Here is a 55,509-nt window from a genome sequence, read left to right as displayed (position 1 = left end):
CGACGCCGTCGGTGAGCCAGTGGAAGTTCAGGTATGTCGTGGTGACCAGCAGGATCGCCGGCGGTGCGAATCGGATCAGGCGGTACACGTTCGGATGCAGTCGCCCGGCCGTGAGCGCGGTCAGCAGCACGGCGATCACCCCGTACCAGACGATCGCGTTGGCGACGTGCCCCGACGGATAGGAGAGGTCGTACTCGGTGGGCGGCAGGTCGTTGAAGATCCGTACGGACTCACTCGGCGGCAGGTCCGAGCTGGGCGCGGCCCGATCGGTCACGACCTTCAGCGGGCCGACCGTCAGGTACAACAGCACGAACGCCGCCGCCAGCAGCAGCAGTGGTCGCACCGTGCGGGACCGCCACGCGACGGCCAGGCCGAGCGCCCCGGCGATCGGCATCAGCAGCCAGCCGCCCTGCCCGAGGAAGTTCAACACCCGCGCCGTCCAGTAGACCGGTGCCGGGTGATGGGCGTAGGCCCACTCCCGGACGGCGAGGTCCAGCCCGAGCAACGCCCCGTTGGCGAGCGCCAGGGTCACCGCCCCGAAACCGGCCAGCAGCAGGGCGTCGAACCACCAGCCGGCCGGGCGGACGGGCCGTAGCCGCAGGTCACGTCGTACACCCGTGGGTTTGAGCACGCGACCACGCTACCGGCCCGGCGCGCGGCCGGGGTCTTCGGCGCTGTGGGCCCAGCCACGATGTGCGGCGGATGCCGGGGGTGACCCGGCATGCTTGTCCCCGTGCGGATCACGTCTGCCCTCGTGGACCCGGCGCTGCTCGACCTGCCCTGGTCGACACCGCTGGAGGAGTGGCCTGCCCAGCACCTGGTGGCGCTGCCGCAGGGTATCTCCCGGCACATCGTCCGGTTCGTCCGTCTCGGTGACTACGTGTACGCCTTCAAGGAGACCCGCGAGCGGATCGCCGAGCGGGAGTACGACCTGCTGCGGGCGTTGGAGCGGATCGACTTCCCCTCGGTCGAGGCGGTGGCGGTCGTCGCCGACCGGCAGACCGAGGACGGCGAGCCTCTGGAATCGGTGCTGATCACCCGGCACCTCCAGTTCTCACTGCCGTACCGGGCGCTCTTCTCGCACACCCTGCGGCCGGAGACGATGAGCCGGCTGCTCGACGCGCTCGCGGCGCTGATCGTGCGGATGCACCTGACCGGCTTCTTCTGGGGCGACTGCTCGCTGTCGAACACGCTGTTCCGCCGGGACGCCGGGGCCTTCGCCGCCTACCTGGTCGACGCGGAGACGGGCGCGCTGCACCAGTCGCTCTCCAACGGCCAGCGCGGTGAGGACCTGGAGATCGCCCGGGTGAACATCTTCGGGGAGGCGCTGGACCTGCAGGCGGCCGGGCTGCTGCACGAGTCCATCGACCCGGAGGTGGTCTGCGAGGAGGTCGTGCAGCGGTACGAACGGCTGTGGCACGAGATCACCTACGAGCAGGCGGTCGAGCGGCAGGCCCGACATGACATCGAGGGTCGGATCCGGCGCCTCAACGACCTGGGCTTCGACGTGGCCGAGGTGGCGATGTCCAGCGCCGAGGACGGGCGTTACCTGGTCCGGCCGAAGGTCGTCGACGCCGGCTACCACACCCGGCGGCTGCTGCGGCTGACCGGCCTGGACGCCGAGGAGAACCAGGCCCGCAAGCTGCTCAACGACCTGGACGCCTACCGCGCGGAGAGCGACCTGATCGACGAGCAGCAGGCGGCGCACCGCTGGCTCACCGAGGTCTTCGAGCCGGTGGTCCGGGCCGTGCCCGCCCACCTGCGGCGCAAGTTGGAGCCGCAGGAACTGTACGCGCAGATCATCGAGCACAAGTGGCTGCTCTCCGAGCAGGCCGGCCGGGACGTGGGGATGCGCCACGCGGTCCAGTCGTACCTGTCCGACGTGCTGGTGCACCGCCCCGACGAACAGGCCGTCCTCGGCGTCGACGTCCCAAGCCTGAGCTGACCGCCGGCGCGCGTCCGTCTGAGCTGACGTCACGGCCGATGGGCTGACGTCACGGTCGGGCTGCGCCGCGAGGTACCGAGCCCTCTCCTCATGTCCTGTCGAGCTGCCCCGAATGTGGGGCGCGAGTTGTCGGGTCGAGTTGGCTGCCGGTGCTGTCGAGCTGCCCCAGATGTGGGGTGGGAGTTGTCGGGTCGAGTTGGTTGCCGGTGCTGTCGAGCTGCCCCAGATGTGGGGTGGGACGTGCTGGGTTGAGTCTGGCTGCCGCTGCCGCTGCCGCTGCCGCTGCCGCTGCCGCTGCCGCTGCCGGTTTCGATTTCGGTGTCCTCCCGCCCCACATCTGGGGCAGCTCGACAGGCTCTCCGACAGGCAGGCGCAAGCCTCGCCGGAAGGCAGGATCCGCGGGCGGGCGTCCGGGGGCCAGGCGGTAGCGGCCCGCGTCACTCCACCCAGGAACCGCCGCGCAGCACCCGTACCACGTTGAGGTCGTCGTCGAGCACGACCAGGTCGGCGCGCAGACCCACCTGGAGGGCGCCGACCCGGTCGCCCAGGCCGATCGCGCGGGCCGGGGTGGTCGCCGCCATCCGGGCCGCGTCGGCCATCGGGATGCCGGCGTGCACGGCGTGCCGCAGCGCCGCGTCCATGGTCAGCGTGCTGCCGGCGATCGCGCCGTCGCGGGCGAGCCGGGCCACCCCGTCGGTCACCGTGACGTCCTGGCCGCCCAGCTCGTACGCGCCGTCGGCCATTCCGGCGGCGGCCATCGCGTCGGTGATCAGCGCGGCCCGGTCCGGGCCGGCGGTCGTGGCGGTGAAGGCCAGCATGCCGTCGTGCAGGTGTACCCCGTCGGCGACCAGTTCGCAGACCACCGTGGACGCGTCGAGCAGGGCCACCACCGGGCCCGGCTCGCGGTGGTGCACCGGGCGCATGCCGTTGAACAGGTGCGTACCCACGCTCGCTCCGGCGGCGACGGCGGCCTGGGTCTGCTCGTAGGTGGCGTCGGTGTGACCCACGGCGGCCACCACGCGCTGCGCGGTGAGCAGCTTGATCGCCTCCAGCGCGCCGTCGCGTTCCGGGGCGAGGGTGACCATGCGGACCGCCCCGTGGCCCAGCTCGATCAGCTCGGCCAGTTCCTCGGTGGACGGGTCCCGCAGGTACTCGGGGTTCTGCGCGCCGCAGCGGGCGGCGGAGAGGTAGGGGCCCTCGAAGTGGACCCCCGCCAGCACACCCTCGTCGACCAGCGGCGTGAACGCCTCGGTGGCCGAGCGCATCACCTCGAAGGGTGCGCTGACCAGGCTGGCCAGCAGCGTGGTGGTGCCGTGTCCCAGGTGGAAGGCGGCCGCCGCCCGCGCCTGGTCGGCGTCCCCGGTGGTGAAGGTGTGCCCGCCGCCGCCGTGCGTGTGCATGTCGACGAAGCCCGGCAGGATCCAGTGCCCGTCTCGGACCGACGGGTACTCGGCCACCGCGGTGATCCGTTCACCGTCCCACTCGACGCAGCCCTGCCGGATGACACCGGTCGGGGTCACCACTCGGCCGTTCACCCGTTCGGTCATCGTTCCTCCTGTTGGTCAAGCACGGTCGGCGGTCAGGGTGTCCAGCGCGAGCAGGGCGGCGCCCAGACAGCCCGCCTCGTCGCCGAGGGCTGCCGCGACGAGCTGCGGCTCACGGTGGAAGGTCATCCGCTCGTGCACGGCCGCCCGGAGGGGGACGAGCAGCAGGTCGCCCGCCTGGGCGAGACCGCCGCCGAGCACGATCGTCGTCACGTCGAAGAGCGCCTGCCCGGTGGCCAGGCCGTCGGCGAGCGCCTCGACGGCCGACCGCCAGACCTGGGCGGCGAGTGGTTCGCCGGCCGCCGCCCGTTCGGCCACGGCGGCAGCAGTCACCGGCGCCTCCGGCCGGCCGCCGGCCAGCTCGGCGTAGCGCCGGCCGATCGCGGACGCCGACGCGACCGCCTCCAGGCAGCCGGGCCGCCCGCACCCGCAGCGTGGGCCGTCGGGTCGGACCATGATGTGGCCGATCTCGCCGGCCGCACCGTGCGCGCCGACGGCGGCCACGCCGTCGACGACGTGCGCGGCGGCGATGCCGGTGCCGATCGCCACGAAGAGCACGTGGTCGGCGCCGCGTCCGGCCCCGAGCCGGGCCTCGGCGAGGCCACCGACGCGTACGTCGTGACCGAGCGCGGTGGGCAGCCCGAGCCGTCGCACCGCCAGGTCCCGCAGCGGTACGTCCCGAAAGCCCACGTTCGCCGACCAGACGGCGACCCCGCGCGCCTCGTCGACCACTCCGGGGACCGCGATGCCGGTGGCGACCGGGGTGAGGCCGTCGGCGCGGGCCTTGGCGGCCAGCCCTTCGGCGATGTCGAGGATGGTGTCGACCACGGCGGCCGGCCCGCGCGCGGCGTCGGTGGGGTGTCGTTCGGTGCGTACGGCGACGCCGTCAGGCCGGACCAGGGCGCACTTCATGCCGGTGCCGCCGACGTCCAGCGCCACGACCACCCGGTCGTCGCGCGAGGAACCGCTCACGCCAGTACCACCGACCGGGACAGGTGTCGGGGCGCGTCCGGGTCGAGGCCACGGCTGGTCGCCAGGGCGACCGCGAACCGCTGGGCCAGGATCAGGTCGGCCATCGGGTCGACCGGGGTACGACCGGCCGACCAGCTCCCGAGCACCGTGCGCCAGCCGTGCGTACGGCTGTGCACGAAGGCGGCGCCGGTGGCGGCGACGTCCTCCGGCAGCCCGTCGGGCAGCTCACCGAACGCCCAGACCAGCCGGCCCGGCGCGGCGACCGAGATGGGACCGTGCCGGTAGTCCATCGCCGGGTATGCCTCGGCCCAGAAGGTGGCCGCCTCCCGGCACTTGAGCGCGGCCTCCTGAGCGAGACCGACCGTCCAGCCGCGACCGAGGAAGGTGGCCTGCTCGATGGTGGCCGGGTCGATCGGCAGCGGGGACCGCACCGCCACCTCGGCGTCGGCGGCGAGCGCGGTCACCGGGTCGCCGAGGTGCGCCCGGAGCAGGGCCAGCGCGGTCGTCGCGAAACGGGTCTGCACCACCGACCGCTCGTCGGCGAAGGCCATGGTCACCGCGGCGGTGGCCAGGTCGACGGCGGGTGCCGCCGGGTCACCGACGATGACGGTGGTGGGCGTACGCCCGCGCAGCGCGGCGAGCAGTTCCAGCACCTCGGTGGTGGTGCCGGAGCGGGTGATCGCGATGAGCCGGTCGTAGTGGCGGCCGGCCGGGAACTCGGACGCCTGGAACGCGTCGGTCTCGCCCTGGCCGGCCTGCTCGCGGCGGGCCGCGTACGCCATGGCCATGAACCACGACGTGCCGCAACCGACGACGGCGACCCGCTCGCCGGGACGCGGAAGGTCGCCGCGCACCGCGGCGGACAGCGACGCCGCCTCCCGCCAACAGTCGGGTTGGCTCGCGATCTCCGCGTCCACGTACGCCATGGGAAACTCCTCGCAGGGCCGACCTGTCTGCGCAATACGGCTCGTTAGGGCCATATTTCGCGCGTTATTCTGCGCGAACCGGGGTGGTCGTGGCAACCGGCCGGCCGATCGCGCAGGCCAACCTTTTGCGCCAGGCTAGTTTCGCGCACTAGTGTGCACGCAATCAATCACCGAGCGTGCAAGTTACTGGGAGGGCCCCCGAGGTGGACCGGTACGCCAGATGGAACGCCCTGCTGGAGATGCTGACCGACAACGGTCGGGTCAGCGTCGAGGCGGCCGCCGAGCGGCTGGACGTCTCCCAGGCGACCATCCGGCGTGACTTCGACCAGCTCGCCCAGCAGCAGATGATCACCAGAACCCGGGGTGGCGCGGTCGCCAACGGCGTCTCGTACGACCTGCCGCTGCGCTACAAGACGGCCAAGCACTCGGCGGAGAAGCAGCGGATCGGCGCCGCTGCCGCCGCGCTCGTCACCCCCGGCACCGTGGTCGGCCTGAACGGCGGCACCACCAGCACGGAGGTCGCCCGGGCGCTGGCCGTCCGGCCGGATCTCAACACCAGCGCCGAGGGCGCCCAGCTCACCGTGGTCACCAACGCGCTGAACATCGCCAACGAGCTGCTGGTGCGATCCCGGATGAAGGTCGTGGTGGCCGGCGGGGTGGTGCGTCCGAAGTCGTTCGAGCTGGTCGGCCCGCTGGGCGGCGCGTTGCTGCGGGAGGTCACCCTGGACGTCGCCCTGCTCGGCGTGGACGCGATCGACCCGCAACTCGGTGCCGCCGCCCACCACGAGGGGGAGGCGGCCATGAACAACCTGATGGTCGCCCGGGCCAAGCGGGTCGTGATCATCGCGGACTCGTCCAAACTGGGCGGTCACGCCTTCGCCCGGATCTGCCCGGTCGAGCGGGTCGAGACGCTGGTGACCGACTCCGGGGCCGCACCCGAGGTGGTGGACGCCTTCCGGGCGGCCGGTGTGCAGGTCGTCTGCGCCTGAACGGTCACGCTCCGTCGATGAAACGCATCGACCGGCGTGTCGATGCATACCGGGTATTGCGCATCGCTGCATACCGCGTATGGTGTCGGCTGTCACGCCCACCATCGGGGGAGGTGCAGCTTGCCAGCTGTCCTGGAGATCGAAGGTCTACGTAAGACGTACAAGAGTCGTCGACGCGGCACCCGCAACGCGCTCGACGGCTTCGACATGCGGGTCGACGCGGGGCAGGTGCATGGCTTCCTGGGCCCCAACGGGTCCGGCAAGACCACCACGCTGCGTACGCTTCTCGGCCTGATCCGGCCCGACGGCGGACGGATGACGCTGCTCGGGCACGAGGTTCCCGCCGCGCTGCCCACCGTCGCCGGTCAGGTCGGCGCGATCGTCGAGAGCCCGCAGTTCTTTCCGCACTTCACCGCCCGGGACACGCTGTCCCTGCTGGCCGGGGCGGGCGGGGTGCCGGAGAACCGGATCGACGAGGTCCTGGAGCTGGTCGGGTTGCGCGACCGGGCCGGCGAGCGGGTCAAGACGTACTCGCTGGGCATGAAGCAGCGGCTCGCCGTCGCGTCCGCCCTGCTGAAGAACCCGAAGCTGCTCATCCTCGACGAGCCGGCCAACGGCCTCGACCCGGGCGGTATCCGGGAGATGCGCACGCTGATGCGAACCCTCGCCGAATCCGGGATGACCGTGCTGCTGTCCAGCCACATCCTCGGCGAGATCCAGCTCATCTGCGACTCCGTCACCATCATCTCGCTCGGTCGGCGGGTCGCCTTCGGCCCGGTCGACGAGGTGCTCGCCCAGCACTCGTCCGGCGCGGTCCGGGTACGCCTCGAGGCGGTCAGCGACCTGCCGGCGGCCACCGAGGCGCTCACCCGGGCCGGCATCCGGGTCACCGGGCACCCGGACCACCTCATGCTGGCCGGCGTCGACAAGCCGGCGTCGGTGACGCGGCTGCTCGCCGAGCAGAACCTGTACGTCAGCGAGTTGGCCCCGATCGCGGTCGACCTGGAGAGTGTCTTCCTCGAACTGACCGCCACCGCGCCGGTCCCCGGCCAGCACCGGCAGGTCGACGAGTCCATGAAGGTCGGTGGTACGGGTCAGCCCGGCACCGCCACGGGAGGGTGGGGCGCGTGAGCCTCTATCGGACGGAGTTGCGCCGGCTCGCCAAGCGGCGCTTCACCCGCTACATGACGCTGCTCGGCCTGCTGGTGCTGGCCGCGGTGGTGGTTGGTGTCTTCTTCACCAACCAGAAGATCGACGCGGCCCAGCTCGCCAAGGCCGAGCGGCAGGCCGACCAGCAGTACCAGGAGCAGGTCCGCTGGAGCGAGCAGGAGCGGGTCAACTGCGAGCAGGCCAAGCGGGCCGGCACCGCGAACGACGGCCGCTACCCGGACGACTGCTCGGTGATCGCCCCGCCGCCGCGCGAGGAGATCCAGGCCGAGTGGTTCCTGCCCTCGACGTTCAACTTCCGCAAGACGTTCGACGAGACACTGGTCCCGTTCGCGGCGATCCTCGCCCTGGTCGGGTTCGTGATCGGCGCATCGTTCGTCGGGGCCGAGTGGAGCACCGGCGGCATGATGAACCTGCTGCTCTGGCGGCCGAAGCGGCTCACCGTACTGTTCACCAAGCTGGCCGCGCTGCTCACCGGCATCCTGGCGGTGACACTGCCCGCCGCGGTGCTGTGGTTCGCCGGCTTCTGGGCCGTGGCCAGCTTCCGGGGCAGTACCGAGAAGATGACCTCGGGGGCCTGGCAGTCGTTCGCCCTGACTGGGCTGCGCGGCGTGGCGCTGGTGCTGGTGATTACCACCATCGGCTTCGCGCTGGCCTCGCTGGGCCGGCACACCGCGATGGCCCTCGGTGGTGTGGTGGCGCTGATGGTGGTCGGTCAGTTCGGCCTCGGCATCCTGCTGTCGATGGCGAGCGTGAAGTTCGCCGAGGCGTGGCTGCTGCCCACCTACGCGCTGGCCTGGATGACGAAGACGGTCACCCTGCAGAACTGGCAGTCCTGCAACGCCACCTACTACGGCGAGTGCAAGCCGGAGACGATGGACATCACCTGGCAGCAGTCCTCCGTCCTGTTCTCGATCGGACTCGTGGTGATCCTCGGCGCGGCGACCTGGGCGATGCGCCGCCGCGACATCTCCTGATCGACCCGGCGCGGCCGGCTCCCACCGTCGGGGTTCCGACGGGCGCGGCCGGCCGCGCCGCCTGCTGCGACCGAGGCGCAGCCTGACTAGGCTGGACGTCATGCCTGCCGACGCCACCCCGGCCGCCCCCGAGCCGTCCACCGACGCTCGTCCGGGCGCGACGGCCGCAGGTGGCACGCCCGGTGTGCCGACCCCGCGACCGGCGCCGTCCGTGGAGAACGCCGACGACGGCGAGCGGGACGACGCGGTGCCGGCCGCCGCCACCGCCCAGCCCGAGGCGGGCCTGACCGCTCTCGAAGAGGCCATCCTCAATTTCGAGCGGCAGTGGTGGCGGCATGCCGGTGCCAAGGAGCAGGCCGTGCGGGACACCTTCGGCGTCTCCTCGACCCGGTACTACCAGCTGCTCAACGGCCTGCTCGACAATCCGGCGGCGCTCGCCGCCGATCCGGTGCTGATCGGTCGACTCCGCCGGCTGCGCTCGTCGCGGGCCCGCAACCGCCGCCGCTGACCCGCCGGGGCTACTTCTTCTCGTACCCCTGTAGGCCGTTGCCGATGGCGAAGAACGTCGGCGCCCACTCGCCGATGAAGATCCCCCACCGGTCGGCGCGGGCCACTCCGGCCCGCTCCAGGTGCTTGGAGAGGAACCAACTGGTGAACGAGAGGCCGATGCTGACGAAGCCGGCCATGTACATGTGCTCCGACGTGAGTCCCGATTCGTGCAACCGCTTCAACATGCGATCCCCCTGTCGCCACGGAAGGCCCGAACCGCCCTCCACCTGCGAAGGGACACCGCGGAGGCCGGCCTCTGTCACGCTACCGCCGGTGGCCGCCCGACGAGCCCGGGTTGCCCCGATACCGGCCGGCGCAGGAATGTGGCCAGGACCGACGGGTAAGCGGGGTACGCCGTCGTACGACCGAGGGAGTGGGCGATGAGGGGTGCCGACCCGAGCGGGCCGTGCCGATGATGCGGGTGCGGTCCGCGTCCGCGCCGGCCCCCGGCCGGCCGGTCAACGAGGACGTGGTCTTCCAGTTCGGTCCGCTCGTCGGTGTGCTGGACGGCGCCACGGTGCCGGACGGCTTCGACACGGGCTGCGTCCACGGGCCGGAGTGGTACGTCCGACACCTGGCCGCCCGGCTCGCGGTGGCGGAGGCCGCCCGCCCGGCGGCCCGGCTGACCAGCAACCTGGCGGCGGCCATTCTCGCCGTCCGCGCCGACCACGGCGGGCAGTGCGACCTCGACCATCCGGGCACCCCGTCCAGCACCGTCTGCCTGCTGCGCGACTGCGGCGACCAGGTCGACTACCTGGTGCTCTGCGACAGTCCGCTGGTGCTGGACGTGGGCGGTCAGGTCAGCGTGGTGACCGACGACCGGCTGGACACGGCGATGGCCGAGCTACGGCATACCCTCGCCACCGTGCCGGCGGGCCCGTCGGACCCGGTCACGCGTTTCCGGCACGCCGTGGGCGTCCAACGGGAGCGGATGAACCGTACGCACGGCTACTGGGTCGCGGCGGCCGACCCGGACGCGGCCTTCCACGCGGTGACCGGTACGGCGTCCCGGCGGGGTCCGGCGGCCCTGCGTCGGGCGGCGCTGCTCAGTGACGGCGCGTCCAGCGCGGTCGAGCAGTTCGGGCTGACCGACTGGGCCGGGCTGCTCGACCTGCTGAGCGCCGAGGGCCCTGCCGCGCTGCTCTCCCGGGTGCGGGACGCCGAGTGCGACCATCCCGACCGGCTCCGCCGACACAAGTCCACCGACGACGCCTCGGTGGTGTTCTGCGAGTTCGCTCCATAGGACAGATGACGACGGAGCGTGAGGAGAAACACCTGAATCGCCCGACCGGCCGGTACCCGTGGCCGGACCGCCATCCGATCCCCAATGGGGTGGACTTCGGCCGATAGGGCCGGCAGACTGCGGCACGTGGCGAGTGCGGTCCGGCTGGAGCCGGTGGACGAGCGGAATCTGGAGCCGTTGCTCTCCGTAGCGGCTGCCGAGGCCGAGCCGGGCGAGGTGATGCCTCCGGTGGAGGCGCCCGCCGGCTGGTCGCTCGCCCGCCGCGAGGCCTTCCGCGAGTTCCACCGGGCGAGCTTCGCCGGCCTGGACGGACCGACCGGCTCCCAGATGTACGCGATCCTCGTCGGCGGCGAGGTGGTGGGCATGATCCGGATGACCCGCTGTGACGAGCCGGGCACGGTGGAGACCGGCATGTGGCTCGGTCTCTCGGCGCGGGGCCAGGGCATTGGCGTGGCCGCCCTGCGCGAGTTGCTCAACGTCGCCGCCCGTGCCGGCATGCGTGCCGTCGTCGCGGACACGACCCCGGACAATGTCGGCGCACTCGTCGTCCTCGAGAAATGCGGTGCCAAACTGCGCGAGGAAGGCGGAAAGGTGCACGCCGAAATCTGCCTGGATTCGACGCCGCCAGCCCTCTGATCGGCAATTCCACCTTCTGGTTCCCTGGCGTTCTGCCTGCTCAGAATCGCTCGACTGTCCCGTTTGTGCGATCCCGCTTCGCATTTCCGAATAGCTGTGGGCGTCGGCGGCGAAAAATGTTCAGACGGTTTCGCGGCAATTCCGCCGGGTACTGCCCGCCGGGTCCGCAAATACGGGACGACTGATCGAGGGCGTGGTGTGCGCTGTTCCCCGACGGCCCTGCCCCCCGAGTCCGCAGTCGTCCCGGACCCGGCGGGGAGCGAGGGAGACCTGATGAAGACCGGAACACGAATCGGGCTGGCGGTGGGCTTCGGCTACCTGCTGGGCCGTCGTCGCAAACTGCGTACCGCGTTGACCCTGGCGGCCGCGGTGGCCGCCGGGCGCGCCAGCCGCGACCCGGGCGGCCTGCTGAAGCGGGGTGGCGACCTGCTCCAGTCGTCCCCACAGTTGAGCAACCTCAGCCGGCTCGGCGGACCGCTGGTCAACGCCGGGCGGTCCGCCGCGACCGCCGCGGCCGGCAGCGGCGTCGACGCGCTGACCGGCCGGTTGCGCGGTTCCGCCGACGCGCTGCGCCGCCGCGCGGGCAAGCCGGGCGGCGGCGCTGGCCAGGGTGGCGACGGTGGTCAGGACCGCAACGGAGACCAGGACCGCAACGACGGCCAGGACGGCAACGGTGGCGGCGATGACCGGACGCGTGGTCGGGACGACGCTGCGGCCGGACAGCGGCGGGGGCGGTGACCATGGCGGGAAACAGCAGCCCGGGCGGCCTCGGCGACAAGATCCGGGGCCCGTTGACCGACGAGGTGCGCAACCTCGCCGGCGCCATCGGCGAACGCGCGGTGAGCGTGGTGACGGAGCGGATCACTGGCGCGACCGGCCGGCTGAGCGAGTACGCGCGCCAGGGCGGTGGACCCGGCCTGATCGCCGCCGCCACCGGCGCGCAGAAGCTGGCCGAGGGCGGCTCACCGGTGAAGGCGATGCTGCACGCCGGAGTGGCCGGCGGTAAGGAGAAGGTGATGTCGGCTCTCGGCCGGGTGAGCGGTAAGGGCGGTAAGGGCGGCGGCAAGAACAAGGTCACCAACATCGTCGAGACGATCGAGGTCGGTGTCCCGGTGCGGGCCGCGTACAACCAGTGGACGCAGTTCGGCGACTTCCCGAGCTTCATGAAGAAGGTCGAGCAGGCCGACAACGACGAGGACGCCAAGATGACCTGGAAGGCGCAGGTCTTCTGGTCGCACCGGACCTGGGAGTCGACGATCGTCCGCCAGGTGCCGGACAAGCTGATCCACTGGCGCTCCAAGGGCGAGAAGGGGTCGGTCGACGGAACGGTCAGCTTCCACGAGCTGACCCCCGACCTGACCCGCATCCTGGTGGTGCTCGAGTACCACCCGCAGGGCCTCTTCGAGCACACCGGCAACCTGTGGCGGGCCCAGGGCCGGCGGGTACGGCTGGAGTTGAAGCACTTCGTCCGGCACGTGATGACCGAGGTGGCGCTGGACCCGGACCAGGTCGAGGGCTGGCGCGGCGAGATCCGCGACTCGCAGGTGGTGCGGGACCACGAGACCGGCCTGCGCGAGGAGCGGGAGCAGCGCGAGCGCGGCGGCCGCGAGCCGGGCGAGCCCGAGACCGAGGACGAGGAGTACGACGAGGAGCCCGCCGAGGAGCAGCCGCGCCGTCGGCCCGCGGGGCGACTGCGGCAGCGCCCGCCACGGCGACCGGCCGAGCCGGAGTACGACGAGGAGTACGAGGCGTACGAGGACGGCTACGACGAGGGGTACGCGGACGAGGCCGAGGAGGAGCCGCCGCCCGCCCCGCGCCGTCGCGTCCCGGAGCGGGCCCGCCGCTCCCAGCCCCGCGAGGAGCCGCAGCGGCCCCGACCGCCCGTCCGGCGGGCTTCGGAGCCGGCGCGCCGGCCCGTGGTGCGCCGCCGTCGAGGCGAGGACGACGAGTGACGCTGGCGTCCGGTGGTGACGCCGTCGGTGGTGCCCTGGAACGGGTGGAGGGTGCCACCGGCGGCCTCGCCGACGTGGTGGAGACGGTGCTCGACAAGGGCGTCGTGATCGACGCGCAGGTGTCGATCGGGGTCGTCGGCATCCCCCTGGTGGAGATCAACGCCCGGGTGGTGGTGGCGAGCATCGAGACGTACCTGCGGTTCGCCGAGGCGGTGGACCGGCTCGACATCGGCCCCGCCGAGGGCGAAGGGCTGGCCGGCCTGGTCGGCGGCGTCACCGGCGCGGTCCGCGAGGTGACCGGCTCGGTCCGGGACGTCACGGACCCCGTGCGGGACGTCACCGGCGATGCCGCCGGCACGGTGCGGGACCTCGGGAGGGGCTGACATGGCGGACCAGACGGGACTGTTCATCTACGGGCTGGTGCCGGCGGACGTCGAGGCGACACCCGACGCGGCCGGAGTGGGCGACCCACCCGGCGAGGTGACAGTCGTCCGGCACGGCGACCTCGCGGCCCTGGTCAGCGAGGTGCCGTTGGACGCGCCGCTGGGTCGCGCGCCGGACCTGCGGGCGTATCAGGAACTGCTGGACGGTACGGCGGTCGTCGCCCCGGTGCTGCCGGTGCGCTTCGGCACCGTCGTCACCGGCGCGGACGCAGTGCTCGACCTGCTCCGGCCACACCACGACCGGTTCGCCGCCGCGCTCGCCGAGTTCGAAGGCCGGGTGCAGTACGTGGTGCAGGGCCGCTTCGACGAGCAGGCGTTGCTGCGTGCCGTCCTCGACGAGAACCCGGCCGCCGCCCAGCTCGCCGAGCAGGTTCGGGGCCGGGCCGAGGCGGCCAGTCGGAAACCCCGGATCCGGCTCGGGGAGCTGATCAGTCAGGCGGTGGAGCTGCGCCGCGAGGCGGAGAACCGACGGCTGCTCGACGTCACCGCCGAGTACGTGGTGACCACGCAACTGCGTCCGCCCACCCACGAGCTGGACGCGGGGCACGTGGCGCTGCTGGTGGACACCGACCGCGAGGGCGACCTGGTCGACGTGCTCGAGCAGTACGCCCAGGACCGGCGGGGCCTGCTGCGGCTGCGTCTGCTCGGGCCGCTCGCCCCGTACGACTTCGTCGACGCGCACCAGTTGGCGGGTTGACCGTGGACCTGCTCTGGGCGCTGCTGACCCTGCCGTACGCCCCCGTGCGGGGGTTGACCGCCGTGGTCGGGGTGGTGGCCCGGGAGGCCGAGGCGCGGCAGCGCAATCCGGTCAACGTCCGGCGCGAACTGGAGGAGTTGGACGCCGCCGTGGCCGCCGGTGAACTCAGCGTCGAGGAGCGGGACCGGGCCGAGCAGCGGGTGCTGGACCGGCTCACCGGGGGCACCGGGCGGCGGACCGGCGGTCCGCCGCCCGGCACCGCACGATCGCGTGGCCCGGGTCGGGAGAGGGGAGTGCGCCATGACCGACGACGCGACGGCCGGCGGGCGTGAGCAGGCCGACGAGGAGTACCTGGAACCGGTGTCGGCGGCCGAGGCGGCGCGGGCCGGCCTGCGGCAGCTCGTCGAGCTGACCGGCCGCGAGCCGTCGGTGACCACGTCGTTGGAGGCCACCCAGGACGGCTGGCTGGTCGGTGTGGAGGTGGTGGAGGCACGCCGGATCCCCAACTCGACGGATCTGCTCGGCCTCTACGAGGTGGAGCTGGACATCGAGGGCAGCCTCCTCGGCTACCGACGGGTGCGGCGCTACCAGCGCGGGAAGGGTGAGGTGGGCTGAGATGACCGCTGGTCAGCCACCCTCGGTGGTGCAGAACTCGGGCCAGGTTCTGCCCGCCGGCCACGAGCCGGCCAACCTGGGCGACATTCTGGAACGGGTACTCGACCGGGGCATCGTCATCGCCGGCGACATCCGGGTCAGCCTGCTCGACATCGAGCTGCTGACGTTGAAGCTGCGGCTGGTCATCGCATCGGTCGACACGGCACGCCAGATCGGCATCGACTGGTGGGAGCACGACCCGTGGCTCAGCTCGCGGGCCCGCCCTCCGGTGGAACCCGGGCCGCGTGACCCGGAGCAGGTCGAGGCGGAACGCCGACCCCGCGTGGCCGCCCGGGCGCGCCGCCGCGACGCCGAGATGGAGGAGTGGGATGAGTTCGACGGCTGAGGTGACGCCCGACCGGGCCGCCCCGGCGACCGGGGCGTGGCTGCACGGCGTGGTGCGCGACGTCGAGCCGGCGGCGCTGGCGACGCTCGCCGGCATGGGCGGCTTCCCGGTGCGCGCGGTCGCGGCCGCCGGGCTGGTCGCCGTGGTCAGTCCCGCGCCCCTCGACGAGTACGGCGAGGAGCCGCTGCGCCGCAACCTGGAGGACCTGACGTGGTTGGAGCAGGCCGCCAGGGCGCACCACGCCGTGGTGGCCGCGCTCGCCCGCCACGGGCCGGTGGTGCCGGCCCGTCTCGCCACGGTGCACACCGACGACGAGCGGGTGGCCGCGTCGCTCGCCGCCCGGCGGGCCGAGCTGTCCGCGACCCTGGCCCGGCTGACCGGGCGCGGCGAGTGGGGCGTCAAGGGCTACCTGGTGCCGGGGGCGCCCGTCGAGAGCGCGGTCGCCCAGGACGGCGGCGGGGTGGGTACGGCGTACCTGCGTCGCCGGCGTGCCGAGCTGACCGCCCGCGACGTCCGACAGCAGGTGGCGAGCGCCGCCGCCGACGCCGTACACGTGGCCCTCTGCGAGGTGGCCGTGGCGGGTCGTCGGCACGCTCCGCAGGACCAGCGGCTCTCCGGCGTGTCCGCCCCGATGGCGCTCAACGGCGCGTACCTGGTCGACGACGCGGCGCTGTGCCGCTTCACCGACCTGGTCGACTCGCTCGGAGACCGTCATCCGGGCCTCCGGTTGGAGGTGACCGGTCCGTGGCCGGCGTACTCCTTCGTGGCGGAACGATCGGCCGACGTTGCCGGGGAGCCACGGTGACCACGGCGCTCGCGCCGAGCAGCGCGGACGATCCGCTGGCGTACCGGCCGGTGGCCCTGGTCGACCTGCTCGACCGGGTGCTCGCCACCGGCGTGGTGATCAGCGGTGACATCACCCTGGCCATCGCCGACGTCGACCTGGTCCGGATCTCGCTGCGCGCGCTCGTCGCGTCGGTCGGCGCGCTGGCGGCGGAGGACGCCGGATGACCGGCCGGGACGATGCCGGCGAGCTGGTCGCGGCGCTCGACGCGCGGTCCTGGCAGCCACCCCGGGTCACCCCGCTGGACGGTCGGATCTCGGTGGATCGGGACTCGGTCGAACGAGGGTTGGCCAGTCTGGTGCTGACCGTCGTCGAGTTGCTGCGCCAGCTCATGGAACGGCAGGCGCTGCGTCGGGTCGACCTCGGCGACCTCACCGAGGAGCAGGTCGAACGCATCGGGGTCACGCTGATGGCGTTGGAGGAGCAGATGGCCGGGCTGCGGGAGCACTTCGGCCTGGCCCCCGAGGACCTGAACCTGGACCTCGGGCCGCTCGGTCCGCTCCTGCCCACCGACCAGACACGTGCCTGACGGTCGGCGGCGACCCCCCCGGTGCCGCCGCCGACCGTCCGATCAGGCGGGGAGCCGCACCACGTCGTAGTCGACGGTCGGGCCGGGCTCGACGTCGAACCGACCGTTCACCACGTAGAGCGCCGGGCCGAGCAGGTCCCCGGTGGCCGGCGACCGCAGCGCCGGGCTGGTGATCTCCCGCCGCACCACGCCGGCGGTCCGGTCGGCGTTCAGCTCGACGACCGCGACCACGTTCGTCAGGTTCCGGATCACGTAGAGGGTGCGACCGCGCAGCACCAGCCCGTCGGCCCGGTCCACCGAGTAGCCGCCGAGGTCGACGACCCGGCTCACGCCGGTGCGCGCATCGACGCGTACCAGCCGGCCGGTCAACATCTGGGCGACCAGCAGGTCCCCGTCGGGCAGCGCCACGATCCCGTTGTTGAACGCGTCGGGCGCGGCGGCCGGACCGCTGAGCGGCAGCACCCGGGCGGCGCCGGCGGCGGGCAGCCGACCACCCGGGAGCAGCGGTACCACGTACAGCGCCGGCCGGGCCGAGTCGGTGAAGTAAACGGCGCGCGGGGTGACCACGAGGTCGTTGACGATGCTGCCCGGCTCGTCGGTGAACTGGTAGTGGGCCAGTTGCGCGCCGGTCGTGCCGTCGTGGACGCTTGCCGCTCCGGCGGAGAAGTCGGCGGTCCACAGCCGGCCCTGCGGGTCGAGCTTGAGACCGGCCTTCTCCCGGCCCGGAGCGCCCGGGATGAACACCGAACCCCGCCCGGTCCGCAGGTCACCCCGCCAGACGGCGCCGTTGCCGACCGAGCCGACGTAGACGGTGGTGCCCCGCCCGATCGTCAGCCCTTCCGGGCTGAATCCGTCCGGCAGGGCGATCCGGGACGGAAAAGGCGTCGTGCGGGCGTTCGCCGCCGAACTGAGCGTGCCGAGGGTGGCCGCCGCCATCAGGGGGACGACGAGAAGAGAGAGCAGCCTGCGCAAGAGGGTCACCGCCTGTCGTCGAGTGGATGTCTCCACTGAGGAACGTTCCGCTTCGAGAACGTTCCTCGTACGGCAAAAGGTTGGACCCGGCGCTCAGTCCCGTTCGGCGGCGTACCTGGCCAGCCAGGCGACCTGGGCCGGGTCCAGCGACGGGCGGACCCGTTCCCGCGCGACGGCCACGTGCGCGGCGGTGACGGTGGCCGCGGCCAGGGACTCCCGCATCGCCGCGAGCGCCGCCTCCCGGATCACCGCCGCGCAGTCCGCCGCCGAGAAGCCGGTCAGCTCCGCGCCGAGCGTGGCCAGGTCGACGTCGGAGGCCAACGGCACGTTCCGGGCCGCGGCCCGCAGGATCTCCGCGCGCGCCGGACCGTCCGGTGGCGGCACGTAGACCAGCCGCCCCAGTCGGCCGGGCCGCAGCAGCGCCGGGTCGACCAGGTCCGGCCGGTTCGTGGCACCGACCACCACCACGTTGCGCAGCGTCTCGACCCCGTCCAGCTCGGTGAGCAGCGCGGCGACCACCCGATCCGTGGTGCCGCCGTCGGTGGCCTGCCCGCGTACCGGAGCCAACGCGTCGACCTCGTCCAGGAAGATCAGCGTCGGCGCGGCCTCCCGGGCCCGGCGGAACAGTTCGCGGACGGCACGTTCGCTCTCGCCCACCCACTTCGAGAGCAGTTCCGCGCCCTTCACCGAGAGCACGTTCGCCCGGCCCGAGCCGGCGAGCGCGGTGACCAGGTACGTCTTGCCGCAGCCGGGCGGCCCGTAGAGCAGCACGCCGCGCGGTGGCTGCACGCCGAGGCGGGCGAAGGTGTCCGGGTAGGTCAACGGCCAGAGCACCGACTCGGTCAACGTCTGCTTGACCTCGTCCAGGCCACCGACGTCATCGAGCGTCACGGACGCCAACTCCAGCGTCGACGCGGCCATCGTGGTCGGCCGGACCACCTCCAGGGCGGCGGTGAAGTCGGCCATCGACACCGTCGGCGTCGACGCGGACTTCTGTCGCAGCGCCGCGCGTACCCCGGCCTCCCGGACCAGCGCGGCCAGGTCGGCCGCGACGAACCCGGGGGTACGGCCGGCCACCTCGTCCAGCCGCACGTCGTCGGCGAGCGGAACCTGCCGGGTCAGCACGGTGAGCTGTTCGCGGCGCAGGGCCGCGTCGGGCAGCGGCACGCTGATCCGCAGCGACAGCAGGTCCGGCGCGCGCAGCGCCACGTCGACGGCCTCCGGCCGGCCGGTGGTGCAGACCACGGCCACGCCCGCCCGGACGACCTCCGCGAGCACCTGCCGGAACACCGTGGCCAGCGGGCCGGGCTCGTCCGCCGGGGCCAACGCCTCCACGTCGCTGACCAGCAGCACGGCCGGACCGCCGGCCCGGGCCGCCGTCGCGGCGGCGCGCAGCCGGTCGGCGGCGGCCTGGTCGGCCAGCGCCGCCACCTCGGGTGCCCACAGCGGGTGTACGCGGGCACCCACCCGGGCCGCGACCGCCCGGACCAGCGCCGATTTCCCGGAGCCGGCCGGCCCGGAGAGCAGCACGCCCAGCGAGATGGTGGTGCCGAGGCGGCCCAGCACCTCCCGGTGGTGGAAGCCGAGGTCGAGCAGTTCGGTCAACTCGTCCGCCTGGGCACGCAGCCCCGGCAGCTCGTCCACGTCGGGGGCGTCCGTCTCCGGTACGGCGTCGACCGGCCCGGACCGCTGGGCCGGCGACGGCGCGCCGTGCGTGGCCGGCCCGTGCTGCCAGGCGACCACCGTGTCCATGGTGACCAGCGACCCGGCGGACGGCTCCACGGTGACGACGCTGAGCAGGGTGCTCGTCCAGGCGAAGCCGACGCTGGTGGCGAGGCTGCGCCGGGCCGCCTCGACGAGACCGCGCGTCGACGCGTCCGGCAGGACGTCCTGCGGCAGCAGCGACACGTCATCGCCGACGGTGACCACCTTGCCGAGCAGGGCGAGCCGGAGCATCTCCGGGCTGACCGCCGCGAGCACCCCCACCGGTCCGGTCAGGGTGACCCGGCCCGCCGGGGTCAGCGGCAGCGGCGACACGCGCACGGACGCGCCGTCCCGCACACCCAGGTTGCCGAGCGTGAGGTCGTCGGCGTAGAGCAGGGCGCTGCTCGCGCCGGACCCGGCCGCCGCGACGATCCCGGCGGTCTCCCGGCGGCCCGTCAGCCGCACCGGAGCGCCGGGGCGCAGGCCCAGCGCGGTCAGCGCCTCGGGGTGCAGCCGCACGATGCCCCGTCGGGCGTCCAGCGCGGCCGGTCGCAGGCTCGCCGTCAGGGTCAGGTCGGGTTGGGCCACCGACCGACCGTAGTACCCGTCAGCCGGTCCCGTCGTTCAGCGCCGCGGATCCAACTCGTCCAGCAGCGACGGGTCGCGCCGGATCAACTCCGCGAGGCGGGCCGCCGGGTCCGGCGTCAATCCGTCCGGACCGGGCGCCCAGGCCGGCACCGTCCGACCGGAGAGCGGCCAGGACGGCGGGGGTTCCACCGGGGCCGGCGGCGGCTCCGGGGCGACCGTCACGTCCGGGCCGTCCCAGGAGACCCGCAGCGGGTACGTCCGACCGTCGTGCTCCACCCGGACGGTCACCGCGAGCCCGGGGTGCACGCCGACGACCTGGCGTACCGCCTCGGTCACCTCCTCGACCGGCCCCCACCCGGCGGCGTCGGGGTCGTCCCGTTCGGCGTGCCGGGCCGGTCCGGCGTTGCGGGCCGGCGCGGCGGTCGGGCCCGGCGGTGGCGTGGTGGCGGCACGGTCGTCGGCCCGCCGGCGCCGCGCCTCCTCGCGCCGGGCCAGCCGGGCCAGCGTCTCGTCCAGGTCGCCCCTCACCAGATCACCCCTTCCCGCCACGGCCGGAGCCGGTCGGCTCAGGCCTTCCTGTCCCGGGTGGCCCGCTCCAGCGCGCGATCCAGGACGACCAGCAGGGCGTCCCGCACCGAGAGCCGGTCCCGGGCGTCGAACTGCACCAGGGGTACGTGGTCGCCGATGGCCAGCGCCCACCGGATCTCACCGAGTTCCAGCGCCAGTCGCCCGTCGAACGCGTTGACCCCCACCACGAACGGCAACCCGGCCCGCTCGAAGAAGTCGATCGCCGGGAAGCAGTCGTCAAGTCGGGCGCTGTCGACGACCACGAGCGCGCCGAGCGCGCCCCGGGCGAGGTCGTCCCACATGAAGCCGAAGCGGGACTGCCCCGGCGTGCCGAACAGGTAGAGCTTCAGACTGCGGTCGATGGTCACACAACCGAAGTCCATCGCCACCGTGGTGGTGGTCTTGGTGGACCGGATGCCCGGGTCGTCCACGCCGATGCCCGCGCTGGTCATCTCGGCCTCGGTGGTCAGCGGCGCGATCTCGGAGATCGCGCCGACCGTGGTGGTCTTGCCCACCCCGAACCCACCGGCAACGAGGATCTTGACCGGTACGGGCGGCGCGGCCGACGGACGGCCGGTCGGCCCGGTGCCGGCCGGCGGCCGGTACGGCGGTGGCGGTGGCGGTGGCGGTGGTGGCGTTGGCGGCCCGGTCGGCGGTGGCGCGCTGGCCCGCCCGGACGCCGGACCGGTGCCCGGGACCGCGCCGTAGCGGGCGGTGGCGCTGTTGCCGGCGAGCCCTCCGCTCGGGGCGACCGGCCATTCAGGAGATCGCACGAAGTCCATCAATCACTCGCAGGATGAGGTCGGGGTCGTAGGCGTCGTTGGCGTCGGTGACGTGCACGTCCAGGTGCCCGGCGGCCCGCAGGTCGCCGACCAGCACCCGGGTCACGCCGAACTGCAGCCGGGCCCGGGCGGAGATCTCGGCCACCGAGATCGGCTCGGTGCAGAGCGCGATGATCGCCTGGAGCTCCGGAGCGAGCAGGCTGACCGGTGTGCCCGTCCACCGGCCGCCCTCGGAGCGGGTCACCTGCGTCTCGAGTCCGATCGCCGGGTCGGCGCCGGCCACCCGTCCGGCGGTGAGCACGAACGGCCGTAGACCGGCCGGGCCGCTGTCGTCCGAATCCTCCCCCGTCCCCGGCGCCGCCGGCGCGCCGCCCCCACCCGGGGGCGGCGTGCGCAGGTAGGGGCGGATCCGTACCCCGGGCTCCGGGTCCGGATCCTCGCCGGCGACGTCGGGAGTCACTGCTGGACGGCGTTCTTCAGCTCGGCGATCAGGCGCGGGGTGAGCGCGCCGCCGGCCCGGCCGGCGAAGAGCGTCATCTCGTACGCGACGGTGCCCAGGTTCGCCGACCGGTCGGCGACGACACCCAACACCGAGCCGCTGCTGATGGCGCTGATCAGCAGGTACCCGTCGGCCATGTCGACGATCACCCGGTTCAGGCCGCCGAGCGCGTACCAGCTGGCCGCGCCCCCGGCGAGGCTGGTCATGCCCGAGACCACGGCGGCCAGGCGCTCCGCGTTGGAGCGGTCCTTGATGGCCGACATGGCCATCAGCAGCCCGTCCGAGGAGACCGCGATCGCCTCCAACACCCCGGCGGTGCTGGAGGTGAACGAGTCCAGCAGCCAGTTGAACGTGCGGGCCTCGGGGCTGAGGTCCCCGGCGGTGGCCGGCTGGGTCTGGTGGTCGACGTTGTCGTGCAGGAAGGGGCTGGTCACCGTGATGATCCTTCTTCGTTCCGACGATCTGGGCTGACTTCGCGGAGAGCACGGGCGACGCCCGCCTCGAACTCGGTGATGAGGCTGCGCACCTCGGCCGGGTCGCCGAGCTGCGGGCTGGCTGGTTGGTTGGGCGGTGAGACCGTCAGGTTCGCGCCGGGCACGCGTCGGCTCAGCCGGGGACGGCTGCGGTTGGCGCCGCCGGTGTCCGCCACGGTCGGGCCGCGGCCGCCCGGGGTGGTGGGCAGATCGACGGTAGCGCCGGGATCGGCTTCCGTGGGGCCCGCGCCGGCGGGTGGGTCGGTGACCGTCCGCGTCGACCACTGCCCGACGGGGCGATCGGTGGCCGGCGCGCTGCTCGACTCGGCCCGCCGTACGCCGGACTGGAACGCCTCGACCAGCGCGCGGGCGGCGTCCGGGTCGGCACTGGTGGCGTCGACCGGCCGGGTGGGCGCGGCGGTGGCGGAGAGGCTCGCGCCGGGCACCCGCTGCCGGATCCGGGGGCCGGCTGAGGTCCCCGCCGTGGCAGTGCCCGGCGCGACGGCGGCGGGTGGCGGTGCCGTACCGGCGGTCGCGGCCGCCGACTCCCGCGCGCCGAAGGCGTCCCAGGACTCGCCGGACTCCAGGCTGCGGGTGGCCCGACTGAGCAGATCCGTGTCGAAGCTGGCCGGTGCCACCGCGGCGACGGCGGGTGCGGCGGTCGGTGCGGGGGTGGCCGGTGCGGTGGCGGCTCCCCGGGCGCGGGCGCCGCGGGCGGAGTCGAGAGCCAGCCGCCGCCCCCGGTCCGGTACGGCGGCCCGGGCAACGGTCGCCCCGGCCCGGTCGGCGCGGCGCAGCACCAGGGACGCCTGGGGGATCTCCACCTGGGCGGTCACGCCGCCGCCCGCGGTGGTCGCGAGGCTCACCTCCCAGCCGTGGCGGCGAGCCAGCCGGCCCACCACGAAGAGACCGAGCACCTCGGTCGGCGCGAGGTCGAGTCGTTCCCGCCGGGTGAGCCGGGCGTTCTCCTCGGCCAGCCGCTGCTCGCTCATGCCGATGCCCTGGTCCACCACGGTGATCCGGGCACCCTGCCCGGAGGTCTCGCCGGTCACCACGACCCGGGTGTGCGGCGGGGAGAAGACCGTCGCGTTCTCCATCAGCTCGGCCAGGGCCAGGACGAGGTCGCCGACGATGGCCGGCGCGGCGGCGACACCCGCCGGCACCTGCACGTCGACGCGGGTGTAGTCCTCGATCTCGCCGAGCGCCAACCGGACCACGTCGGCCAGCGGAACCGGCGCGGTGTGCGCGTCGGCGCCGGCCGAGCCGGAGAGCACCACGAGGCTGCCGGCGTTACGCCGCAGCCGGCTGGAGATGTGGTCGAGCCGGTACAGGTGCTCCAACCGGCCCGCGTCGGCCTCCTGCTGTTCCAACCGGTCGATCAGCGCGAGCTGCCGGCTCACCAGGTTCTGCGTACGCCGACCGACGTGCCCGAACATCTGCGCCACGTTGCGGCGGCCGGCGATCTGCCGCTCGACCAACTGGGCCGCGGTGTTCTGCACCCGGTCGAACGCCCGGGCCAGGTCACCGATCTCGTCGCTGGACCGGATGACCACCGGTTCCAACCGGACCGACTGGACGCTCTCCGCCTCGTCGTCGGTGACCCGGACCAGCTCCGCCTCGGCGACCCGGGCGACCCGGTCGGCGGAGCGGGTGAGCTGGGTCAGCGGTCGGGCCACCGTACGCGCCACCGCCGCGCTGAGCAGCACCACCAGCGCCAGGATCAGCGCCGCCGCACCCGCCACCAGGTAGGCGGCGGTCAGCGCCCGCCGCTGGTCGGCCTTCACCTCGGCGAGCACGTCGGCGACGATCTTCTTCTCGACGAACTGGCCGAGCCGGATCATCGTGCGGACGGCCGGGAACAGCGCCTCCATCGGCACGTCGCGGACCGCGCCGGCCGGGTCCCGGGCGCTGGTGATCAGGAAGTCGGGGCTGGTACGCGCGGCCACCGCGGCGTCGTTGAGCTGGGCCACCTTGAGCTGCTCGGGGGTGATCAGGCTGCGGAAGCGCGCGTTGTCGACCTGGAGGGCGGCGATGCACGCCACGTAGCCGGCGGTGGTGTCCGGAGTACCGATCGCCTTGACCAGGATGCTCAGGGTCGCGCAGGCGCCGATGCCCTCGTCGGCGCGGAGCAGCCCGTCCAGGGCGAGCACCTGGCGACCGGGCAGCGTCTCGGTGTCCACGCTGAAGACCAGCCGAAGCGATCCGATCAACTCCCGGTTGACCGGGCCGAAGGCGTCCATCACCTGGCCGGGGTTGGCGGTCCGGGCCAGCACCGCCCGGCGCAGGTCGCCGAGCCGGGACACCCCGTTGAGCGCGTGGGAGACCTGCTCGGTCAGCGCGTCGCCGCCGTCGGCCCGCAGGTCGGCCACCCGGTCGTCCACGTCGGCCGCCTTGCGGATCACCTCGGAGCGTTCGACCCGGCCGAGCAGGAAGCCGATCGACAGGATGCGCTCCTGCTGGAGGTCCTGGACCAGGCTGCCCACCCGGCTGGCGAGTCGTACCTGGTCGGTGATGTCGGCGGCGCGCTGGGCGGCGGCCACCCGGTCGATCACCACGGGCACCGCGAGGCCGACCATGCTCAGCAGGGGAATCACCACGAGCAGCGCGAGCTTGCCGCGGATCCGGAGCCTAGCGAGCAGCATCGAACGGCCCCCACTGCTCGGCGACCGGCTCGTGGGCCGCGCCCACCGGTTGCAGCGGTCGGATGTCGGTCGCGGCCGGCGGCTGCCAGGGATCCCCGGGCGGCGGGGCGGCGGGGGTCACGGCGTCCGGTGCGGCGGCCCGTCGGCGGCTCCGCCGGTCGGCGGCGACCAGCAGCCCGGCGAGCCAGATCAGCAGCAGCGCGGCCACCGCACCCGCCCCGATGGTCAGCCACCGGTCCCGGGCGAGTCCGTCGATCCGGTCGCTGAGCAGGGTGTCCAGTTCACCGAGGATGACGGGCTGGAGCTGGCGCGCGGCGTTGCGCGTGTTGAGCGCGGCGGCGGCCAGTTGACCCTGGTCGACGGTGCCGGCGGCGCTGGGCGTCGAGTACAAAGCCAACGCCTCCACCGACCGCTGGTAGGCGTCGAGCGGGGTCAGCACGTTGGCGCCCAGGTCGGTGCTCTCCGAGTTGTCCACGGCGGAGCGCAGGTTGTCGACCACGTCGGTCGCGGGCGACAGGGCAGACACCCGCAGGCCGGTCAGCTCCATCAGACTCCGGGGCCGTTGGGCGGCCGGTCGCCGGCTGGCGAGCGCGCCGAGGTCGGCGAGCCGGCCGGCGGCCACCACCGCCTCGGGGAGTTCCTGTCCGGCGCTGTCTTGGAGGAAGAACGAGTCGGAGCCCGGGTCACGGCCCAGCCCCGAGCTCTCCCGAACCTTGCGGTGCAGGGCGAGCAGCAGGTCGGTGACCTCGCCGTACGCGGTGTAGGCGGCCTCCGGGTCGGCGGGGCTGCGCTCGCGCAGCGCCTCCAGTTTGGCCCGCAGCCCGGCCCACCGTTCCTGGGTGCGCAGTTGTCCGCCGATGCGGGCGTCCACCGCGGCGGCCTGCTCGACCGCGCGGGTCAGCGGCTCGCCGGGGACGCCCCGGCCGGCGACGGCGTTGGACTGGGCCTCCACCAGCGCCTCGGTGATGGGGGCGAGGGCGCGCAGGTACTCCACGCCGAGTCGTTCGGAGTCGGCCAGTTTCCGATCGTCGGCGGTGTGTCGCCAGGTGGACGCGAAGAGCATCCCGACCGGCGCGAGCAGCGCGACGATGAGCAACAGCGGCAGTGACCTGCCGAGCATGGACGTCCGTCGACGGGCCCGCGGCGCGGGGACTGTCATGGTGTGTCTCCTCCGGCGTCGGGCGGGGGATCGGCGCGGTGTCGGGTTCGCCGACAAGTCCCGTCCACCGGACCGGAAAACTAACCGAACCCCCAGGCGAGCCGGCCGGTTGCGGCGAGTCAGGTTTGCGTCAGTTCGTGTGATGTCACCGTTCGTCAGGGTTCCGGGCACGCTGTGTCCCATTTGCTGGTGTGACATGAAGGCATCGAGGGTGATATCCGCGAAAGATCGGAATTCACGGGATCCGAACTCAACTCACTGGCCCGCCACACAGGATGCTCGGTCGCATCGGGCCGGATCACCGATCGGGGCAACCGGACGGACGTACGGCGGATCTCAGCCAACGCTCAGGCTGCGCGCCGTAGCGTGTGCCGCATGAGATCACCGTCGCCGGCCGCGTGGGTCCGGCGTGCCCTGCCCACCCGCCGCCGCGTGATCGCCGCCTCGGTGGTCGTCGTGCTGGTGGCGGTCGCCGTCGGTTGGGCGGTGTGGCCACAGGGATCGGACGTCCGCACCGAGAGCGCGATGCTCACCGTCCGCTCCGGACCGTCCGGCGACGCCCCCGTGGACCTGGACACCACCCTGTACCTCCCGCCCGGCGCGTCGTCTGGCCGCAAGGTCCCCGCGGTCCTGCTGGCGCACGGGTTCGGCGGCACCAAGGAGTCGGTGCGCTCGGACGCCGAGGAGTTCGCCGGACGCGGGTACGCGGTGCTCACCTGGACCGCGCGGGGCTTCGGCCGCAGCGGCGGCGAGATCCACCTGGACAACCCGGACTACGAGGTGCGCGACGCGCAGCGGCTGCTGGACTGGCTGGCCGCCCGCCCCGAGGTGCGGACCGACGCGCCTGGCGACCCGAAGGTCGGCGTGGTCGGCGGCTCGTACGGAGGTGGTCTGGCGCTGTTGCTGGCCGCCCAGGACCGCCGGGTGGACGCGATCGTCCCGATGATCACCTGGAACGACCTGTCCCGGGCATTCCTGCCGGAGAGCACCGGCGGCGCGCCGACCGAGGGCGTGTTCAAGAAGGGCTGGGCCGGTCTCTTCTTCGGCGGAGGCGGGAACGTGGGCAGCGGCCCGGCCGGGCTGTCCGGTACGACCGCCGCGCAGCCCGAAGGCGCCCCGGCGTCCGCCGGCCCGCCGAGCCCGGGGCCGGGAGCGGGCCCGGGTACCGCGCCCGGTGGCCTTCCGGCCGGCGCCGCCGACCCGTCCTGCGGGCGGTTCGCGGCCGACGTCTGCGCCGCGTACCTGCGGATCGCCACCACCGGCCGGGCCGACCAGGCCGCCGTCGACCTGCTGCGCCGGTCCAGCCCGGCCGGCGTGCTGGACAGGATCAAGGCACCGACCCTGCTGGTGCAGGGCGAGGCGGACACTCTCTTCCCGCTCGGTGAGGCGGACGCGAACGCCAAGGGCATCGCCGCCGCCGGCACCCCGGTGCGGGTCGCCTGGTTCACCGGCGGACACGACGGGGGAGCCGGTCCCCGCTCCGACTCGGACCGGGTGAAGTTCCTGACCGTCCAGTGGCTCGACCACTACGTCAAGGGCGAGGGCAACGCCCCCGGCGACGACTTCACCTGGTCCCGGATCGCCGGCTTCGACGCGCTGGACCGGGGTCTGGTCGCCACCGGTTTCCGCCGCGCCGACTATCCGGGCCTGGCCGGCAACTCCCGCCGCGAGGTGGCGGTCGCCGGTCCGGCGCAGCCGATCGCGAACCCGCCGAACGGCAATCCGGCCGCCATCTCCTCGGTCCCGTTCGCCGGTGGCCTCGCCTCGCTGCTCGACGGGGTGGCCGGCGACGTGCCCGGCCAGCACGCGCGCTTCGAGTCGACGCCGCTGACCGAGGCGGTGGACGTGGCCGGCGCGCCCACGGTGACCGTGCGGGCCGCCTCGCCCACCGGGGAGGCGGTGCTCTTCGTCAAGCTCTACGACGTCGACAAGGACGGGGCCGCCACCCTGCCGAACGGCCTGGTCGCCCCGATCCGCCTCACCGGCCTGCCGCAGCGGGTGCAGGACGCCCGCCCGGTCACTGTGACGCTGCCCGGGATCGTCCGCCGGATCGAGGCGGGGCACCGGCTGCGCCTGGTGGTGGCCAGCTCCGACCAGGCGTACACGACGCCCGCCGCGCCCACCGTCTACACGGTGGCCGCGGACGGCGCGGTCAGCCTGCCCACGGTCGACGGCGAGCCGATCCCCACCGCGGCCACCGTCTGGCGCTGGGTGCTCGCCGGCCTGCTCGCCGCCATCGTGATCGGGCTCGTCGTGGTCGTCGCCGTGGTCCGCCGGCGGCATCGCCGCCAGGACCGCTCGGTGCATCCGGAGTACGCGGACACGCCGCTGGCCGTGCGCGCGCTGCGCAAGGAGTACGCGGACGGCTTCGTGGCCGTGTCGAACGTGGACTTCGAGGTGCACCCGGGCCAGGTGGTGGGCCTGCTGGGGCCCAACGGCGCGGGTAAGACCACCACCCTGCGGGTGCTGATGGGACTGACCCAGCCGACCGCCGGCGAGATCTACGTGTTCGGTCGTCGGCTGGTGCCCGGCTCGCCGGTGCTGTCCCGGATCGGCGCGCTGGTGGAGGGGCCGGGGTTCCTGCCGCACCTCTCCGGCCTGGCGAACCTGCGGGCGTACTGGCGGGCCACCGGGCGACCGGCCGAGGACGCGCACTTCGACGAGGCGTTGGAGATCGCCGGGCTGGGCGACTCGGTGCACCGGAAGATCAAGAACTACAGCCACGGTATGCGCCAGCGGCTCGCCATCGCCCAGGCCATGCTGGGCCTGCCCGAGCTGCTGGTGCTGGACGAGCCGACCGACGGGCTCGACCCGCCGCAGATCGCCGAGATGCGCCGGGTGTTGCAGCGGTACGCCACCGACGGCCGGGCGGTGCTGGTCTCCAGCCATCTGCTGGCCGAGGTGGAGCAGACCTGCACGCACGCGGTGGTGGTCAACAAGGGCCGGATCGTCGCCTCCGGGCCGGTCCAGGAGATCGTGGGCGAGTCGCCGAGCGTGCTGTTCGACGTCACCGACCCGGCGGCGGCGCGGGCGGTGCTGGACCGGCTGGACGGCGTACGGGTGCTGCCGGAGAGCGACGGGCAGTTGGTGGTGGACACCAACGGGACGGCGCGCAGCGAGGTGGTGGCCGAGCTGGTGCGGGCCGGTATCGGGGTGGACCGAGTGGTGCCCCGGCGACGCCTGGAGGACGCGTTCCTCGCCCTGGTGGGCGAGAACTCTCGGGGAAGCGGTGACCGGTGATGGCAGTTGTCGACGCGGGCGAGGCCCGGGGCTACCGGCCGTCGGCCACCCTGCCCTTCGCGGCGGAGTTCCGCCGGCAGGCGTCCCGGCGGCGGACCCAGCTCGCGCTCGGGTTCATGGTGCTGCTGCCGCTGATCATCCTGATCGCCTTCCAGTTCAACTCCGGCGGTGACGACGACAACGGCAACAACGAGTTCGCCAGCCTGGTCGACCTGGCCACCTCCGGCGGGCTGAACTTCACCCTCTTCTCGATCTTCGTGTCGGCGTCGTTCCTGCTGGTGGTGGTCGTGGCACTGTTCTGCGGCGACACGGTGGCCAGCGAGGCGAGCTGGGGGAGCCTGCGGTACCTGCTGGCGATCCCGGTGCCCCGGGCACGGCTGTTGACGGTCAAGCTGGTGGTCGCGCTCGCGTACTCGGGTCTGGCCCTGGTGTTGTTGGCGGGTACCGCCCTGCTCGCGGGCACCCTGCGCTACGGCTGGTCGCCGCTGCGCAGCACGGTGGCCGCCGAGCTGGAGCCCGGCGAGGGACTGCTCCGGTTGCTGGCGGTGCTCGGCTATCTGGCGGTCGTACTCCTGGTGGTGGCCGGCCTGGCGTTCCTGCTGTCGGTGACGACGGACGCCGCGCTGGGCGCGGTCGGCGGCGCGGTCCTACTGTGGATCCTGTCCAGCATCCTGGACCAGATCACCGCCCTGGGCGTGCTGCGGAACTTCCTGCCCACCCACTTCAGCACCGCCTGGCTGGGGCTGCTGTCCACGCCGGTGCAGACCGACGACGTGGTGCGCGGCTGCATCTCGGCGATCAGCTACGCGACGCTGTTCTGGGGGTTGGCGTTCTGGCGGTTCACCCGCAAGGACATCACGTCGTAGGTATCCGCCAGGCGCTGACGCCGATCCGCCCGGTGTTGCCCACGTCGACCGGGCCGTGCGGGTCGACCTCCTCGGCCGGCTGACCGGCGGCGGGTGCCACCGACAGGTACGCGCCGTCGGTGGCCACCACCGTCGAGTCGGTGACCAGGTTGCGCCAGAGGACGGTGGCGACGGCCCGTTCGCCCTTGTGCAGCGTGATCGGCTGCGGCGGCTGGTCGAAGCCCGAGGTGATGCCCTTCGCCCCGTTCACCACGGCCAGGATGATCGGCTTGCGCCGCTCGTCGAGGACCCACACCGTCGGGTACCCGTTGAGCCGGTACGGGCGGTCGCCGCAGTTGACCAGCTCCAGGCCGAGGGCGCGCAGCCCCATCGCCGCGTCCCCGCCGGTCGAGCGGATCCGGACGCCGGACGCCGGGCACTCGGCCACCGGCGCGGCGCTCGCCGACGCGCTCACGCTGGGCGCGGTCGTGACCTTGGGCGGGGGACCGGTGGGGTCGCCGCCCTGCCCCGCGTGATCGCGTGGGACGCAGGCGCTGAGCGTGACCAGCAGAGCGGCCGCCGCGCCGGTCCGTCGCCCCACGGCTGTACGAAAGATCATCTCCTGATCCTCGCGCACCGACGCGACCGTCCGCTGCCCGTCAGCCGTCGCTCGCGCGTGGGCCCGCCGGGTCCCCTGCCGGTGCCAAGACCCGCGCGCCCCGCGCCAAGATCCGCGCGCCCCGCGCCAAGACCCGCGCGCCCCGCGCCAAGACCCGCGCGCCCCGCGCCAAGACCCGCGCGCCCCGCGCCAAGACCCGCGCGCCCCGCGCCAAGACCCGCGCGCCCCGCGCCAAGACCCGCGCGCCCCGCGCCAAGATCCGCGCAACTTCCCTGTTGTTGCTGTATCCGGCGCGCCGGAGGCAGCAATATCCCTGATTTTGTGCGGATCTTCGGACGCCAAGGGGTTGCCGTCGTGGCCGAGTCGCCGCACCGGTAGCAGTCGCTTGCCCCGCATCTGGGGCAGCTCGACAGGGTGTACGGGCACCATGCCAGCCGGTACGTTGAGGGTTCGGGAGCGCTCCCAATGCGCGAAAGCTGCTGCCGGGTGTCGATCAAATCAGGGCAAAGCCGCAGCTTCCGCACTGCGCTCTGAGTTCTACCGGCAGGGATTTTCCCACTAGCAAGGAATTTATTAACATCGATGCTTTGAGGCCCCACCATGGAAGAGATCTGTCCCCTTCGATGGAGGTCTCCATGAACGTCTCTCGGCTCGGCGGGCCGACCCTGTCCCTGTTTCGCATCGTGATCGGCCTGCTGTTCACGCTGCACGGCCTCTCCTCGGTCTTCGGGTTGTTCGGCGGCAACCCGATGACCGGCAAGGCGGTACCGCTCGGCACCTGGCCGGGCTGGTGGGCCGCCCTGATCCAGCTCATCTGCGGCGCGCTGGTGCTGGTAGGGCTCTTCGCCCGGCCCGCCGCGCTGCTCGCGTCCGGCTCGATGGCGTACGCCTACTTCGTCGTGCACCAACCGGACGACCTGCTGCCGCTGCGCAACGGCGGTGAGCTGGCAGCCCTCTTCTGCTGGTCGTTCCTGCTGGTCGCGACACTCGGCTCGGGCCCGTGGGCGCTCGACTCGTTGCTGTTCAAGCGTCGCGCCGACGCGTCGGCGCCGGCGATGGCCGAGCCCAGCCCGGTGAACGCCTGACCGCACCCGTGACGCGCGTCGCCGGAGCCTCGGCGTGTCGGCTCCGGCGACGCGTGCCGGTCGAGGAGAGTCGTGCTGCGGGCCGCCAGGTCAGGCGGGCGGGCGCGGGGTGAGGACCGCGTCCAGCAGGCCCGGGTAGCGCGCGTCCACCTCGTCGCGACGGAGTCGCACCAGGCGGCTCGTGCCGGCGGCCCGGGTGCGGGTCAGGCCGGCCTCGCGCAGCACCTTCAGGTGGTGGCTGCGGGTCGCCTTCGAGACGCCGAAGTCGAAGCTGCCGCAGGCCGCCTCGCCACCCTCAGCGAGTGCCCGGACGATCTGCAACCGCACGTCGTCGGCGAGTGCGGCCAGCACTGCGGTGACCGGTACATCGCTCAGGTCGGGTTCGTGCGGCTCCATGTGACCAGTGTAACCCTTGTTCGACAATTGTCGAACAAGCTCCTAGGGTCGGTGTCGTTGGTTCGACGATACTCGAACATTGGAGCTGCCGATGCGACCCCGCGCCGCCGCCTACCCGCTGCTCGCCGCGCTCGCCTGGGGTGCGATGTTTCCCATCCTGGCCACCGCGCTGGCGAGGGTCGACCCGCTCAACCTGACCACCGCCCGCTACCTGTTCGCCACGGTCATCCTGGTCGGCATCCTGCTGATCCGGGAGGGCTCGGCCGCGTTGCGGCTCGGCGGTCGGGGAGTCGAGGTGGTGGTGCTCGGCGTGGTCGGCTTCGCCGGCTTCAACCTGCTCACCAACCTGGCGCTCGAACACGCCGCCCCGCAGCAGATCTCCCTGTTCGTGGCGACCACCCCGATCATCACCCAGCTCGTCCGGTGGGCCCGGGACGGCGTACGGCCGAAGCCCCTGCTTCTGGTCCTCTCCCTGGTGGCGCTCCTCGGCGTCGGCCTGGTGATCACCCGCGGAAGCCTGGCCGGGCTCGGCCAGTTCGGTCTCGGCGGCCTCATGATGATCGGCGCGGTGCTCGGCTGGGCCGTCTACACCCACGGCGCGACCCGGTTCGGCGGCTGGTCGCCGCTGCGCTTCACCACCCTGACCGCGCTCGCCGGCACGGCCGCCATGCTGGCCGCGAGCATCGGCGCGGACGCCGTCGGGTGGCAGCACGCGCCGGCCGCCGCCGACCTCGTGGCGGTCACCCCGCAACTGGCGTACGCCGTGCTCGTCGCCGCCGTCGTCGCGGTGCTGGCCTGGAACACCGGTGTGCAGCGGCTGGGCGCGGCCAACGCCGCCCTGTTCATGAACCTCGTCCCGGTGACCACGTTCATCGTGCAGATCGCCCGTGGCTACCGGCCGGAGGGGATCGAACTGATCGGCGCCGCGATCACCATCGCCGCCCTGGTCGCCGCGAACCTCGCCGCGCGCACCCGCACCCGGCCCTCGTCGCCGCCCCGGCCGACCGCGGTCACCGATCCCGTCGCGGTGGTCGACCCGGTGGCGGTGGCCGCCCGCTGACCCACTGGCTGGGATGCCCGGTGGAGGCGCCGGGCAACGTTGCCTAGACTCGGCGGTACAACTGCATACCTCATCCAGAGGGGCTGAGGGATACGGCCCGACGACGCCCCGGCAACCACCCCGCGCGCTCACCGCTGAGCGACAGGCGGGGCAGGTGCCAATTCCGTCCCCGCCGCACCGTGCGATGCGGGGAAAGATGAGAGGACTCTCGACATGACGTCGACGCTCGCCGCCTCCGGCATCGACACCTCCGCCAGCCCCGCCCGCGCCCTGGTCTGCCGGGCCTGTTCGGCCCGCTACCCGCTCGCCGCCCAGCACGCCTGTTACGAGTGTTTCGGCCCGCTGGAGGTCGACTACGACACCGCGGCCCTCGCCACCGTCACCCGGGAGCAGATCGAGGCCGGCCCGGACAACATCTGGCGGTACGCCGCGCTGCTGCCCGCCGGGCAGGACCCGGCCAGTCGGGTCACCCTCGACCCGGGTCTGACCCCGTTGGTGGCAGCCCCGCACCTCGCCGCCGAACTGGGCATCACCGCGCCGCTCTGGGTCAAGGACGACAGCGCCAACCCGACCCACTCGTTCAAGGACCGGGTCGTCTCGGTGGCCCTGACCGCCGCGAAGGCGCTCGGGTTCAGCCGGTTCGCCTGCGCCTCCACCGGCAACCTGGCCAACTCGGTGGCCGCGCACGCCGCCCGCGCCGGCGTGCCCTCGATCGTCTTCATCCCCTGTGACCTGGAGCAGGGCAAGGTCATCACCACCGCCGTGTACGGCGGCGAACTGGTCGCCATCGACGGCTCGTACGACGACGTCAACCGGCTCTGCGGTGAGCTGGTGGAGACCGACGAGTTCGAGGACACGGCGTTCGTCAACGTGAACGTCCGGCCGTACTACGCCGAGGGTTCCAAGACCCTCGGGTACGAGGTGGCCGAGCAGTTGGGCTGGCGGATTCCCGCCCAGGTGGTCATCCCGATGGCCAGTGGCGAACTGCTCACCAAAATTGACAAGGCGTTCTCCGAGCTGGTCGAGATCGGCCTGGTCGAGGCCCCGGCCGGCGGCTGGAAGGTCTTCGGGGCGCAGTCGGCCGGCTGCAACCCGATCGCCGCCGCGCTGCACGCCGACACCGACACGATCACCCCGGTCAAGCCCACCGGCATCGCCAAGTCGCTCAACATCGGCGACCCGGCCGCCGGCCTCTACGCCCTCGAGGCGGTGCGCCGCACCGGCGGCTGGATGGAGTACGCCGACGACGACGAGATCCGGGCCGGCATCCGCGACCTGGCCCGTACCACCGGGGTGTTCGCCGAGACGGCGGGCGGCGTCACGGCGGCGGTGCTGCGCAAGCTGGTCGCGTCCGGTCGGCTCGACCCGACGGCGGAGACGGTCATCTTCAACACCGGCGAAGGTCTGAAGACGATCGACGCGGTGGCCGCCCAGGTCGGCCCGACCCACCAGATCAAGCCGTCCCTGCGGGCGGCCCGGGACGCCGGTCTGCTCGGCTGAATCCACCGGGTGACTGGATTTTCGCTGTGAGTGTGGAAAACCCGCCGCTCAGGACTTGACGGCAGGAACCGGACGGCGCAAGATGCTCCGTGCGGGAGGGCATTTCGCCGAAGACTTTTGAAGTTCTTGCGACCCAACGCCGGAGGCGTTGTGCGAGTGTCCCTCCCGACCACGTTCGACAGGGCCAGCGAATAATCGCTGGCCCTGTCGCTTTTGCGGGTGCCAGGCTCACCGGCATGAGCATCACGATCGCGCCGTTCGACGGCACCGACCGGGCCGCGGTCGACGAGGCGTACCGGATCGGCGCGGCGGCCATCGAGGCCGACCTGCCCGACTTCCCGCCGTCCTGCCGGCAACGCTTCGACGCCCTCTTCCACACCCCGATGCCCGGCACCCGATCCCTCTGGGCGTTGGCCCGGCTGGACGGGGTGCCCGCCGGCTACCTTCAGCTCGACCTGCCGCAGCTCGACAACACCGACAACGCCACCGCCGAGCTGACGGTCCGCCCGGACCTGCGCCGCCGGGGTGTCGGTCGGGCCCTGCACGAGTACGGGGTACGCCTGCTGCGTCAGCACGGACGCAAGCGGGTGGTCGCCATGGCCGTCGCCGCGCTACCCGGCGGCCCGACCCGACCGGCGGCGGGCGCCGCGTTCGCCACCGCGATGGGCGCGCACTCCGCGCTGGTCGAGGTGCGTCGCCGACTGGAGATCGAGCGCATCGACCGGCTCGCGCTGCGGGCGGCACTGGCCGAGGCTCAGCCCCGCGCCGAGGGCTACCGTTCCGTCTCCTGGCAGGGCGGCACCCCGGCGGAGTACGTGGCGGACATCGCCTACCTGGAGGGCCGCCTGCTGATGGACGCGCCGATGGGTGACGTGCAGTGGGAGCCGGAGCAGGTGGACGCCGAGCGCCTCCGGGGCATGGAGCGCGCGCTGGACGCCCGGGGGCGGCGGCGGTACCACCTCGGAATGCTGCACGAGGAGACCGGCCGGGTCGTCGCCTGGACTCTGCTGGATGTCGGTGCCGCCGTCGACTGGCACGCCTACCAGCAGATCACCATCGTCGACCCGGATCACCGTGGGCACCGGCTGGGTCTGATCGCCAAGGCGGAGAACCTGCACCACCTGCTGACCCACGAGCCCGCCGTACGCGTCATCGACACCTGGAACGCGGCGAGCAACAGCCACATGGTGGCGATCAACGAGCAGCTCGGGTTCCGCCCGGTGGACGCCTGGGACAACTGGCAGCTCACCCTCTGACGGGTATCCGCCGCTACTGTCCGCGGACCTCCGTCATGCATGATGGCGGCATGACGGAGACCCCGCATCCCCTGTACGACAGGCACGCCGACACCCTCAACCGTGCGCTGACCGCGATCACGGAGCGGGGCTACTGGTCCGCCTATCCCGAGTCCCCCAGCCCCCGCGTGTACGGCGAGACCGCCGCTGCCGACGGCAAGGCCGCGTTCGAGGCGTACCTCGGTGGTGATTTCCCGCTCGACCAGCCCGGCACCGGCGAGCGGACCGCCACCGAGACGAGCCCGTTCGGGGTCGACCTGGCGGTGCGGTACCCGCACGCCGGCCCCGACGAGCTGGTCGCCGCCGCCTCGGCCGCGCTGCCGGCCTGGCGTGACGCCGGTCCGCAGGCCCGGGTGGGCGTCTGCCTGGAGATCCTCGACCGGCTGCACAAGCACATCTTCGAGCTGGCCAACGCGGTGCAGTTCACCAGCGGGCAGGCGTTCGTGATGGCCTTTCAGGCCGGTGGCGCGCATGCGCTGGACCGGGCGTTGGAGGCGCTGGCGTACGCGTACGCCGAGATGACCCGGCACCCGGGCACGGCCGGCTGGGAGAAGGCCGCCGGCAAGGGCGACCCGCTGCGGATGACCAAGACGTTCCATGTGGTGCCGCGTGGCGTGGCGCTGGTGATCGGGTGCAACACCTTCCCGACCTGGAACTCCTACCCGGGGCTGTTCGCCTCGCTGGTCACCGGCAACCCGGTGATCGTGAAGCCGCACCCGCGCGCGGTGCTGCCGCTGGCGATCACCGTGAAGTACGCCCGGGAGGTGCTGGCCGAGGCCGGCTTCGACCCGAACCTGGTCCTGCTGGCCGCCGAGGCCCCCGGCGAGAAGCTCGCCAGCGACCTGGCCCTGCACCGGGCCGTCAAGATCGTCGACTTCACCGGCTCCACCGAGTACGGCGACTGGCTGGAGACGCACGCCCGGCAGGCGTCGGTCTACACCGAGAAGGCCGGCCTGAACACGGTCGTCATCGACTCCACCGACGACTTCGCCGGCATGTGCCGCAACCTCGGTTTCACGCTGACCCTCTACAGCGGGCAGATGTGCACCACCTCGCAGAACATCCTCATCCCGGCCGGCGGCATCGAGACCGACCAGGGGCACAAGAGCTTCGACGAGGTGGCCGGCGGGATCGCGGCGGCGGTCGGCAAGCTGACCGCCGACCCGGCCCGGGGCGTCGAGCTGACCGGTGCGATCGTCAACGACGGGGTGCTGGAGCGGCTGGCCGAGGTGACGAAGGTCGGCGAGCCGGTGCTGGAGTCGCGGACCGTGGCCCACCCGGCGTACGCCGACGCGGTGGTGCGTACTCCGACGATCGTGAAGCTGACCGCGGACGACGAGCAGGCGTACGGCCGGGAGTGGTTCGGGCCGATCTCGTTCGCCATCGCGACCGACTCCACCGCGCACAGCCTGGAGCTGATGCGCCGGACCGTCGGCGAGAAGGGCGCGCTGACCGCCGGGGTCTACTCGACCGACGAGGCGGTGCTGGACGCCGCCGAGGCGGTCGCGGTCGAGGTCGGGGTGCACCTGTCCTGCAACCTCACCGGCGGTGTCTTCGTGAACCAGTCGGCTGCCTTCTCCGACTTCCACGGCAGTGGCGCGAACGCGGCGGCCAACTCGGCGCTGACCGACGGGGCTTACGTGGCGAACCGGTTCCGGATCGTGCAGTCTCGGCGGCCTGCTTGATCGTTGGTTGCGGTGGGGGTTTCCGGGGCAGCCCGCCCCGCTCCGGGCGGTCAGGCTTGATCCCTGCGCGGGGCGGGCTGCCCCGGAAACCCTCTCGTGGGCACGGTTGTCGCCTTCGCCTTCGCGTCCGGCTCTGGGTGGGGCACCTTGTGGTCTTGCCTTGGGAAGGGTCCTTTTATGCGGGGCGGCGCATCTGGAGTTCGGTCAGGGCGGGGATCGTGGGGTGGGGGACCCGTACGCCGGTGTCCTTGAAGCCCAGCCGCTGGTAGGCCCGGTAGGCGCGGTCGTTGCCGACCACCACTTCCAGCAGCAGTTCCGGCCGGCCACAGGCCCGTGACCAGGCGGCCACCCCGTCGATCAGCTCGCCGAGGAGTCCGCTGCCCCGCCAGGCGGGCGTGACGTACACGGCGTAGACGACGGTCAGGTCGGGCTCGTCCGGGGCGGCCGTGCCACCGGCGTGCCCGACGAGCCGGCCGCCCGGGTCGGCGACGAACTGGGCGTTGTGCGGGCCGGTCGACGTGTACGCCACGCGGGCGGCGAACTCGTTGTGCGGTCGGGCCGCGGCGTCGGCCAGGGTCTCCAGGAAGGCCAACGGCGCGTCGGCGAGCATCTCCAGGCGCAGCGCCCGCATCCGGGCGGCGTCCTGCGGTCGTACGCGGTGGATCCGCGCCTGCCGCAGGGCCGCGGCGCCCGGGTCGGTGGTCATGTCCGCATGCCTACCACAGCCGGATGCACCCGCGCCCGGTGCGGCCGGAACTCCGCCACCCGCCCCAAACACAACCATCGTCATGAATCCGACGGACCCTCGGATCACCACGAATTATGCCCGATTTGTGGTCGTGCGCTCCCGTCACTCCTCGTGTAGCGTGCGATTTCGATCACCTCTTTCAGCGGTCGCCGTCGATCGCTGTGGCGGTGGTCCACGGGTGTCCGGCCGTGCCGGGCGTTCGGGCAGGCAACGCCGCGCAGAGTGAGGGAAGTGCACCGTGGCACAGGGTTCCGTGAAGTGGTTCAACGCCGAGAAGGGTTACGGCTTCATCGCCGTCGACGGCGGTCAGGACGTGTTCGTCCACTTCTCCGCGATCGAGATGGACGGTTACAAGGCGCTCGACGACGGTCAGCGGGTCGAGTTCGAAATCGCCCAGGGTCAGAAGGGCCCGCAGGCGGAGCACGTCCGCGTCATCGGCTGACCGATCCCCCCGATCTTCTCGCCGGCGGATCCGCCCGATCGGCTGGCGAGTCGGGGCTGCGGCGCGGACGCCGGCCCGGGAAGATCGTGAACCGTTCCAGCCGATGCTGAGGAGGGTTCATGACCGACCAGTCGCCGCCACCCGCCACACCCTCCGGGCCGGGTGAGCCGAGCCGGCCCGACCCCGCGTCGCCCGGCGACGGCTCCGGCGCGTCACCCGTGCCGGGCACCCCGCCCGTCCCGGGCGCTGGCCTGCCCGGTGCGTCACCCGCGCCGGGCACCCCGCCCGTCCCGGGCGCTGGCCTGCCGCACGCGGGCCCGCCGCCGCAGGGCTGGGACCCTGCGCAGGCATGGGGTCAGCCCAGCGGTCCGCCGCCGGGCTGGGATCCCGCCCAGGGAGCGTGGGCTCAGCCCGCCGGTCCGCCACCGCAGGGCTGGGCCTTCCCGCCCACCGGCGGCTACCCGCCGGGGGCCGGTCCCTACGGCGGGCAGCCGTGGTATCCGGGGGCGCCGACCGGCTGGTACCCGCCGGGTTACGGCCTCGACCCGAACGACGCCCTGGTCACGCCGCCCGGCGGCGGCATCGGGGCCTGGTTCGACCGGTTCTGGGGCGCGCTGCGCCGGGGCTGGCGGCAGTTGGTGCCGATCATGTTGCTCACCCAGGTCCTGCCGGCGGCGGTGCTCTCGGTCATCTCCTTCGGCGTGGACCCGTCAGCCGGGTGGGAGGCCCAGGCCGAGACAGACTCGACCGGGCTGCCGGACAACTTCGCCACCGGCCTGTTGACCGTCGTCGTCGTACTGGTCGTCGGCAGCCTGGTGATCGGCCTGGTGCAGGCGCTGGGCTGGGCTGCGGGCAGTTGGGTGATCACCCGGCAGGCGGCCGGTCAGCCCGCCGAACTCGACGCGGCGCTGCGGTACGGGCTGCGCCGGGCGGTCGGCCTGTGGGGCTGGACGCTGCTGGTCAGCCTGCTCGTCGGCATCGGGGTCTGTTTCTGCGTACTGCCCGGCATCTACCTGGCGTTCGCGTTGAGCATGGCCGGCCCGGTCTACCTGTTCGAGCGGGACAATCCGATCGGCCGGTCGTTCCGGATGTTCCACGACCGGCTTGGGCTGCTGCTCGGCCGGGTGGCCCTGGTAGGCGCAGCGGTGATCATCGGGACTGTGGTGTCCAGCATCCTGGAGTCGGTCGGCACCACGGCGTTCGGCGAGGATCCGTTCGCGTCCCCGGGGGCCGCGGTCGGGGTGGTGGTGGTCATCGGCATCGCGGCGGTGCTGGCCCTGCCGGCCCACCTCGCCCAGTTGGTCGGTCTCCTGATCACGTACGCCGAGCAACGCGCTCATGAGGGGCCCGTGAACGGGGCCACACTGGCGGCGGAACTCGGCTGACCGGGCTCATCGTGCTTGCACTCGGCAGGTGAGAGTGCTAAACAAGTCATTGGCACTCGCATACCGTGAGTGCCAATGGTCGGGACGGTGGGGCCTGGTTGTGCCGGTGTGGAGACACCGGGGCAGCACATGGCCGGTCGTCGCGGGCTATCCGGCCCGGCCGAAGGACGTCGTCGTCGCCAGGTGGCGACGTCCCAAGGTGCGTACACCAGGCGGCCCATCCGGGGACACATCTCGGGTGGCCCGTGAGTGTCCAGGAGGACAACGCCGTATGGCCAAGATGATCGCGTTCGACGAAGAGGCGCGCCGCGGCCTCGAGCGGGGCATGAACCAGCTCGCCGACGCCGTAAAGGTGACCCTCGGCCCCAAGGGCCGCAACGTCGTGCTCGAGAAGAAGTGGGGTGCCCCCACCATCACCAACGATGGTGTGAGCATCGCCAAGGAGATCGAGCTCGAGGACCCGTACGAGAAGATCGGCGCCGAGCTGGTCAAGGAGGTCGCCAAGAAGACCGACGACGTCGCCGGTGACGGCACGACGACGGCGACCGTCCTGGCCCAGGCCCTGGTTCGCGAGGGCCTGCGCAACGTGGCCGCCGGTGCCAACCCGATGGCCCTGAAGCGGGGCATCGAGGCCGCGGTCGCGAGCGTCTCGGAGGGGCTGTCCAAGCTCGCCAAGGACGTCGAGACCAAGGAGCAGATCGCCTCCACCGCCTCCATCTCCGCTGGTGACACCAGCGTCGGCGAGATCATCGCCGAGGCGATGGACAAGGTCGGCAAGGAAGGCGTCATCACCGTCGAGGAGAGCAACACCTTCGGGCTGGAGCTGGAGCTCACCGAGGGTATGCGCTTCGACAAGGGCTACATCTCGGCCTACTTCATGACCGACCCGGAGCGTATGGAGGCCGTCTTCGACGACCCGTACCTCCTGATCGTCAACAGCAAGATCTCGTCGGTCAAGGACCTGCTCCCGATCCTGGAGAAGGTCATGCAGTCGGGCAAGCCGCTGCTGATCATCGCCGAGGACATCGAGGGCGAGGCCCTGGCCACCCTGGTCGTCAACAAGGTCCGGGGCACCTTCAAGTCGGTCGCCGTCAAGGCGCCGGGCTTCGGTGACCGCCGCAAGGCCATGCTCGCCGACATCGCCATCCTCACCGGTGGTCAGGTCATCAGCGAGGAGGTCGGCCTCAAGCTCGACGCCGTCGGCGTCGACATGCTGGGCCGCGCCCGCAAGGTCGTGGTGACCAAGGACGAGACCACCATCGTCGACGGTGCCGGTGACGCCGAGCAGATCCAGGGCCGGGTCAACCAGATCCGGGCCGAGATCGACAAGAGCGACTCCGACTACGACCGCGAGAAGCTGCAGGAGCGGCTGGCCAAGCTGGCCGGTGGCGTTGCGGTCATCAAGGTCGGCGCGGCCACCGAGGTCGAGCTGAAGGAGCGCAAGCACCGCATCGAGGACGCCGTTCGCAACGCGAAGGCGGCCGTCGAGGAGGGCATCGTCCCGGGTGGTGGTGTGGCGCTGGTGCAGGCCGGCAAGACCGCCTTCGACAAGCTGGACCTGGTCGGCGACGAGGCGACCGGTGCCAACATCGTCAAGGTCGCGCTGGACGCCCCGCTGCGGCAGATCGCCGTCAACGCCGGCCTCGAGGGCGGCGTCGTGGTGGAGAAGGTCCGTAACCTCGAAGCGGGTCACGGCCTCAACGCCGCCAACGGCGAGTACGTCGACCTGCTGGCCGCGGGCATCATCGACCCGGCCAAGGTGACCCGTTCGGCGCTGCAGAACGCGTCGTCGATCGCCGCGCTGTTCCTCACCACCGAGGCCGTCGTCGCGGACAAGCCGGAGAAGACCCCGGCCGCCCCGGCTGGCCCGGGTGGCGGGGACATGGACTTCTGAGTCCAGTTCCGACACACCGAACGGGGCGGGCCGCTGACGCGGTCCGCCCCGTTCGTCGTCAGGTGGGCAGTGGGCGCTGGTTACGGCGCTTCTGCGCCCGGTCGTACGGCGGCAGCAACTGGATCGGCGCGTCCACCATCTCCTGCGGTTCCTCGGTGGCCGGTCGGCCGTCGGCGCTCATCTCGGCCAGTTGCTCGGCGTCGCCGTAGTCCAGTCGGTCGAACGGCAGTTGGCCGGGCAGCTCGCCGACCGGTTTCCAGGTGATCGGCGGGCCGTCCTCGGTCTGGTCGTCATCCGCGGTCATGGCTGCCTCCTCTACCGAAACGGTAGGGGGCGTCGATGCTCGACGCGGACGAATGGATCAATGTCCCATTTGCCCGCTATTGCGCCCCGAGGTGCCGCCGGTACAGGAAGAAGACCCGCTCGATCCGCGCGCCCGCGCTGCCCGAGTAGAACGGCACCGGCCCCACCCAGCCGATCTCCGCCCGGTCCAGACCCGCCGCCCGCTGGTCCCGCAGGCAGCGCCGAAGCAGTACCCCGCCGATGCCCGAACCCTCGGCGGCCGGGGCGGTGCCCATCGGCCCGAACCAGCTCGGCCGTGACGACCCGTAGGCGGCGAAACCCAGCACCTCGCCGGCCCGCTCCGCCAGGTGGCAGCCGGCCCCCGCGCGGCCCACCGATCCGACCAGCTCACCGTCCCAGGCGCCGCCGAAGGTGGACCGGGCGAACGCGGTCAGCGCCGGCAGGTCCGCGGGCTCGGCCCGCCGTACCGTGATGCCCTGCCCGGCCAGCCGCCGCTCGGCGGCCTCCGTCGACCGCAGCGCCGGCGACCCGTCGTACGACAGGTCCGCCGTCATGTTCCAGGCGGTCCGGTCCTGCCGGTAGCCGAGCGCCAGGGCCGCGCACACCGCCGGCGTGTACCGCACGTCGATGCCCGGCCAGGCGTAGTACGGCGGGTGTCCGGCCAGCAGCACCTCGGTGACGCCCTGCCCGGCGAGCGCCCGCTCGGCCCCGGCGAGCAGCGCACGGCCCACACCCCGGCGGCGCTGCTCCGGCAGTACGGCGACCAGGTCCACGTGCCCGACACCCGGCTCGGTCGGTGACACCGAGCAGAGCACCACCCCGACCAGATCGTCGGCCCGGTACGCCCCCAGCCCGATCACCGTCCGGTCGACCGCGGCCCGGGGCCAGAGGACGTCCACGATGGCGTCCGCCTCGGCGGCGTCCTCCGGCAGGTCGAGTGCCTGCGCGCAGAGCCGCGCCACGGTGGGCGCGAGATCGAGGGCCAGTTCGGTGACGGTGATCTCGGCGTCCATGGTCGCCGACCCTAGATCACCAGTCGTCGTCCGCCCTGCTCACCCCCGGGCGGCGCGGACGGCGGCGTACGCGTCGACCTGGCCGGCGCCGGTGACGTTCGCCGGAGTCCCGCAGGCGTCGCCGGGATTGCGGGAGCGGTACGTCGGTTCGGCCGGCGTGGCGGTGTCCCGCAGGATCTGCCGGGTCCGGGCCAGATCGCCGATCAACGTCGGGTTCGCCGACCACATGAGCGCGACCACTCCCGCCACCTGCGGGGTCGCCATCGACGTGCCGTCCAGCGCCGCGTACCCGCCGCCGGGCATGGCCGACACCACGCCCACCCCGGGGGCCAGCACGTCCGGCTTGCCCACCCCGCCCGGCACCGGCCCGCGCGAGGAGAACTCCGCCACCCGCCGCTGCGCGTCCACCGCGCCCACGGTCAGCACGCTCGCGTACGGCGCGGGTGGGTCGTCGATGGACGCGCACCACGGGCCGGTGTTGCCGGCGGCGGCGACCACGAAGATCCCGGCCGCGTCCAGCGCCGTGGCGGCCGGCAGCAACGCGTCCCGGTCGCAGCCCTCGATCGTCGGGCAGCCCCACGAGTTGGTCAGCACCTGCGGGGCGCGCTCCGGCCGCCCGTCCGTGAACGGGTCGCCGCCGGTGGGGAAGGGCGCAAGCATGAACTGGAGGCAGTCCAGGTAGTGCGCCGGGCTGCCCAGGTTGCGGTCCAGGTTGACGCAGCCCACCCACTGCGCGTCCGGGGCGACGCCGATGCCGTTGCGCCCGACCGCGCTGCCCACCGTGTGGGTGCCGTGCCCGCCCTGGTCGGTCGGCGCCCGGGTGCCGTCCCACGGGTCGTACCAGGAGTCGTCGCCGCCCCGGAACCCCTGCCGCAGCGCCGGATGGCCGCCGTCCACGCCGGAATCGGAACTGCCGACCACGATCCCCGTGCCGGTCACCCCGAGCTGGGACCAGACCCGGTCCGCGCCGAGCTGACGGATGTTCCACTCCGGGCCGGTCGGTGCCGGCGCGGTGCCCCGATTCTGCCCCGCCGGGGCGGGCAGTGGCCGTAGCCGCTGGCTGACCAGTACCCGGGCCACCTCGGGCCGGCGTGCGAGCCAGGCGCGTACGGCCGGACCGCCGTCCACCTCGACCGCGTTGACCAGGTAGTACGGCACCGGGTCGAGCCGTAGCCGTCCCGCCGTGCGCCGCAGGTCGGCCTGGGTGCGGTCGGCGGTCGCCACCAGTCGCCGGTAGACCTCCGCCGCCCGGGCGTCCCGTCCGGCCTGCCCGGGGGTCCCGGCCGGGATGCCGCTCAGGTCGGCCTGCTCGCGCAGCACCACCAGCAGCCGCTCGCCGTACAGGCCGGGCTGACCGGGTCCGACGTCCACCACGCCTACCGTCACCAGCAGGACCGCCGCCGCCAGCGCGGCGACCCGGCGATTCGGGGTACGTGCCGCCGGGCGGGCCAGCAGCACCCCGTACCCGATGGCGAGGACGACCGCGACGGCGAGGCCGACGCCGGCGCCGGCCGCCACCCAGAACGGCACGTCGCGGGTGCCGACCAGCAGCAGGGTGATCTCCTCCGGATCGGTGAACGCCAGCGGCCCGAGCGTGGCCAGGCCCACCAGCCAGCCGGTCGCGGTCCGGGCGGCGCGGACCGGACCGGTCGTGTCGACGCCGGGACGCGCGGCCGCGACCGGGTCGGCGGCCGCGCCGGGCTGGGCGGCCGCGACGGGCGCGGTGGCGGCGGGCCTCAAGGTTGCGGCCCAGAGCGCGGCGAGCACGAAGCCGGTGGGCGGCAGCGTCAGCAGGGCGGGCAACTGCGCGCCGGACTGGCCCGTTCCGGCCGCGAGCAGCAGCAGCGCCACCCCGGCGACCAGCCCGCCGACCAGCACCAGCCGGGCCGGTCGGGGTGGCCGGCCGACCGCGAACCGGTGCCAGAAGGTGGTGTCCAGCAGGGTGCCCGCCAGCACGCCCAGCGCGGCGGCGGCCAGGGCCGCGAGGGCGGTCTCCAGCAGTCCGCCGAGCGCGCCCAGCCAGACCCAGGGCAGCAACAGGGCCAGCCCGGCGGCGACCGCGAGCAGCGGCACCGCGCCCCACCGGCGCGAGCCGCGCCCGGCCTTCTCCGCGCCGCCGGTGGCCTCCGTCCGCGTGGCGTCGGCCCGCGCCGGGTCGGCATCGGATCGCGTGGGGTCGGTGGGCGTGGCAGCGGTCCGTGCCGTGTCACCCTCGTCGCCCAGCGCCGGGCCGTCGCCCGGGCCGGCCGGCCGGGGGTACGCCCGCCGGCGCGCCGACCACCGCACGGCGAGCGCGCCGAGCAGCGCCGTCGCGGCCAGCAGGGCGAGGTACGCCTCGTGGTGCACGGGCGGGACCGCCCGTAGCAGGCTGAGTAGCCCGAGGGCCAGCGCACCGAGCAGCCAGAGGTGTCCGGTGGCCCGGACGGCGGCCGAGCGGGGCAGCAGGGCCAGCAGCAGGGCGGGCGTGCCGGCCAGGACGACGGCGGTCAGGCCGAGCGCCGGCCAGAGCCAGCCCACCCGGTCGCGTCCGAAGCTCAGCAGGACCTGATCGGTCAGCCAGCCACCGGTCTGGGTGGCCGCGGTGACCGCGACGATCCAGCAGCCGACGAACACGGCCGCGACCACCGGCCACGGGGAGCTGCGGTCGCCGCTTCCAGGTTGACCATGCATCCGAGAACCTTACGGCCAGCTCGAAGATCTTCAACGGTTTCCGTCAGCGATCTGCGGTGGGTCGACGTGGACCGGGGACGGCATGGGGCGGGCGGCACATGTCGACCAGCGCGGACGGCGGTTACGGTGGATGAGTGCGTGATCCCAATGTCTCCCGATCCGTCGCCGGCCAGCTCTCGCCGATCCGTCGTACGGCGGACCTGCGCCGACTCCGCGCCGAACGCTTCGACGTACTGGTCATCGGGGGTGGGGTGACCGGTGCCGGTGCCGCCCTGGACGCGGCGTCCCGGGGCCTGAAGGTGGCCCTGGTCGAGGCGCGCGATCTCGCCTCGGGCACGTCGAGCCGGTCCAGCAAGCTGATCCACGGCGGGCTGCGTTACCTGGAGCAGTTGGAGTTCCACCTGGTCCACGAGGCGCTGACCGAGCGCGGTCTGCTGGCGACCCGGCTCGCGCCGCACCTGGTCCGCCCGGTGCCGTTCCTCGTGCCGCTGCCCGCCGGCCGGGGTCTGCGCGACCTGCCGGCGCGGGTCTTCCGCCGGTCGTACTACGGCGCCGGTGTGGCCGCGTACGACGTCTTCGCCGGCCTCTTCGGCACCGGGCGGGGTATGCCGCTGCACCGGCACCTGACCCGGGAGGGGGCCCGGCGGATCTTCCCGAGTCTGCGCGCCGACGCCCTGGCCGGTGCGATCCGCTACTACGACGGGCAGGTCGACGACGCCCGGCTGGTCGTCACCCTGGCCCGCACCGCCGCCAGCCTCGGCGCCACGGTGGTGAGCAGCGCCCGTGCCGTCGGGCTGATCCGGCAGGCGCGGGAGGTGACCGGCGTCCGCGTCCGCGACCTGGAGGCACCGGCCGGTTCGCCGGACGCGGAGTTCGAGGTGCACGCCCGCACCGTCATCGCGGCCACCGGCGTCTGGAGCGACGACATGTCCCGGATGCTCAACGACGTGGGCCTGCGGCCCGGCATCCGGGTGCGTGCCTCGAAGGGGGTGCACCTGGTGGTGCCCCGCTCGGCGATCACCGGGGAGACGGGGCTCATCCTGCGTACGGCGACGTCGGTGCTCTTCGTCATCCCGTGGGGCGGGCACTGGATCATCGGCACGACGGACACCGACTGGCGGCTGGACCGGTCCCACCCGGCGGCCTCGGCACGCGACATCGACTACCTGTTGCAGCAGGTCAACACCGTGCTGGACCGGCCGTTGACCACCGCTGACATCGAGGGCGTCTACGCCGGGCTGCGTCCCCTGCTGGCGGGCGAGGCCGACTCGACCTCGAAGCTGTCCCGGGAGCACGCGGTGTTCGAGCCGATGCTCGGGCTGCTGCTGGTGGCCGGCGGCAAGTACACGACGTACCGGGTGATGGCGTCCGACGTGGTCGACCGGGCCGTACGCCGATTGGGGGGAGGGCGGGCGTCACGGACCGCCGACCTGCCGCTGCTCGGTGCCGACGGGTACGCGGCGCTGTGGCGGGACCGGGCCGACCTGGCCCGGCGGCACGGCGTCCCGGTGGGCGTGGTGGAGCACCTGCTGGAGCGGTACGGCAGCCTCACCCTCGACCTGCTGGCGTTGGTCGACGCCGAGCCGCTGCTCGCGTCACCGCTGGCCGGTGCTCCGGAGTACCTGGCGGCGGAGGTCGCCTACGCGGCGCGGGCCGAGGGGGCGCTGCACCTGGAGGACGTGCTGACGCGACGCACCCGGATCTCGTTCGAGACCAGCCACCGTGGGCTGGAGTCGGCGGAGCACGCGGCCGAGTTGATGGGTGCGGTGCTGGGCTGGGACGCGGCGACCCGGGCCCGCGAGGTCGAGCACTACCGTGCGCGGGTCGAGGCGGAGCGCCGGTCCCAACTCATGCCGGACGACGCCGGCGCGGATGCCGCCCGGCTCGGGGTGCCGGACGCACGCGGTTACGCGGCGGACCGGGGCGGCGACGATCAGGCGGAACTGCGGCCGACGGCGAGCTGACCGAAATGTAACGTTACCGAGTGGTAGCTATCGATAGCAGCCCGGATGGTGGTTTCGAACGCTACCTACGGTGGGGTAGGTTTCCGCGCGTGCTGTACCGTGCGCGCCGCCGTCTGCTCGCCCCTGTCCTCGCCGTGGTGCTCGTCGGTGCCCTGGCCGGGTGTTCGCTGTTCGGTGGCGACGACGCCGAGACACCGGCCGCGCCGCCGCCCGCCGGCACGGCGGCCGGGGTCTCGGCCCCCGAGCCCCCGACGACGGTGGCCGTGGGTCAGGTCAGCCTGCTCCAGCGGCTCGGCGCCGACGCCCCGCTGCGCACCCTGAGCGTCGAGAAGGACGGCTCGTGGCAGTGCCTCGACTGCGCCGGCGACGGGGTGACCTCCCGGGGCCGGCTGGCGCCGGAGCAGACCGAGCGGTTGCAGGTGTTGCTCGCCGACCCCCGGCTCGCCGAGGAGACCGACCAGGTCCGGCGGTACCGGACCACCTGCATCGACGCGCTGACGTCGAGCCTGCTCACCTCGTCCGGCCTGATCACCTCGCAGGACTGCCCGGGCGAGGAACGCCCGCCGGTGGCCGGCGAGATCCTGTTGCTGCTCACCCAGGCCACGCCCGCCGAGGTCAAGGGCTGATCGCAGCCCCTCAGAGCACCTTGCCGGGGTTGAGCAGGCCGGCCGGGTCCAGCGCCGACTTGATCGCCTGGTGCACCCGGACGCCGACCGGGCCGATCTCGGTCGCCAGCCAGTCCCGCTTGAGCAGGCCCACGCCGTGCTCGCCGGTGCAGGTGCCGCCCAGGTCCAGGCCGAGGCGCATGATCTCATCGAACGCCCGCCGGCCCCGCCGTACGCTCTCCGGATCGGCCCGGTCGACGACGATGTTCGGGTGCATGTTGCCGTCCCCGGCGTGCCCCACCACGCCGATCGGCACCTCGCACTCCGCCGCGATCCGGGCCACGCCGTCGAGCAGCGCGGCGAGCGCACCCCGCGGCACCGCCACGTCGTCGATCACCAGACCGCCGCTGCCGCCGGGGTGGGTGTCAGCGGCGAACTTCTCCATCGCCGGGTGGGCCAGCCGACGGGCCTGCAACAACGCCGCCGCCTCCAGCGTGTCGGTGGCCGCGTAGACCTCCTCGGCGCCGGCCGCCTCGCACACCTGCGCCACGGCGGCCAGGTCGTCGGCCGCCCGGTCGCCGGTGTCGACGGCGGCCAGCAGCAGGGCCTGCGCGTCGGTCCGCAGACCCATCGGCCGGTACGCCTCGATCGCCCGCAGGTGGGTCTGGTCCAGCAACTCCAACAGGCTGGGGGTGAGACCCTGCGCGGCGATCTGGGCCACCGCCGTACCCGCCGCCGCCGTGGATCCGAAGACCGCCACCAGCGTCAACGAGTCGGCCGGGGCGGGTCGCAGCGCCACCGTCACCTCGGTGATCACGCCGAGGGTGCCCTCCGAGCCGACGAAGAGCCGGGTCAGGTCGTAGCCCGCGACGCCCTTGGCGGTACGCCGGCCGGTGCGCAGCACCTCACCGGAGGCGAGCACGACCTCCAGGCCCAGCACGTACTCGGTGGTCACGCCGTACTTCACGCAGCACATGCCACCCGCGTTGGTGGCCACGTTGCCGCCGATGGTGGACGACTCCCAGGAGCCGGGGTCCGGCGGGTACCAGAGCCCCTGCTTCGCGACCGCCTGCGCCAGCGCGGCGTTGACCACGCCCGGCTGCACGACCGCGATCCGGCTCACCGGGTCGATCTCCCGGATCTCGTCCATCGCGACGGTGCTGAGCACCACCGAACCGTCCACCGCGTTCGCCGCGCCGGCCAGCCCGGTCCGCGCGCCCTGCGGCACGACCGGTACGCCGTGCCGGGCCGCCGCCCGGACCACCGCGACCACCTGTTCGGTGCTCCGGGGGCGGGTCACCACGAGGGGTACGCCGGCGGCGCATAGGTCGGCCTCGTCACGCTGGTGCACGCGTAGCAGGTCCGGGTCGGTGAGCACGGCGTTCTCGCCCAGGGCGGCGCGCAGGTCGTCGAGGAGTCCGGTGGGGGCCATGCCGCCGAGGCTAGGTCGCCTGCCACCGATCATCAACGCGGGCTAGCTTTGGTGACATGCTCTACCTGGACCGGCCTGCCTGGCCGTGGCGCGGTCGGCTCTGGTCGCACCTGATCAGCGACGTCTCCTACGCCGAGTTGCACGCCTTCGCCGAGGCGCTGGGCGCACCCCGGCGCGGCTTCGACCGGGACCACTACGACATCCCGGCCGACCGGTTCGCGGCTGCGGTGTGGCTGGGCGCCCGGGTGGTGCCGAGCCGGGAACTGGTCCGGCTGCTCCGGGCCGCCGACCTGCGTCGCCCGAAGCACCTCAGCGGTTCGCCGGCCCGGTGAGTACGGCCAACTCGCGGCGCAGGTTGTCGCGGGCCGGCGCCTCCCACCGTCGCGCCAGCGGCGGCAGCCGGAACAGCGCGGGCAGCGCCAGCAACCCGTTGAGGGCGCTGGCCCGGCCGCTGCGGAAGGCCGGGTCGGGCACGTGCGCGTACTCCCGTCGGATGGCCGCCGCGTAGCGGTCGTAGTCGGCCGGCGGGTCGGCCAGCACGGCGAGGTCCGCGTCGCAGAGCAGCGCGCCGTCGGGGTCGTCCGCCGGCACCCGGTGTCCGGCGGTGAGCAGGACCAGCCGGCGGACCTCGGCCACCGCGGGTTCGGGCACCCCGAGCCCGGTGAGCAGGCTCCCGGCCAGCGCCGCGCTGTCCCGTTCGTTGGCGTCGCCGACGGCCCGGGGATCGTAGACCGCGTCGTGACACCAGGCCGCCAACCGGACCAGGTCGGGCCGTCCGGCCAGCCCGGCATGGCGGTCCACCACGTCGAGCACGGCGACCAGGTGCGTGATGGTGTGGTAGTGCCGGTGCGGCTCCCGCCAGCGGGCGAGCAGCCGCTCACCGGCCCGGGTCAGGTGCTCGTCCGGTTTCGCACCGGCGGCGCGGGCCGCCGCCCACCACCGTTCCCGCAGATCGGCCACCGCCCGAGTCTGCCGCATTCCCGCGCCGCGCACGCCCGGGGGAGGATTCAGCGGGCCCGCCACGGGTAGTCGCGCCCATGGCGGCGGCCCGGGACAAGAGACCTTCGATGGTGCGGCGTGCGCCGCTGCGCGAGGGACTGGTCGACGTCGACGGGGCGCGCATCGCCGAGGCCACCGAACAGCTCAAGCACCGCGGCCGGGCCACCCTGCACGACCGGCTGCACCGGGTACGGATGGCCGGCGGGCTGGCCGTGCAGGCCGGGTTGGCGGCCGGCCTCGCGTACCTCGTCTCGCACAAGCTGCTCGGCAACCCGCAACCGGTCTTCGCGCCGATCTCCGCGGTCGGCACCCTGGCCGCCTCGGTGGGACAACGGTTCCGCCGGACCGTGGAGCTGATCGTCGGGGTGGGCGTCGGGGTGGCCGTCGGCGACCTGCTGATCTACTTCCTCGGCACCGGCGCGTGGCAACTCGGCCTGGTGGTCACGGTGGCGATCCTGCTCACCATCTTCGCCGGGGCGAGCGTGGCCATCGTCATCCAGGCGGCGGCCACGGCGGTGCTGATCGTGACGCTCAGCCCGTCCACCCAGAACTTGGAGATCCCCCGCTTCGTCGACGCGTTCCTCGGCGGCGGGATCGCGTTGCTGGTGACCGCGGTGCTGCTACCGCTGAACCCGCTCCGGGTGATCAACCGGGCCGCCCGCCCGGCGCTGGACCTGCTCGCCGCGCAGCTCGACGCCACCGCCGACGGGTTACGCAACCGGGACCGCGGCACCATCCAGCGGGCGCTGGAACGGCTGCGCGACAACAAGCAGGAGCTGGCCACCCTGACCGAGGCGATCGAGGGCGCGAAGGAGACGGCGACCCTGTCACCGGCCCGTTGGCACCGCCGCGACGAACTCACCCACTACGCCGAGGCGGCCGACCCGATCGACCGCGCGATGCGGAACTCCGGCACGCTGATCCGCCGGTCCGTCACCCTGATCGAGGACGACGAGCCGGTACCGGACCCGATGCCGGACGCGATCGGCCACCTCGCCGAGTCGGTCCGGCTGCTCAAACACGAGTTCGCGGTGGGGGAGGAGCCACAGAAGGCGCGGGAGCGCTCGCTGCGGGCCGTCAGCGAGGCCGGTCGCGCGTACGGGGCCGGCGTCGGCTTCTCCGGCAGCGTCGTGATCGCCCAGGTCCGTACCACGGCAAGTGACCTGCTGGTGGCCTCCGGCATCGAGCAGGAGGAGGCGAACCGCTGGATCCGCACCTCCTTCGGCGACCAGGAGCGACCGGTGGGTGAACCGGCCGAACCGGGCGAGGCGCCGAAACCACCCACCGCGCCGCCGGTCGGCTGAACGCCGGGCTCAGGCCACCTCGGCGAGCGCCGCGAGCAGCCGGTCGACCTGGGCGGCGGTGCTGCCCAGACCGATGCTGGCCCGCAGCGCGGTCGACGGAAGATCCCTCCGGCCGGTACGCGTGGCCGCCTCGTCCAGCAGCCGGCGGGCCAGCGGGTGGGCGCAGAACAACCCGTCCCGTACGCCGATGTGGTGCTCGGCGGCGAGCCGGGCGGCCACCGTGGCGGAGTCCTGACCGGCGACCACGAACGACACGATGCCGACTCGGGGCGCGTCCGGGCCGAAGGTGCGCAACTCCACGACGTGCGGCAGGGCCGCGAGGCCGGCCCGCAGCCGGGCCAGCAACGCCTGTTCGTGGGCGGCGAGCGCGGCCCGGTCGGCGTCGGCCAGCGCCGCGCAGACCGCCGCCAGCGCCACCGCGCCCAGCAGGTTGGGGGTACCGCCCTCGTGCCGGGCCGGGCCGGTCGTCCAGGCCACGTCGTGGGTGGCCGGCCCGACGTGGCTGGTGGCCCCGCCGCCGGCCAGGTACGGCGGGGCGGCATCCAGCCAGTCCGCCCTGCCGACGAGCACCCCCGCGCCGAACGGGGCGTACAGCTTGTGACCGGAGACGGCCAGGTAGTCCACGTCGAGCGCCTGCTTGTCGACCAGCGCGTGCGGGGCGAGTTGCGCCGCGTCGAGGACGATGCGCGCGCCGTGCCGGTGGGCCACCCGGGCCAGCTCGGCGACCGGCCACAGCTCACCGGTGACGTTGCTCGCCCCGGTCACCGCGACCAGCACCGGCAGCGCGGGATTGCTGTCGCGGCGCAGTTCGGTCAGCGCGGCGGCGAGAGCGCGGACCGCCCCGGCCGGGTCGGCGGGCACCGGCAGTCGTACCGAGCCGCGCGGCCAGGGCAGCAGGTTCGCGTGGTGCTCACCGGCGAAGGTGACCACCGTCGTGCCGGCCGGCAACGAGCGGGCCAGCAGGTTGAGCGCGTCCGTGGTGTTCCGGGTGAAGACCACGTGGTCGTCCGCGCGGGCGCCGAGGAAGTCGCCGACCGTCTGCCGGGCCCGCTCGTAGGCCAGCGTGCAGCGCCGCGACAGCGCTCCCGCGCCCCGGTGCACGCTGGCGTACCAGGGCAGCAGTTCGGTGACCGCGTCGGCCGCGGCCCGCGCGCACGGCGCGGTGGCCGCGTAGTCCAGGTTGATCTCGCCGGGCACGCCCAGCACGTCGAGCGCCGCCGACGGCGAGGACGCGAGAGCGGGCAGGCTGGGCAGCGAGGGTACGAGAGTGACGGACACGCCGGAACCTCCGGGGTCAGGGACCCCGGGTGTGCTGTCGGGACGGGGTCCGCGCTTGCCCAGCACACCGATCGGGCTGGGCCCGGTCATCACCCGGGGCACCCCACCGCGAACTCGACGAGGGTTGCCGGCCAGCAAGCCGGGGCTTGACGCTGGCGCTCGTGACCTGCCGGCAGCATAGCGGCTGTGGATGCGACCGGACCAGCCGGCGGCGGATGGCTACGCTGACCGCATGGCCGACACCCCGCCCGGTGCCCCCCTGCCGTCGCCGCCGCACCCGCCGATGGCCCCGCCCGTCGGCGGGTCACCCGGGATCCCGCCGCGCCGCTTCGGCTGGCTGCGGTTCCTGGTGCTGGCCGGGGTGGTGCTGCTCATCGCCGCGTGCGCGGTCTTCATGGTCGTCCGCCTCGGCCAGTCGCTGGGGCTCGACGCGCTGCTCATCGGGGTGGGCGCCGCCATCCTGCCGGTGCCGGTGCTGGTCGCCTGCTTCCTCTGGCTGGACCGGTACGAACCGGAGCCCCTGAAGTACCTGATCTTCTGCTTCACCTGGGGCGCGTTCGTCTCCACCGCCGTCTCGCTGAACGTGAACGAGTTCGCCGCCGGGCGGTTCGCCGACTGGGGGCTGCCGGACGCGCTCACCGCCGTGCTGGTGGCGCCGTTCATCGAGGAGTTGACCAAGGCGCTCGGCCCGATCCTGCTGCTGGTGTTCCGGCGTCGGGAGTGGTCCGGGATCACCGACGGCCTGGTCTACTGCGGGCTCTCCGCGGTCGGCTTCGCCATGGTGGAGAACATCCTCTACCTGGGCGGGTACGGCTACGCGGCCGGCGCCGACCGGTACGGCCCGGCGACCGGCACCCAGCAGGTGATCGCCATCTTCATCGTGCGGATCCTGCTGTTCGGGTTCGCCCATCCCCTCTTCACCTCGATGACCGGTGTGGGGCTCGGGGTGGCCGCCCGTACCGCCGACCGGCGGGTCCGGGTGCTGGCCCCGATCGCCGGCCTGCTGCTGGCGATGATGCTGCACGGCACCTGGAACCTGCTGCCCACGCTGACCCAGGCCACCGGCGAAGCGGTGATCATGCTGTACGGCTTCCTGGGGCTGATGGTGCCGGTGTTCTTCGGGGTGGTCGGGCTGGCCGTGTGGCTGCGCGCCTGGGAGGGCCGGCTCACCGAGCGGACGCTGCCGGACTACGTACGCGCCGGCTGGTTGAGCCCGCCCGAGGTGGCCTCACTGAGCAGCCTGGGTCGTCGGCACGCCGCCCGGAGCTGGGCACGCCGCGTCGGCGGCGACGCCGGTGCGCGTGCCATGCGCGGGTACCAGCTCGCCGCGACCCGGCTGGCCCTGCTGCGCGACGGGACGCTGCGTGGTCTGGACCGTAAGCCGGCCGACCGGGAGCGGAGCGCCGTCGAGGAGCGGCAACTGCTGGAGGCGATCACCGCGTACCGGTCGTACTTCGTGGGCCGTGACCCGCAGGCCCCGGTCGGTGTCTGGGACGGTAGCCAGTACCACCTGCGCTTCCCGGACGGCACCCAGCGGTCGGTGACCGCACCCGACGAGCCGGTGGTGCCCATTCCGGTGGTGCTCGCCCCGCCGCCCCCGGTCAGCTACCCGCCGGCCGGCTGGCCCGGGTTGCGCCCGGCCGCGCCGTGGCCGCCCGGTAACGGCTGAGCGCGGCGGGCGGCGTCGCGGACCGGCGGGGTCAGGTCATCAGGGTGGTGAGGAAGTCGCCGAGCCCCTGGGCCATCGCGATCAACGCCGCCCCGATCGCCTTGAACATCTGCGCCGCGCCGTCCGGCCGGAACGCCATGAAGTAGATCAGGAAAGCGACGCTGCCCCAGGTCAGCAGCTTCTTCACGAATACCGGCATCGTCCCTCCCCAGGGCCACGGTCGCCGGCTGGCTTCCCGTCGTACGGTCCGACAAACGGCGCGGTCGGGCCCGGGGGTGG

At 73.3% G+C, this 55,509-nt stretch carries 55 protein-coding genes and 2 riboswitches (1 of these 57 only partly in view); of the genes, 32 read left to right on the top strand and 23 right to left on the bottom strand.

Going from position 1 to position 55,509, the window contains the following annotated elements:
* Nucleotides 1-631: the 5' portion of a phosphatase PAP2 family protein gene (locus tag AC3EN4_RS08230; RefSeq protein WP_435205324.1), read on the bottom strand. It extends 116 nt beyond the left edge of the window; the window shows 631 of its 747 coding nt (coding positions 1-631); its start codon is at nt 629-631; its stop codon lies beyond the left edge, outside the window.
* A 102-nt stretch (nt 632-733) separates the two neighbouring features.
* On the opposite strand from AC3EN4_RS08230, the gene AC3EN4_RS08225 reads away from it, so the two are divergent.
* Nucleotides 734-1,945, top strand: coding sequence for a DUF4032 domain-containing protein (locus AC3EN4_RS08225; RefSeq protein WP_435205323.1), 1,212 nt, complete (start codon nt 734-736; stop codon nt 1,943-1,945).
* 437 nt (nt 1,946-2,382) lie between these two features.
* Here AC3EN4_RS08225 and nagA read toward each other — a convergent pair whose 3' ends face one another.
* Genes nagA through AC3EN4_RS08210 form a run of 3 tightly spaced genes read right to left on the bottom strand, consistent with a single transcriptional unit; the run spans nt 2,383 to nt 5,387 of the window.
* Entirely contained in the window at nt 2,383-3,492 is a 1,110-nt protein-coding gene (nagA, locus tag AC3EN4_RS08220; protein ID WP_422737196.1) for an N-acetylglucosamine-6-phosphate deacetylase, read from the bottom strand.
* A 15-nt stretch (nt 3,493-3,507) separates the two neighbouring features.
* A complete protein-coding gene (locus AC3EN4_RS08215; RefSeq protein WP_422737195.1) occupies nt 3,508-4,461 on the bottom strand; it encodes an ROK family protein in 954 nt (317 codons plus the stop codon).
* Entirely contained in the window at nt 4,458-5,387 is a 930-nt protein-coding gene (locus AC3EN4_RS08210; RefSeq protein ID WP_435205322.1) for an SIS domain-containing protein, read from the bottom strand. Before AC3EN4_RS08210 ends, AC3EN4_RS08215 begins: the two co-directional genes overlap by 4 nt.
* A 203-nt stretch (nt 5,388-5,590) precedes the next feature.
* Between AC3EN4_RS08210 and AC3EN4_RS08205 the strand changes: the two genes are divergently transcribed.
* From AC3EN4_RS08205 to AC3EN4_RS08190, 4 genes are all read left to right on the top strand, one after another.
* Nucleotides 5,591-6,376, top strand: coding sequence for a DeoR/GlpR family DNA-binding transcription regulator (locus AC3EN4_RS08205; RefSeq protein ID WP_053654382.1), 786 nt, complete (start codon nt 5,591-5,593; stop codon nt 6,374-6,376).
* A 120-nt stretch (nt 6,377-6,496) separates the two neighbouring features.
* Nucleotides 6,497-7,507 carry an ATP-binding cassette domain-containing protein gene (locus AC3EN4_RS08200; RefSeq protein WP_422737193.1) on the top strand — a complete coding sequence of 337 codons (1,011 nt, stop codon included), beginning with the start codon at nt 6,497-6,499 and terminating at the stop codon, nt 7,505-7,507.
* Nucleotides 7,504-8,520, top strand: a complete 1,017-nt coding sequence (locus AC3EN4_RS08195; RefSeq protein ID WP_435205320.1) for an ABC transporter permease subunit — start codon at nt 7,504-7,506, stop codon at nt 8,518-8,520. Before AC3EN4_RS08200 ends, AC3EN4_RS08195 begins: the two co-directional genes overlap by 4 nt.
* A 100-nt stretch (nt 8,521-8,620) precedes the next feature.
* On the top strand, nt 8,621-9,028 hold the full coding sequence (locus AC3EN4_RS08190) for a DUF3263 domain-containing protein (RefSeq protein ID WP_435205319.1): 408 nt from the start codon (nt 8,621-8,623) through the stop codon (nt 9,026-9,028).
* A gap of 10 nt (nt 9,029-9,038) precedes the next feature.
* On the opposite strand, the gene AC3EN4_RS08185 is transcribed toward AC3EN4_RS08190, so the two are convergent.
* Nucleotides 9,039-9,254, bottom strand: coding sequence for a hypothetical protein (locus tag AC3EN4_RS08185; RefSeq protein ID WP_422737190.1), 216 nt, complete (start codon nt 9,252-9,254; stop codon nt 9,039-9,041).
* Between the two features lie 188 nt (nt 9,255-9,442).
* Here AC3EN4_RS08185 and AC3EN4_RS08180 point away from each other — a divergent pair, with 188 nt between their 5' ends.
* The 12 genes from AC3EN4_RS08180 (at nt 9,443) to AC3EN4_RS08125 (ending at nt 16,413) form a co-directional block, all read left to right on the top strand.
* On the top strand, nt 9,443-10,312 hold the full coding sequence (locus AC3EN4_RS08180; protein WP_435205318.1) for a hypothetical protein: 870 nt from the start codon (nt 9,443-9,445) through the stop codon (nt 10,310-10,312).
* A 126-nt stretch (nt 10,313-10,438) separates the two neighbouring features.
* Nucleotides 10,439-10,948: a GNAT family N-acetyltransferase gene (locus AC3EN4_RS08175; RefSeq protein ID WP_435205317.1), complete on the top strand. Its 510-nt coding sequence runs from the start codon at nt 10,439-10,441 to the stop codon at nt 10,946-10,948.
* A gap of 273 nt (nt 10,949-11,221) precedes the next feature.
* On the top strand, nt 11,222-11,686 hold the full coding sequence (locus AC3EN4_RS08170; RefSeq protein WP_435205316.1) for a hypothetical protein: 465 nt from the start codon (nt 11,222-11,224) through the stop codon (nt 11,684-11,686).
* A gap of 2 nt (nt 11,687-11,688) precedes the next feature.
* On the top strand, nt 11,689-12,900 hold the full coding sequence (locus tag AC3EN4_RS08165; protein WP_435205315.1) for an SRPBCC family protein: 1,212 nt from the start codon (nt 11,689-11,691) through the stop codon (nt 12,898-12,900).
* Nucleotides 12,897-13,283 carry a gas vesicle protein GvpJ gene (gvpJ, locus tag AC3EN4_RS08160; RefSeq protein ID WP_435205314.1) on the top strand — a complete coding sequence of 129 codons (387 nt, stop codon included), beginning with the start codon at nt 12,897-12,899 and terminating at the stop codon, nt 13,281-13,283. The genes AC3EN4_RS08165 and gvpJ overlap by 4 nt, the downstream gene beginning before the upstream one ends.
* A gap of 1 nt (nt 13,284) precedes the next feature.
* Nucleotides 13,285-14,040, top strand: a complete 756-nt coding sequence (locus AC3EN4_RS08155) for a GvpL/GvpF family gas vesicle protein (protein WP_435205312.1) — start codon at nt 13,285-13,287, stop codon at nt 14,038-14,040.
* Nucleotides 14,041-14,042: 2 nt separating this feature from the next.
* Nucleotides 14,043-14,372: a gas vesicle protein GvpG gene (locus tag AC3EN4_RS08150; RefSeq protein ID WP_435205311.1), complete on the top strand. Its 330-nt coding sequence runs from the start codon at nt 14,043-14,045 to the stop codon at nt 14,370-14,372.
* Complete coding sequence (locus tag AC3EN4_RS08145) at nt 14,341-14,655, top strand: gas vesicle protein GvpO (RefSeq protein ID WP_435205310.1); 315 nt, start codon at nt 14,341-14,343, stop codon at nt 14,653-14,655. Before AC3EN4_RS08150 ends, AC3EN4_RS08145 begins: the two co-directional genes overlap by 32 nt.
* A 1-nt stretch (nt 14,656) precedes the next feature.
* The gene (locus AC3EN4_RS08140) at nt 14,657-15,040 is read left to right on the top strand and encodes a gas vesicle protein (protein WP_435205309.1); all 384 of its coding nucleotides are present in this window, start codon (nt 14,657-14,659) and stop codon (nt 15,038-15,040) included.
* Entirely contained in the window at nt 15,024-15,845 is an 822-nt protein-coding gene (locus AC3EN4_RS08135; RefSeq protein ID WP_435205308.1) for a GvpL/GvpF family gas vesicle protein, read from the top strand. The genes AC3EN4_RS08140 and AC3EN4_RS08135 overlap by 17 nt, the downstream gene beginning before the upstream one ends.
* Nucleotides 15,842-16,051, top strand: coding sequence for a gas vesicle protein (locus AC3EN4_RS08130; protein WP_396800027.1), 210 nt, complete (start codon nt 15,842-15,844; stop codon nt 16,049-16,051). Before AC3EN4_RS08135 ends, AC3EN4_RS08130 begins: the two co-directional genes overlap by 4 nt.
* Complete coding sequence (locus tag AC3EN4_RS08125) at nt 16,048-16,413, top strand: gas vesicle protein K (protein WP_435205307.1); 366 nt, start codon at nt 16,048-16,050, stop codon at nt 16,411-16,413. Before AC3EN4_RS08130 ends, AC3EN4_RS08125 begins: the two co-directional genes overlap by 4 nt.
* Before the next feature lie 42 nt (nt 16,414-16,455).
* Here the strand turns inward: AC3EN4_RS08125 and AC3EN4_RS08120 are convergent, their stop codons facing one another.
* From AC3EN4_RS08120 to AC3EN4_RS08085, 8 genes are all read right to left on the bottom strand, one after another.
* Entirely contained in the window at nt 16,456-17,394 is a 939-nt protein-coding gene (locus AC3EN4_RS08120; RefSeq protein ID WP_435205306.1) for an SMP-30/gluconolactonase/LRE family protein, read from the bottom strand.
* A gap of 84 nt (nt 17,395-17,478) precedes the next feature.
* A complete protein-coding gene (locus AC3EN4_RS08115; protein ID WP_435205305.1) occupies nt 17,479-19,677 on the bottom strand; it encodes an AAA family ATPase in 2,199 nt (732 codons plus the stop codon).
* Nucleotides 19,678-19,713: 36 nt separating this feature from the next.
* A complete protein-coding gene (locus tag AC3EN4_RS08110; RefSeq protein ID WP_435205304.1) occupies nt 19,714-20,205 on the bottom strand; it encodes a hypothetical protein in 492 nt (163 codons plus the stop codon).
* A 38-nt stretch (nt 20,206-20,243) separates the two neighbouring features.
* The gene (locus AC3EN4_RS08105; protein WP_435205303.1) at nt 20,244-21,026 is read right to left on the bottom strand and encodes a GTP-binding protein; all 783 of its coding nucleotides are present in this window, start codon (nt 21,024-21,026) and stop codon (nt 20,244-20,246) included.
* Complete coding sequence (locus AC3EN4_RS08100; protein ID WP_435205302.1) at nt 21,004-21,486, bottom strand: DUF742 domain-containing protein; 483 nt, start codon at nt 21,484-21,486, stop codon at nt 21,004-21,006. The genes AC3EN4_RS08105 and AC3EN4_RS08100 overlap by 23 nt, the downstream gene beginning before the upstream one ends.
* Nucleotides 21,483-21,959 (bottom strand): roadblock/LC7 domain-containing protein, encoded by a 477-nt coding sequence (locus tag AC3EN4_RS08095; RefSeq protein ID WP_422737182.1) that lies wholly within the window; start codon nt 21,957-21,959, stop codon nt 21,483-21,485. Before AC3EN4_RS08095 ends, AC3EN4_RS08100 begins: the two co-directional genes overlap by 4 nt.
* Nucleotides 21,956-24,640 (bottom strand): sensor histidine kinase, encoded by a 2,685-nt coding sequence (locus AC3EN4_RS08090; protein ID WP_435205301.1) that lies wholly within the window; start codon nt 24,638-24,640, stop codon nt 21,956-21,958. Before AC3EN4_RS08090 ends, AC3EN4_RS08095 begins: the two co-directional genes overlap by 4 nt.
* Nucleotides 24,627-25,799 carry a hypothetical protein gene (locus tag AC3EN4_RS08085; protein ID WP_435205300.1) on the bottom strand — a complete coding sequence of 391 codons (1,173 nt, stop codon included), beginning with the start codon at nt 25,797-25,799 and terminating at the stop codon, nt 24,627-24,629. Before AC3EN4_RS08085 ends, AC3EN4_RS08090 begins: the two co-directional genes overlap by 14 nt.
* 375 nt (nt 25,800-26,174) lie before the next feature.
* Here AC3EN4_RS08085 and AC3EN4_RS08080 point away from each other — a divergent pair, with 375 nt between their 5' ends.
* Both AC3EN4_RS08080 and AC3EN4_RS08075 read left to right on the top strand, forming a co-directional pair.
* Entirely contained in the window at nt 26,175-29,039 is a 2,865-nt protein-coding gene (locus tag AC3EN4_RS08080; protein WP_435205299.1) for an alpha/beta fold hydrolase, read from the top strand.
* Nucleotides 29,039-29,905: an ABC transporter permease gene (locus AC3EN4_RS08075; protein ID WP_422737178.1), complete on the top strand. Its 867-nt coding sequence runs from the start codon at nt 29,039-29,041 to the stop codon at nt 29,903-29,905. Before AC3EN4_RS08080 ends, AC3EN4_RS08075 begins: the two co-directional genes overlap by 1 nt.
* Here AC3EN4_RS08075 and AC3EN4_RS08070 read toward each other — a convergent pair.
* Entirely contained in the window at nt 29,895-30,503 is a 609-nt protein-coding gene (locus AC3EN4_RS08070) for a DUF4232 domain-containing protein (RefSeq protein ID WP_435205298.1), read from the bottom strand. The two genes, AC3EN4_RS08075 and AC3EN4_RS08070, sit on opposite strands and share 11 nt — an antisense overlap.
* 635 nt (nt 30,504-31,138) lie before the next feature.
* Here AC3EN4_RS08070 and AC3EN4_RS08065 point away from each other — a divergent pair.
* Nucleotides 31,139-31,588: a DoxX family protein gene (locus AC3EN4_RS08065; protein ID WP_435205297.1), complete on the top strand. Its 450-nt coding sequence runs from the start codon at nt 31,139-31,141 to the stop codon at nt 31,586-31,588.
* Between the two features lie 90 nt (nt 31,589-31,678).
* Here AC3EN4_RS08065 and AC3EN4_RS08060 read toward each other — a convergent pair whose 3' ends face one another.
* Nucleotides 31,679-31,984: an ArsR/SmtB family transcription factor gene (locus tag AC3EN4_RS08060; RefSeq protein WP_435205296.1), complete on the bottom strand. Its 306-nt coding sequence runs from the start codon at nt 31,982-31,984 to the stop codon at nt 31,679-31,681.
* Nucleotides 31,985-32,063: 79 nt separating this feature from the next.
* On the opposite strand from AC3EN4_RS08060, the gene AC3EN4_RS08055 reads away from it, so the two are divergent.
* The 4 genes from AC3EN4_RS08055 to paaN all read left to right on the top strand — a co-directional run bounded on the left by AC3EN4_RS08055 (nt 32,064) and on the right by paaN (nt 37,524).
* On the top strand, nt 32,064-33,044 hold the full coding sequence (locus AC3EN4_RS08055) for a DMT family transporter (protein WP_435205294.1): 981 nt from the start codon (nt 32,064-32,066) through the stop codon (nt 33,042-33,044).
* Between the two features lie 67 nt (nt 33,045-33,111).
* A riboswitch (SAM riboswitch) is annotated at nt 33,112-33,247 on the top strand.
* 10 nt (nt 33,248-33,257) lie between these two features.
* The gene (gene thrC / locus AC3EN4_RS08050; protein ID WP_422737166.1) at nt 33,258-34,544 is read left to right on the top strand and encodes a threonine synthase; all 1,287 of its coding nucleotides are present in this window, start codon (nt 33,258-33,260) and stop codon (nt 34,542-34,544) included.
* A 236-nt stretch (nt 34,545-34,780) separates the two neighbouring features.
* Nucleotides 34,781-35,800 (top strand): GNAT family N-acetyltransferase, encoded by a 1,020-nt coding sequence (locus tag AC3EN4_RS08045; RefSeq protein ID WP_435205293.1) that lies wholly within the window; start codon nt 34,781-34,783, stop codon nt 35,798-35,800.
* Between the two features lie 50 nt (nt 35,801-35,850).
* Complete coding sequence (paaN, locus tag AC3EN4_RS08040) at nt 35,851-37,524, top strand: phenylacetic acid degradation protein PaaN (protein ID WP_422737164.1); 1,674 nt, start codon at nt 35,851-35,853, stop codon at nt 37,522-37,524.
* Between the two features lie 175 nt (nt 37,525-37,699).
* Here the strand turns inward: paaN and AC3EN4_RS08035 are convergent, their stop codons facing one another.
* Nucleotides 37,700-38,230: a GNAT family N-acetyltransferase gene (locus tag AC3EN4_RS08035; protein ID WP_435205292.1), complete on the bottom strand. Its 531-nt coding sequence runs from the start codon at nt 38,228-38,230 to the stop codon at nt 37,700-37,702.
* Between the two features lie 280 nt (nt 38,231-38,510).
* Here AC3EN4_RS08035 and AC3EN4_RS08030 point away from each other — a divergent pair, with 280 nt between their 5' ends.
* The 3 genes from AC3EN4_RS08030 (at nt 38,511) to groL (ending at nt 41,993) form a co-directional block, all read left to right on the top strand.
* On the top strand, nt 38,511-38,714 hold the full coding sequence (locus AC3EN4_RS08030) for a cold-shock protein (protein ID WP_124815530.1): 204 nt from the start codon (nt 38,511-38,513) through the stop codon (nt 38,712-38,714).
* A 119-nt stretch (nt 38,715-38,833) separates the two neighbouring features.
* Complete coding sequence (locus AC3EN4_RS08025; RefSeq protein ID WP_435205291.1) at nt 38,834-40,099, top strand: hypothetical protein; 1,266 nt, start codon at nt 38,834-38,836, stop codon at nt 40,097-40,099.
* Between the two features lie 271 nt (nt 40,100-40,370).
* Nucleotides 40,371-41,993, top strand: a complete 1,623-nt coding sequence (gene groL / locus AC3EN4_RS08020; RefSeq protein ID WP_422737161.1) for a chaperonin GroEL — start codon at nt 40,371-40,373, stop codon at nt 41,991-41,993.
* Nucleotides 41,994-42,051: 58 nt separating this feature from the next.
* Here the strand turns inward: groL and AC3EN4_RS08015 are convergent, their stop codons facing one another.
* The 3 genes from AC3EN4_RS08015 to AC3EN4_RS08005 all read right to left on the bottom strand — a co-directional run bounded on the left by AC3EN4_RS08015 (nt 42,052) and on the right by AC3EN4_RS08005 (nt 45,979).
* Entirely contained in the window at nt 42,052-42,297 is a 246-nt protein-coding gene (locus AC3EN4_RS08015) for a hypothetical protein (protein ID WP_435205290.1), read from the bottom strand.
* A gap of 76 nt (nt 42,298-42,373) precedes the next feature.
* Nucleotides 42,374-43,309 carry a GNAT family N-acetyltransferase gene (locus AC3EN4_RS08010; RefSeq protein WP_435205289.1) on the bottom strand — a complete coding sequence of 312 codons (936 nt, stop codon included), beginning with the start codon at nt 43,307-43,309 and terminating at the stop codon, nt 42,374-42,376.
* Nucleotides 43,310-43,348: 39 nt separating this feature from the next.
* Nucleotides 43,349-45,979, bottom strand: a complete 2,631-nt coding sequence (locus tag AC3EN4_RS08005) for a S8 family serine peptidase (protein WP_435205288.1) — start codon at nt 45,977-45,979, stop codon at nt 43,349-43,351.
* A gap of 134 nt (nt 45,980-46,113) precedes the next feature.
* On the opposite strand from AC3EN4_RS08005, the gene AC3EN4_RS08000 reads away from it, so the two are divergent.
* Both AC3EN4_RS08000 and AC3EN4_RS07995 read left to right on the top strand, forming a co-directional pair.
* Nucleotides 46,114-47,943: a glycerol-3-phosphate dehydrogenase/oxidase gene (locus tag AC3EN4_RS08000; protein WP_435205287.1), complete on the top strand. Its 1,830-nt coding sequence runs from the start codon at nt 46,114-46,116 to the stop codon at nt 47,941-47,943.
* Nucleotides 47,944-48,032: 89 nt separating this feature from the next.
* The gene (locus AC3EN4_RS07995) at nt 48,033-48,569 is read left to right on the top strand and encodes a hypothetical protein (protein WP_435205286.1); all 537 of its coding nucleotides are present in this window, start codon (nt 48,033-48,035) and stop codon (nt 48,567-48,569) included.
* Nucleotides 48,570-48,579: 10 nt separating this feature from the next.
* Here AC3EN4_RS07995 and AC3EN4_RS07990 read toward each other — a convergent pair whose 3' ends face one another.
* Nucleotides 48,580-49,980, bottom strand: a complete 1,401-nt coding sequence (locus tag AC3EN4_RS07990) for an FAD-binding oxidoreductase (RefSeq protein ID WP_435205285.1) — start codon at nt 49,978-49,980, stop codon at nt 48,580-48,582.
* A gap of 56 nt (nt 49,981-50,036) precedes the next feature.
* Here AC3EN4_RS07990 and AC3EN4_RS07985 point away from each other — a divergent pair, with 56 nt between their 5' ends.
* Nucleotides 50,037-50,312, top strand: a complete 276-nt coding sequence (locus tag AC3EN4_RS07985) for a DUF4031 domain-containing protein (RefSeq protein WP_435205284.1) — start codon at nt 50,037-50,039, stop codon at nt 50,310-50,312.
* Here the strand turns inward: AC3EN4_RS07985 and AC3EN4_RS07980 are convergent.
* Nucleotides 50,290-50,940, bottom strand: coding sequence for an HD domain-containing protein (locus AC3EN4_RS07980; protein WP_435205283.1), 651 nt, complete (start codon nt 50,938-50,940; stop codon nt 50,290-50,292). The genes AC3EN4_RS07985 and AC3EN4_RS07980 overlap by 23 nt on opposite strands.
* A 107-nt stretch (nt 50,941-51,047) precedes the next feature.
* On the opposite strand from AC3EN4_RS07980, the gene AC3EN4_RS07975 reads away from it, so the two are divergent.
* Nucleotides 51,048-52,283 carry an FUSC family protein gene (locus tag AC3EN4_RS07975; RefSeq protein ID WP_435205281.1) on the top strand — a complete coding sequence of 412 codons (1,236 nt, stop codon included), beginning with the start codon at nt 51,048-51,050 and terminating at the stop codon, nt 52,281-52,283.
* A 9-nt stretch (nt 52,284-52,292) separates the two neighbouring features.
* On the opposite strand, the gene AC3EN4_RS07970 is transcribed toward AC3EN4_RS07975, so the two are convergent.
* A complete protein-coding gene (locus tag AC3EN4_RS07970) occupies nt 52,293-53,528 on the bottom strand; it encodes an aminotransferase class V-fold PLP-dependent enzyme (protein ID WP_435205509.1) in 1,236 nt (411 codons plus the stop codon).
* A gap of 79 nt (nt 53,529-53,607) precedes the next feature.
* Nucleotides 53,608-53,728, bottom strand: a riboswitch (SAM riboswitch).
* A 23-nt stretch (nt 53,729-53,751) separates the two neighbouring features.
* Here AC3EN4_RS07970 and AC3EN4_RS07965 point away from each other — a divergent pair.
* Complete coding sequence (locus tag AC3EN4_RS07965) at nt 53,752-55,230, top strand: PrsW family intramembrane metalloprotease (RefSeq protein ID WP_435205280.1); 1,479 nt, start codon at nt 53,752-53,754, stop codon at nt 55,228-55,230.
* 31 nt (nt 55,231-55,261) lie between these two features.
* Here the strand turns inward: AC3EN4_RS07965 and AC3EN4_RS07960 are convergent, their stop codons facing one another.
* Entirely contained in the window at nt 55,262-55,429 is a 168-nt protein-coding gene (locus tag AC3EN4_RS07960) for a hypothetical protein (protein ID WP_234588321.1), read from the bottom strand.
* Between the last annotated feature and the right edge of the window lie 80 nt (nt 55,430-55,509).

This window comes from Micromonospora sp. bgisy143 (genome assembly GCF_057708145.1).
Note: the sequence above shows the minus strand (reverse complement) of the source record. Positions and strands in the feature narration are given on the sequence as shown.

Excerpts from the sequence above, each read along its gene's own strand:
- nagA (WP_422737196.1), bottom strand. The coding sequence starts at position 3,492 with ATGACCGAACGGGTGAACGGCCGAGTGGTGACCCCGACCGGTGTCATC.
- AC3EN4_RS08210 (WP_435205322.1), bottom strand. The coding sequence starts at position 5,387 with ATGGCGTACGTGGACGCGGAGATCGCGAGCCAACCCGACTGTTGGCGG.
- AC3EN4_RS08190 (WP_435205319.1), top strand. The coding sequence starts at position 8,621 with ATGCCTGCCGACGCCACCCCGGCCGCCCCCGAGCCGTCCACCGACGCT.
- AC3EN4_RS08185 (WP_422737190.1), bottom strand. The coding sequence starts at position 9,254 with ATGTTGAAGCGGTTGCACGAATCGGGACTCACGTCGGAGCACATGTAC.
- AC3EN4_RS08170 (WP_435205316.1), top strand. The coding sequence starts at position 11,222 with ATGAAGACCGGAACACGAATCGGGCTGGCGGTGGGCTTCGGCTACCTG.
- AC3EN4_RS08165 (WP_435205315.1), top strand. The coding sequence starts at position 11,689 with ATGGCGGGAAACAGCAGCCCGGGCGGCCTCGGCGACAAGATCCGGGGC.
- AC3EN4_RS08155 (WP_435205312.1), top strand. The coding sequence starts at position 13,285 with ATGGCGGACCAGACGGGACTGTTCATCTACGGGCTGGTGCCGGCGGAC.
- AC3EN4_RS08145 (WP_435205310.1), top strand. The coding sequence starts at position 14,341 with ATGACCGACGACGCGACGGCCGGCGGGCGTGAGCAGGCCGACGAGGAG.
- AC3EN4_RS08140 (WP_435205309.1), top strand. The coding sequence starts at position 14,657 with ATGACCGCTGGTCAGCCACCCTCGGTGGTGCAGAACTCGGGCCAGGTT.
- AC3EN4_RS08135 (WP_435205308.1), top strand. The coding sequence starts at position 15,024 with ATGAGTTCGACGGCTGAGGTGACGCCCGACCGGGCCGCCCCGGCGACC.
- AC3EN4_RS08125 (WP_435205307.1), top strand. The coding sequence starts at position 16,048 with ATGACCGGCCGGGACGATGCCGGCGAGCTGGTCGCGGCGCTCGACGCG.
- AC3EN4_RS08105 (WP_435205303.1), bottom strand. The coding sequence starts at position 21,026 with ATGGACTTCGTGCGATCTCCTGAATGGCCGGTCGCCCCGAGCGGAGGG.
- AC3EN4_RS08090 (WP_435205301.1), bottom strand. The coding sequence starts at position 24,640 with ATGCTGCTCGCTAGGCTCCGGATCCGCGGCAAGCTCGCGCTGCTCGTG.
- AC3EN4_RS08085 (WP_435205300.1), bottom strand. The coding sequence starts at position 25,799 with ATGACAGTCCCCGCGCCGCGGGCCCGTCGACGGACGTCCATGCTCGGC.
- AC3EN4_RS08080 (WP_435205299.1), top strand. The coding sequence starts at position 26,175 with ATGAGATCACCGTCGCCGGCCGCGTGGGTCCGGCGTGCCCTGCCCACC.
- AC3EN4_RS08075 (WP_422737178.1), top strand. The coding sequence starts at position 29,039 with ATGGCAGTTGTCGACGCGGGCGAGGCCCGGGGCTACCGGCCGTCGGCC.
- AC3EN4_RS08070 (WP_435205298.1), bottom strand. The coding sequence starts at position 30,503 with ATGATCTTTCGTACAGCCGTGGGGCGACGGACCGGCGCGGCGGCCGCT.
- AC3EN4_RS08065 (WP_435205297.1), top strand. The coding sequence starts at position 31,139 with ATGAACGTCTCTCGGCTCGGCGGGCCGACCCTGTCCCTGTTTCGCATC.
- AC3EN4_RS08060 (WP_435205296.1), bottom strand. The coding sequence starts at position 31,984 with ATGGAGCCGCACGAACCCGACCTGAGCGATGTACCGGTCACCGCAGTG.
- thrC (WP_422737166.1), top strand. The coding sequence starts at position 33,258 with ATGACGTCGACGCTCGCCGCCTCCGGCATCGACACCTCCGCCAGCCCC.
- AC3EN4_RS08045 (WP_435205293.1), top strand. The coding sequence starts at position 34,781 with ATGAGCATCACGATCGCGCCGTTCGACGGCACCGACCGGGCCGCGGTC.
- paaN (WP_422737164.1), top strand. The coding sequence starts at position 35,851 with ATGACGGAGACCCCGCATCCCCTGTACGACAGGCACGCCGACACCCTC.
- AC3EN4_RS08035 (WP_435205292.1), bottom strand. The coding sequence starts at position 38,230 with ATGACCACCGACCCGGGCGCCGCGGCCCTGCGGCAGGCGCGGATCCAC.
- AC3EN4_RS08025 (WP_435205291.1), top strand. The coding sequence starts at position 38,834 with ATGACCGACCAGTCGCCGCCACCCGCCACACCCTCCGGGCCGGGTGAG.
- groL (WP_422737161.1), top strand. The coding sequence starts at position 40,371 with ATGGCCAAGATGATCGCGTTCGACGAAGAGGCGCGCCGCGGCCTCGAG.
- AC3EN4_RS08015 (WP_435205290.1), bottom strand. The coding sequence starts at position 42,297 with ATGACCGCGGATGACGACCAGACCGAGGACGGCCCGCCGATCACCTGG.
- AC3EN4_RS08010 (WP_435205289.1), bottom strand. The coding sequence starts at position 43,309 with ATGGACGCCGAGATCACCGTCACCGAACTGGCCCTCGATCTCGCGCCC.
- AC3EN4_RS08005 (WP_435205288.1), bottom strand. The coding sequence starts at position 45,979 with ATGCATGGTCAACCTGGAAGCGGCGACCGCAGCTCCCCGTGGCCGGTG.
- AC3EN4_RS07990 (WP_435205285.1), bottom strand. The coding sequence starts at position 49,980 with ATGGCCCCCACCGGACTCCTCGACGACCTGCGCGCCGCCCTGGGCGAG.
- AC3EN4_RS07985 (WP_435205284.1), top strand. The coding sequence starts at position 50,037 with ATGCTCTACCTGGACCGGCCTGCCTGGCCGTGGCGCGGTCGGCTCTGG.
- AC3EN4_RS07975 (WP_435205281.1), top strand. The coding sequence starts at position 51,048 with ATGGTGCGGCGTGCGCCGCTGCGCGAGGGACTGGTCGACGTCGACGGG.
- AC3EN4_RS07965 (WP_435205280.1), top strand. The coding sequence starts at position 53,752 with ATGCGACCGGACCAGCCGGCGGCGGATGGCTACGCTGACCGCATGGCC.
- AC3EN4_RS07960 (WP_234588321.1), bottom strand. The coding sequence starts at position 55,429 with ATGCCGGTATTCGTGAAGAAGCTGCTGACCTGGGGCAGCGTCGCTTTC.